The organism is Tannerella forsythia 92A2 (genome assembly GCF_000238215.1).
In the GTDB taxonomy this organism is placed as follows: Bacteria; Bacteroidota; Bacteroidia; order Bacteroidales; family Tannerellaceae; genus Tannerella; species Tannerella forsythia.
In genome coordinates, this window is the sequence record NC_016610.1 from 2,651,863 (window position 1) to 2,709,533 (window position 57,671).

Consider the following 57,671-nt stretch of genomic DNA (forward strand, 5'->3'; position numbering starts at 1 on the left):
ATTAAGGTGATGACTGACTTGGTGGCTGAATACGGTTATTATAGCAGTGGTGAGTCGTTCTCAATTGCCGACAAAAACGAGGTTTGGATCATGGAGATGGTCGGAAAAGGAGTCGGAAACAAGGGAGCTTTGTGGGTCGCTATCCGTATTCCGGACGATTGCATCGCTGCGCATGCCAACCAATCGCGTATCCATCAAATTCCGTTCGATGACAAGGAGAATTGTATGTATGCACCCGATGTCGTTTCGTATGCGCGTGAAAAAGGGTATTTCAAAGGTAAAGACAAAGACTTTAGTTTTGCTAATGCGTACTGTCCCTATGATTTCAGCGGACTGCGTGCTTGCGAAGCGCGTGTATGGTCGTTTTTCCGTCTGTATGACAAAGGGATGAGCAAGTACGAGGCTTTTGTCAGAGGCGATGCGACGAAAGAGCCGATGCCGCTTTATATCAAACCTGACCGCAAACTATCGGTGCAGGATGTACAACAGGCTATGCGTAACCACTACGAGGGGACGAGCATGGATATGACGAAAGATATCGGTGCCGGAGCGTATAAGGTGCCTTACCGCTGGCGTCCGATGCACTTCACCGTAGACGGGCAGAAATACCTGCACGAACGCGCCATCGCTACACAGCAAACGGGTTTTGTCATCGTGCCGCAGATGCGTAGCTGGCTGCCTGATGCCATTGGCGGTATCTTATGGTTTGGGGTCGACGATGCCAACACGACTGTCTTTAATCCTGTTTATGCCTCTTCACTGGCAGTACCCGAATGCTACCGGGTGGGCAATGGGGATATGTTGACGTTTTCATGGAGTTCGGCTTTCTGGATTCATAACTGGGTGGCGAATATGGCATACCATAAATACAGTTTCATGATCGAAGATATTCGTAAGGTACAAACCGAGTTGGAGAACGGATATCGTGAGGTTCTCCCGGCTATCGACAAAGCTGCGTTGGCATTGTATGAAAAAAGTCCTGAAGAGGCACGCCGTTTCCTGACATGGTACAGCACGACGACAGCCGATCAGGCTACCGCACGTTGGAAGAAACTGGGTGAATATCTGATGGTCAAATATATTGACGGAAACGTGAAGAAAGAGCAGGATGGCCGGTTCAAGCGTAACCCGTACGGACTTCCTGCTGCGCCCGATTTTCCGGGATACGACGAAGAATATTATAAGGAAATTGTTCGTAGAGGTGGTGAACAATTGAAGGTACAATGATGTTCTATCATTGAACGATAAAAAAAGACATGAAGAAATTAATAGTAACCGTTGCTCTGGCATTCCTTTCGGCTGCCGGATATGCACAGCAGGGACATGCGTCGGCAGGCGTCAATACGGGATATGCATTGGACCGTGAATCTGTCACGTTCGGCCTTGATTTTCGTTATAATGTGTGGCGCAATGTACGTATTGCTCCCTCTGTTACGCATATGTTTCGTAACAATGGCGCCAGCGCATGGTACATTGATTTCGATGCCCACTATGTGGTATCTGTGACGCGCTATTTTGCGTTCTATCCGATCGGAGGCATGGGAATGTCTGTATGGGACTTCAAAGGGTCTGACGGAAATCGTACCCGTTTGGGATTGAATGTCGGGATAGGCGCCGAACTTTACGCTACGGACGAAATATCGGTGGGTACGGACATGAAATACAATCTGACGAAAAATTATGATCAGGCTTTGGTAGCCGTCAGGGTCGCTTATCATTTCTGAACGGACTGATTGACCCTCTCTTGAAGGACAGGCTTAGAGCGCTTTCCGAAACAAAAGTGATTTATTTACCGAACCGTTGTAAAGTTTTCCTTACAACGGTTCGGTTTTTTATGGCTTATCAGAGATATCCCGTCTCCAACCCCAAACGACTAATTTATGAAAAAGTTACAGGCTGATTTTTACGCCGGCAAAGAAGCTGCGCGGCATGCCTGGTCCGTAGATGTAAGCCGAGTCGCGTGCCGGTCCTTTGTCGAAATCGTCTTGAAAAGCGTTGAACATATTTTGTATACCTGCATAGATTTGCATCGTATAGACGTTATAGATCGGAAAATTATAGGCCAGGCGGCATCCCATCTCGAAGAAGGAGGGTGTTTGAAACGTACGCGGACCGTAGGTCGTTGCTGTCTGCCCTTTGCCGTGTTGCATACGGTCCGGATGGATCGTTGCTGAGGGTTTACCGTTGAACAGGGTTAAGCTGCCATCATCTTCGGTCGGGATTTCGTGCCCGGTCAGCATATTTCCTGTGTAGTTTCCGGAAATCGACAAGGTGAAATCACGTGTAAAGTTAACCGTGCTTACGAAGTAGGCATACAGATTCGGTGTGCGATACATACGGCGCGTTTTGTACGTATCGTCTTCGTGCCACTGCTGTTCCTTATTCCAAAGACTCTTTTGCGCCGTAAGTCCGGCTTGCAGTTGCCATGTATTCAGATAGGCAATCTTACCTTCAAAATTCAGTCCGTACACTTTGGCTCCTTCTGAATTTTTACGTATTTTGAGGATTTGTTTCATGCCTTTCACCACAGTATCTTTTTGGTTGAAACTGAAAGCATCGACAAGACTTGTATAAAATCCTTCGGCCAGAAGGTTCAACTGCCATGCCCCCATACGGTGATACCAATCGATCGACCCGCTGAAACTGTGAGAGGTCTCTTCTTTCAGACCGGGTGCATTTTGCGAAAGAATAAGGTCGCCGCCGGCATTGTCGACGTGCAGGTCTTCATCGAAAATCTGAGGAGCCCGGAATCCTTTGCTGTAACTTAACCGGAAGCTGAAGGCCTGAGACGGGTTGTAACGCAGGTTGACACGAGGACTGAAAATCATGTCTTTCACCAGCGAATGTTTGTCAAGGCGCGCACCGAGAAGGATGCTCCAATGATTGTTTTTCCACTCGTTCTGCAGGAAAGCGCTCCGGGTGTTGACTTTCTGCATGAGCGGAGCTTCCCGATAACCACTTACGTCATCAAGCTTATCGTGTGTGTATTCCAATCCGGCCGTAAGAGTTGCCGGCATAAACAACAGTTGGGGCATCTCATAAGCATATTGCGCACCGAACATATGCGTTAATCCTCCCGTTCGTCCGTACGAAGCCATACGCTTGTTCAGTTCGAGCATGTCTTCATTGCTTAATCCGTTATTGATTTTCGGAAAGAAGTTGGCGGCCAGTTCTTCTTCAATCTTTTCATCGGATATACCGGGGGTGGCTTTTTTCAGATTTTCGATAAACTGATCTTTGGCTTTTTCGATGTTCTTTTTACCTTCGGCCATGATTTCGTTGGCCGTCTTGTCTCCACCTCCGTAGTAGCTCTTACGGTCGACTTTCATGAATGAAGCATATGCATTGAAACGATGTCTGCCGTTCGGGCTGAATAAGCTGTAATTCAAACTTCCAGTGTTGTTCGTGTGTTCCAGTTGTTCGGCTACGTGAGCATTATGAGGTTCTTCTTTAAGCAAATCACCGCCACGGCGAAACTCGTGGGTGTTATGATATTCGGCAGTTAGTTTCGAGTAGTTGCTCGGCTTTACATATGCCCGGAAACCCAGGGTACGACCATCGAGTACAGGCGTTTCGGTATAACCGTCTCCATCGTGGTCGTAGCCCGAGCGATGGCGGGTCTGTCCGAACATCGTAATCCCTAATTTATGGTTATCCGAAACGATAGCTCCATTAAAGTTCGTTGTATTCTCGAAGGTGTTCAATCCGCCTAAAGCACGTGTCTGATGTGAGATACTGGCTGAATTATTCAGCGGTTCGCGGGTGATGATATTGATGGTACCCGCAATGGCTGACGAACCGAACAAAGCGGATCCTCCGCCCCGTACCACCTCTACACGTTCGATCATGTTGGCGGGAATTTGCTCCAGACCGTACACACCGGCAAGTGCGCTGAATACCGGACGCGAATCGATCAAAATCTGTGAGTAAGGACCGTCCATTCCGTTGATACGTACTTGACTGAACCCGCAGTTTTGGCAATTCGTTTCCACGCGTACACCCGGTTGAAACTTCAATCCCTGTGAGATGTCAGTCGACTGCGTACGTTCAAACAGTTTCATGTCAAGTACATTGACTAATGCAGGGGCCTCGCGACGCATCGTCTCGCTCCGGGTAGCGGAAACCACGACCTCGTCGATAGCCAATGCCTCCTCTTCAAGTAAAAAGTTCACTTCAAGCAAAGTGTTGGCTTTCGTAGTCACCTTTTTCGTGACTTTCTTGTATCCGATAAAGGAAACTTCGAGCGTAAGGTCTCCTACAGGCAGGTCTTTCAGCATGTAGTGTCCTGTCGCATCGGTTGTTACGCCGATAGTGGTGCCTTTTACCTGGATGTTGATATAAGGCAAATGCTCTTTTGTAGTGGCATCTTGTACATGACCGGTAATGTTGGCATCCGTTCCACGTTTAATCTGTTCCGGACTGTCGTTTGTTCCGTCGGCAAGCATCATCGACGGGAGCAAAAATAAAGCAAAAAGTATACGATAAAATGATTTCATAATTTGTTTTTGTTGGGATGAAGCACATCCTTTCATACCTTGCCCAGCATTGATTGACTGTGTACTGTAAGATGTAAATAGTCGATAACGCTAACGCATGGCACAAGACAAGAATGGTCTCCATCTTAATGAATAAAGATATAATAAAATAGAATATTCCTGTTCTGATAATTTATATATCAGGATATACGACGTATTTCCATACCGGATGACGGTATGATTCCTGTTGTCCGGCACTCATGAGGTCGGACAGGTGAAAAATAAGTTTTAACAGTGAGGGGGCCCCCGCAGCGATAAGGAAGTTGTTTCCCGAGTAATGCCTTTATGAATCGTCGGGCTGACGATGATGCCGGAGAGTCGTGTAAAAGGTTTACAGAAAGCACCCGGTAGAAATGCCAAGATTAACCATGCGTTCAAAGAGGTGATGGTTACAAAACCTGCCGATGTATGAGTATGATTTCCCGTGTCGGGCGCATCGGAATAGGGATGCGAATGGGTAATCCATCGGCCGTTGATGCGATGCGTATGGTAAAAGAGCGTCGTACTGCCCGCATATCCTATAAACAGGATAAGCAACCAGATGGTCGTTATCTTTTTTACTGTCCGCGTCATGTTCATCGTCTCGCTCTATTGGTATGGGTATCATGGCTTCCGCATAATACGAAAATACCCGTTTCAATTCGGCTGCAAAGTAAAAACATTCATTTGGATTATACAATCCCTACTATTGGCTATATGTCGTTCGTCGATTGCATGCGATGAAACACCGTCACTCTGCAAAATTTCTTTTCTTCTTGCAAAAAAACAGAGAGAAGACGTTGTCTATACCGAATATGTTATTACCTTTGCCCCCCTTGATTTACATATAGAAAAGGACAACGAAAAAAAGATGGAAAATGTCAGCTATGCTTTAGGGTTAAGCATTGGTAATAACTTTCGCGCTTCGGGCATCAAGGAATTGAAAATGGACGACTTTCTCAAGGGATTGAAGGATGTTTTTTCCGAAGCGGAGCCCGCTATCGGTTACGACGAGGCCAAACAAATTCTCCATGATTTTTTTATGAAATTACAGGCTGAAAGGCTTGAAATAAATAAGCAGGCCGGTGCGGAGTTTTTACGTATCAACAAAGAAAAGGCGGGCGTGGTAACGTTACCCAGCGGTTTGCAGTATGAAGTACTGAAAACAGGTGATGGAACGAAGCCGAAAGCTTCTGACAAGGTGAAATGCCATTATCATGGGACACTTATTAACGGCACCGTGTTCGACAGTTCCGTACAGCGCGGTGAACCGGCAACGTTTGGCGTATCGCAGGTGATTCCCGGATGGGTTGAGGCGTTGCAATTGATGAATGTGGGCTCCAAATGGCGTCTGTTCATCCCTTCCGAACTGGCCTACGGGGAACGTGGAGCCGGCGAAACGATTGAACCCAACAGTACGCTCGTGTTCGAGGTTGAACTGCTTGATATTGTATGATAGGAATTGATCAATAGATAATAATAAAGAAAATGAAGAAAGTAAATGTGTTAATGACGGCGGCTGCAGTGGCCGCAGGGATGGTAATCACCTCGTGTAATCAGCAGGGTGGAGTAGCAAATGTGGCGCTAAGCGCTCCGATCGACAGTGCAAGCTATGCGTTGGGTATTAACATCGGAAGTAACCTGAAGGAAAACCTGAAAACGTTCCCCGGTGAAAAACCGGTCAATCACGATGCTTTTATGAGCGGATTGATGGCCGCAATGAAAGACTCGGCAGCCATGAAAATGACTCCTGAAGTGGCTCAAACGTATGTGAATGACTATGTCATGAAGATTCAGCAGGCTGATGCTGAAGCCGAATTGAAAGCCGGTCAGGATTTCCTCGCAGCCAATAAAACAAAGGAAGGCGTTATCACGACCGAAAGTGGTCTGCAATATAAAGTGATCACCGAAGGTACAGGGGCAAAACCGACGGCTGAAGATCAGGTAAAATGCCATTATACGGGCAAACTTCTTAACGGAACCGTATTCGATAGCTCGGTACAGCGTGGTGAACCGACAGTCTTCGGGGTAGGTCAGGTAATCCGCGGTTGGCAGGAAGTGTTGCAATTGATGCCTGTAGGATCGAAGTATCAGGTGTGGATTCCCTCCGAACTGGCATATGGTCCTAACGGCGCAGGTCAGATGATCAAACCGAATGCAACTCTCGAATTTGAAGTAGAGTTGCTCGAAATCGTGAAAAAATGAGAAACATTCGCATCATGATCGCAAGTGTTACAGTTATCGGAATGATGGCTGCAACGTCTTGTAATACGACGAAGACGGTCGTGGCTCCTCCTGTTCCTCAGGAACCGGTAATGGTTTCGGAACTCGATACGGTAAGCTATGCGCTGGGAGTGAACATCGGTACAAGTTTGAAGGAAAATTTAAAAACATTCCCCGACGGCCCGGTTAATATGGAAGTCTTCACTGATGTTTTGGTGAAGGCGCTGAAAGGGGATACTACCCTGATGATGAATCCGGAGGATGCACAGAATCGTATTCAGAAATATGTCATGGCTGTACAGCAGCGTGAAACCGAGGCCTTGAAAGCCGAAGGGGAGAAATTCCTCTCCGAGAACAAAACGAAAGAAGGCGTTGTTACGACTGAAAGCGGTCTGCAATACAAGGTGCTTACCGAGGGTTCGGGAGCGAAACCGACCGAAGCCGATCAGGTGAAAGTACACTACACCGGCAAGCTGCTTGACGGTACCGTGTTCGACAGCTCCGTACAGCGTGGTGAACCGGCAACTTTCGGGGTTACGCAGGTGATTCGCGGATGGCAGGAAGTGTTGCAACTCATGCCCGTGGGAGCCAAATATCAGGTATGGATTCCGTCCGGGCTGGCATATGGAGCCAGCGGAGCAGGTCAGATGATCAAACCTCATGCAACGCTTGAATTTGAAGTAGAGCTATTGGAAATCATCCAACCTGATCACACAGAAGGCACTGAAAAGTAAGCGCACGTACAGGAAAAACGATAGAGAGCTACCTCCACAAAAAGGGTAGCTCTTTTTTTGTGGTTAAGCGGTGCAATGGTTTTTTGGATTTCTATTTATGAATAGAAAGGATTTTCATGTACCTTTCCTTCCGTGAGTTTTTCTAAAAAGAAATCTTTCTTACAACTTTCGAATAACATGATTAAACAACAGATAAAATGAAAAAAAACATTTCTTTCCTTTCTATTACTCTTCTGATGTTACTCTCTTCGTGTTCTTTGCAGAAGAAAAGTACAAAAGAGGAGATTTACGCGCAGATTGAGCTGGGGAATCATACCCTCGCAAGAGAACAGATTGATCGTGTCATGCAAAATGAGCTGCTTACCGAAGAAGAGCGAAAGGCTTACCTGTTTACCCTTGACTCGTTGCACAGAGTGGAGCTGGATTTCCGGAAGACAAGAGCCGAGGTGGTCGATTGGATTAAAAAGAATTGCGGATTCATGCCTTCCGATTCGCTTTTGAATGCATGGGAACAATCGAATGTGTTGGAATTTCGGACGATTGACGGAGAAAAGCGTTATTTCCGTAATGCTGCGCCCAATATTTTCAGAGTAGATTCCGCGGCACGGGCACTCTCGAAAAACGCCGTCCCCCGGTCGGATACGCCTCGCGATTCGCTCCTGATCGATGCTTTTACAAATAAAACGGCAACCGATACGAAAGGGAAATACCTGCTTCCGAAGAGAACCATCCGTCTGCGTTATACTCTCACGGTCGAACCTAATGCGGTGGCCGACGGTGAAACGCTGAAAGTATGGCTTCCCTTTCCCCGAAAAGATATAGAACGGCAGACAGACGTTAAACTGTTGTCGACGACACAGGGAGAGTACACCTTGTCGGACGACCGTACCGTCCATACAAGTCTGTATATGGAACAACAGGCAGAGAAAGATCAACCCGCCGTCTTCGGTTTCGAGGCCGAAGTGACGTCGCGTGGCGAATGGTTCGATCTGTCGGAAATTACGGTGAAGCCCTATAACGAAAGGAATGAATTATTCATGACCTACACGGCCGAACGGGTTCCACATATCCGTTTTTCGGCGGATATTCGCCAATTAACCGACAGCATCACGCGCGATGCCCGTACGCCGGTCGAGACTTTACAGGCCGTCTACGCCTATATCACGGCTCATTATCCGTGGGCGAGCGCGCTGGAATATTCGACGATTGCCGATATACCTGCCTATGTGATCAAGAACCGCAAGGGCGATTGCGGGCAGGTCGCCTTGCTGCTAATTACGATGTTGCGTTATAAGGGAATCCCGGCTCGCTGGCAGAGCGGATGGATGACGCATCCGGGAGAAGTGAATCTGCACGACTGGGCGGAAGTCTATTTCGAAGATACGGGATGGGTACCGGTCGATGTGTCGTTTGGACGTGGCGGACCTGTAGCGATCACTCCCGGACGATTCTTTTTTATGAGCGGTATCGACTCGTATCGGCTGTATATCAATTCGGACTATTCGGGCGCGTTCTATCCCCCGAAAGAGTTTCCGCGAAGCGAAACGGTCGATTTTCAACGAGGCGAAGTGGAATCCCGCCATGGAAATCTTTATTTCGACCGATGGGAGTATGATATGGAAATCACGTATCGGTAAAAAAAAGGTTGGTTAGACATACTGCGACTAAAAAAAGGACGCGAGGAGCGCGGGGAGGCGTTTCAAAAAAACGTATCTTTGCGATGTGGAATTAAAAAACAACAGGAACCATGAATAGAATCAACAGAAGAACAGCCATCAGGACAGTATTGGTCGGCGGTGCGGCCCTCGCAGCCGGCGGTGTGGAAACGATGGCGCAGACAAAGCGGAAAGACCGGACAGCGGCAAAAAAAGAGCCCCTCAAAGGAAATATCCGTCACTCCGTAAGCAAATGGTGCTTCGGCGATTATCCGCTCGATGAGTTTTGCGTGATATGCAAAGACCTTGGCATCGAATCCATCGAACTGTTAGACCCGAAGGACTGGCCGGTCGTTCAACGTCACGGTCTGACGGTCGCCATGGCGCAAGGAGCCGGATTGGGAATAGACCGCGGATTTAACGATCCGTCGCTGCACGACGAACTTGTGGCAAGCTACGAGAAAGTGATTCCAATGGTGGCCGATGCGGGATTAAAAAACCTGATCTGTTTCTCCGGACGGCGCAACGGCGCGACCGATCTGCAAGGATGGGAAAATTGCGCCAAAGGACTCGGGCGCATTATGCCGACAGCCGAGAAGTACGGCGTGACCGTGTCGATGGAGTTGCTTAACAGCGTAGGCCACAAAGATTATCTGTGCGACCATACGGTTTGGGGCGCGGAACTGTGCCGGCGTGTCGGGTCGCCCAATTTCAAGCTGCTTTACGATATTTATCACATGCAGATCATGGAAGGCAATATCATCGACAACATCCGCAAGTATCACGAATATATCTCCCATTTCCATACGGGAGGTAATCCGGGACGTGCCGAAATCGACGAGACGCAGGAACTTTACTATCCGGCCATTATGCGGGTGCTGTTGGAGACCGGGTATAAAGGTTTTGTCGGACAGGAGTTCGTGCCTAAACAACCGGACAAAATCGCTTCGCTCGAAAAATGTATCCGCATTTGCGACGTGTAAGTAACAGAACCGTCGGTATGTGGAGAAGGGTGCATTATATATAAACCGCGAATGAAACAATAAAAAAACGAATGAAACCGATTACATTATTTTATCTGGAGAACTGCCCGTTCTGCAAAAAAGCGGAAGCGGCGATCGGCGAGCTTCAAAAGCAAGACCGATACAAGGACATTGAAATCAACCGGATCGAAGAATCCGTACATCCCGAAATTGCCGACAAGTACGATTATTACTACGTCCCGACATTTTACATCGACGGAAAGAAAGTGCACGAAGGCGGTATTTTTCCCGATGAGGTGAAGGCGCTTTTAGAAAAAGCATTGGAAGCGTAGCAGCCTGTTTCGTCCCGAAACACAGTTCAAATATACCGGTATGAATCTTTCCGGCCATGGCCGGAAGGATTCTTGCATTGAGCTGTGCTTTCCCGTTGCGACGGAAGATAGGAAAACATTACGCTACGATTTTTCAGGAGATCATGACAGGGGTATCTCTTCTTTTTACCGATGGATAAACGTCCGTACAACTCCGTCTCCCGGTTCGACCATAGTTACGGCGAAGCCTTTCTTTTCAAGCAGCTCGATCAGCGGAACGGGTGGAAAAGGGGTGAGCAGTTCCATACATTCTCCGGCTTGTAAGCGGTTGGCTTCTTTCATTACAAGCTCTTTTGGATGTTCACCTTTTTCGAGCACGGGGCGTACATCGAGGGTAAAAGTGATTGCTGTGGGGGCTTTTCCAACCAACGCTACGCGAGCGTTTTCGCTTTCGATAAGCGAGTTTTCGTCCGAAATGGATTGTCCCGCCGCTTGACGCAACGAATTGACCATCTCTACGATATTTGCATTCCCTACTTTGGCTGCCTGCCGGAGCGAAGTGACTTGAGCAACCGTGCGGCGCAGGATGGGATTCTTCAGTGTCGCAAAGGCGGGAGAGAACTGAAGGAGCAACTCCTCCAGTTCGGGGTAATGCGTCAGCAGCTCGCCCACCTTGGTTTCCGGTGTAATCAACGGTTTATTTCTGTGCATAAGACAAGAGCCGTTGATCGCCTTCGAGAAGGCGAAGTTGCGTAATATCTTGCGTTACTTCCACCACACCCAGATAGTCGCCGTTTTTGTTGCGCACGGCAGTATATTCGATGTAGATGAATCGTCCCATGAAATTCGAGAGCCAGAAGACAGCCTTGTTCTCTTTGCCATTCTTGAAATCGGTCAGAATCTGTTCGACGATGTGTACGCTTCCGGGCGGATGACACATGCGCACGTCGCGTCCGATGATGGAACGGTTACGCTCGAACACCCGGTTGGGGCTGTGCGAGAAGAAACCGACTTTATCATCCTTATCGACGAATGTAATGTCGACAGGCAGATGAATGAAGAGTGCTTCCAACTCTTCGATGCTGAATACACCGGACGAGAGGCGGATGGCATCGGCCGTGATGTATTCCTGTTTTTCGATCTGTACGCCGTCGGGTCTCCACTCGTCGGTAGGATCGAACAGACAGTAACCGAATTCGGGTGTTTCCTGATAAATCTTATACCATTCTTCGTCGGTAAACGTATCCATGGTCATGGGCAACAGGATTTCTTCTTCTTTCATGATCATGCCGGAAATCATCTCGATTGCCGGATCAAGTACGAGCTGTACGATCGAATTCAGTTCCTCGGCACTTCGGAAAGGAGTCGCCAGCGCTTCGAAGGAGCCTTTGAGCAGTTCGCGTATCTCGTCGTGCTTACCCCACATCACCTTGGGAGGCCCCGTGATCTGATGCTTTTCCAGATACGGAAAAATAAGATATTCTTTTCGTTTATAATGCTTGTCGATGTCGGCCAGACTGTTGAAGACGGCACGCAGTTTCAAGACTTGGTCGGCCGCCTGCGCGTCAGTCAGCTGCGCGGCTTCGTTCTTCAGCACCTCGTACCGGTCGAGTTGCTCGCGGATAGCGCGGTTCTCACGCTTGAACGTATCGACCGGATGTCCCGCGGGGATCGGCTTGGCGCCGCGTTGGTCGATACTTCCGTCGAGTACGGCCGTATGCAGGTCGCAAAACGCGAGAATCTCATCTTCGCTCAGTGCACCGCTTTCAATCAGCTCCTGTTCTACTTCCACGACTTCGTTGTACGGAATCGAACTCAGTACTTCTACGAGACGATTACGTAAGACATCAGGGTTGTCTCCTTCATGCAACCGAAGGAGCAAATGCCGCAACATCTCTTTGCGTTGCGACGAGTTATTAATGAATTCACTCATGATTTTTTTTAGATATGTAAACGGATTTGTTTGATTTTCTGCGCCGAAGAGCTTATTTATTCCTCGCCGCGGATCATCGTTAATAACATTTTGAAGCGTTCTATGGCCTTCAGCGCATGCGGATGATTAGCCGGCATGATGATGCAGTCGCCTTTTTTTAATACGTGCGGCACACCGTCGATGCGTATCTCTGCTTCACCGTCGAGCACTTGCACAAAAGCGTCGAAGGGCGCCGTGTGTTCACTCAATCCCTGTCCTTTATCGAACGAGAAAATCGTGATGTTTCCCGCCCGGTTTTTTGTCACCTGTTTACTGATCACGCCGCCCTGCGTGTAATCGACCGAGGCCTCGAGAGCTATCACGGTCGCTTTGTCGAAAGTTGTCATCGTATTTATTTTATGATTCGTTTTACAAGCGCAAAGATAGCTCGATCCTTACCCTGAAAATGTAATCTATGTGACAGTTGGGCGGATTTTTAGGAAAAATTCAGGTTAAAAAGAAAAAAACAGATACCTTTCCGGCAAGGTCAGGCATCTGTTTTTGGGGTAAGCATCAGAATCCCGGTGTAGTCTGTTTAAGTAGTTCGTTCGAGGTCAGCTGATTCTTGGGAATCGGAAAGATCGTATTGTCACGTGTATCGACCGGCTTATCCCACCATTCGTTACCATAGCGTTTCCAACGGATCAAGTCGGTACGGCGGTGACGCTCGCCCAGAAATTCGCGTCCCAGTTCGTCGACGAACTCATCCTCCGTCAACTTGGCAGGGTTAGCCTCATAACTGTTAGCAGCCCATTTGTCGGCGGGGAAATTACGCTTCCGCACGGCGTCGAGCATTTTGGCCGCACCTGCCTTGTCGTTCTCGCGGAACATGCACTCGGCTACGATATAATACATTTCAGCCAGCCGAATTTCAGCGACCCAGTTGTTTTGGAACAAGTTTTTGCTTTCGGACAACCACGGAAATTTTATCAGGCGTACCCCGGAATTTTCTTCACCCATATTTACATGTGAACCTTTCGAGGTCCCTTCGGCGCCTTCCGAAAAACGACCTACCTGATCGACATAACTCAAAGGTTTGCCATTGTATTCTTCCGTTCCGTTCACTTTCTCGTCAGTAAAGCCATACCCCTTTTGAGCATCGAAGGCATACTGTTGACCGATCAGGAAGAATCCGTCGTACGTGCCGTCGGCATTCGTGCGGAACGGCTGTTTACGCCGATCGTCATTGCTGAACTTTTCGTAAGGTCTGCCCAATTTATAGGTATATGGTTTCCCCTCTAAATCGCGCGAAGGTGTCAGGTGGATGCCGTTCCAACCTCCCCACGTGTTGCCCAGCGAATAACGCGCCTGATAGTGCATCATGGCATTGTACATCCAACTGAATTCATAAACATTTTTCTTATGTGGGAATACCCACAGATTTTCGGGAGATCGTCTGTCGGTCAATCCATCGGCAAACGGTCCGCGATAATCCTCATCGAGTTTATATGTTCCATACGCCCCGTCGATAATATCCTGTGCTACCTTACGGGCATCGGCATAGCGATTCTGGCCGATCCATGCCTCAGCATTCAGGTATAACCGAGCCAGTAATGCTGCAGCTCCGGCCTGCCCGAATCGTCCTGCCATCGTTTCTTTTGGCAGTGCGGGAATACTCTCCTTTAGCTCTTTTTCAATGTAGGCAAATACTTCTTGTGGCGAGGACTGTCCTACTTTCGTCTTCGTATCCATTGGGATTGGAACGGAACGAAAATAGTCAATCAGAAAGAGATAGTACCAACTCCGCAACGTACGCAACTGAGCAATGTAATTCTGCTTGTCGGCATCAGTCAGACCATATTTGACAAAATCAAGCCCCGTAAAGTCAGCAATATAATTTGTACACTGTCCGATACCTTGATAGGGGCCTACCCATCCGCCGTTGATAATTCCTTCTTCCTCTGTCCATGTATGTCCGTGAGCACGTATCCACTGACCTCCGTCGTATCCGTGCTTGCCTTTCTGCGTCCAGACAAACTGATCGGCAGTCAACTCCTGCAGAATCCAGCGTGAGCCGTCCCAACCGCACCAGTGTCCATGTTCGAAGGGACGGACAAGAGCAGCTTCAATCGAATTTTTATCCTGATAATAGTTTTCGGAAGCAATGTTCGAAAAGATCTCTTCCTCCAGATCCGTACACGCCAATGCAGCCAATCCCACACCTGCGATCATTAATCCTTTACTTATATATTTTTTCAACATGGTAATTCTGTTTTATAAGATTAGTATGAAATTTGAATACCGAACGAAAGATTCGTGGTAGAAGGATAAACATCCAAATTGCCGATCCCCGGCTCCAGCCCGACGATATTTACCCCTGCCGGGTCGATACCGGAATATTTCGTCAAGGTAAATACGTTCCGTGCCGTAGCATAGATACGCAGGTTTGAAATGTATTTGCAATTGACTTTCGGTGTATATCCCAGTGTAATGTTATCGAGTTTAAAGTAGTCGCCGTTTTCAAGGAAATAATCGACGATCTGCTTTTCTCCCTTAATCTCAGCGTTGCGTGTATAGGCATCGCGGATAAGATTCACTTTGGGCTGAGCTGTCAAACCGTAATACATCTGATACAGATTAAGAATCTTATAGTCAAATTTCCCGCGGAAGAAGAGTGACAAGTCGAAGTTCTTATACGTAACGGTATGTCCCCAAGACATTTCCCATCGAGGCATCCCATGTCCGAGCGGTACACGATCTTTATCGTTTTTCTGTGAAGCCAGTTTCTTTTCTCCGCCTACGATACCTTCTTTCCAAATCATAATCTCACCCTTTTCATTTACACCGGCATACCGGCCACCTCTGAACGTACCGATCTCCATTCCCTCACCGAGAATCTGTGCACGTCCGGGATTACCGGGCGAAGGTAGATCATACACGTCGCGGTCTTCCCCTTTAAATTCGTCGTTCGACCATGAGTCGATTTGCGTTTTAGCCCACGACACATTCAAGTTCGTCGTGTAATTGAATGTCTTCGTCTGAATAGCGTTGTAGTTAAGCATTAACTCTACTCCGCGTGTACTCGTAGAAATCACGTTGGTGTACATTTTATCATGCAGATAAGGCGGTACCGATACATCATATTCATAGATCAAGTCGTTGCCTTTGCGAAGGAAAAAATCGAGGCTACCCGACAAACGTTGTCCGAGCAGAGCATAGTCCACACCCAGGTTATACGAGATCTGTTTCTCCCAATGCAAGCTCGCGTTAGAGTTATTACCCGGTCCCCAAACCTGAATCCATTGTCCGTTCCGATCCAAATATTTTCCGAATCCGCTGTAAAGCGATAACGACCGATAGCGTGGGAAACTCGAGCGCCCCGTCTCACCGTATGACAGACGCAGTTTCAAATCATCCACGATCTCCGTTTGCTGAAAAATGGGTAGACTGCTTAAACGCCATGCCGCCGAAAGCGCCGGGAACAATCCCCACTTATGATCTTTTCCGAACTTGCTGCTTCCCTCGTAACGCAACGAAGCCATCAACAAAAGAACGTCTTTGTAATCGTAATTCAAACGTCCCAGAAAAGCTATGTTCTTTTCTTTCTCTTTTTCCGACCACATTCCCAGACGGCCTTCTTTCGTGTTCCACTGGCCGGTTCCGAGGTTGTTATACTTCAACGCATCCGATGGAAAATCCATATTCTCAGCACCGTATTTTTCCCAGTTAAATTCTTGATAAGAATAGCCCCCCATCAGTTTGATATTATGTACATCCTGAATCGTTGTGTAATAGTTGGTGATCCATTCGAGGGTGTAATCCTCCCATCTTTCGGACTCAAGGCGTGCGCGTCCTTTACGACTGTTGGATATCGATTCCTGATGTGTAGACGGATACCATTCGTAACGTTTTAAGAAGCGTCCCTGACGTGCCACCTTCAACTCCGTATTCAAGTTCGAAAGTATATTCAAACGGGCTGTAAAATCGATCGTACTGTAATCGTTTTTTCCGAAGTTGTCGCGGTTTTTGAGCCTGTCGACGGGGTTCCATGTGTCATATCCCTTCAGAAAAGTATATTTGCCCGGATCTTTCGGATCCATCACCGGTATTGTCGGGTTGAGTTTGACAGCTTGAGAAAAAGCATTATAATCCGTATAATCTTCCTTCGTCGTACGATACGACAAGTTACCGATAATATTCAATAATCCTTCCAGCGTAGTATGATTAAAATTCGCACGTACGCCGTATTCGCGTCTGGCAGAAGCAATGTCGATCGCATTCTTGTCTTTGTAATCGGCCGAGATGCGGTAGATTGCATTTTCGCCTCCTCCGCTCAATGAGATGTGATGCGTGTGTCCGAAATTATTTTTGCGGATCAGTTCGTCGTACCAATTGGTGCGAGCGCCACGGTCTTCGTCTCGCTTGTTTTGCAGAAACTCTTCGGCCGACAGGACATCGGGTTTTCGGTATACTCTATCATGTTCGATGTAAGTATCGTACGAAATAGAAGCTTTGCCCGCTTTCCCCTTTTTGGTCGTAATCAGCAAGACACCATTTGCTGCACGTGATCCGTAGATCGCTGCGGCCGAACCGTCTTTCAGCACGGTAATAGATTCGATATCTTGATTTGCGATCTGTCTCAGGTCTGCCCCGGGCATACCGTCTACCACCACCAGCGGAGCACTTCCCCCTTTAAACGACGTAGAGCCGCGCACCTGAAAGTTATCCATCGGATTACGGTTCGGGTCGGAAATAGCATAATTCGAGATTGTCACTCCCGGTATTTTCCCGTCTATCATCTGTAACGGGTTATTGGCTGCGCCTTGTAGGAAGTCTTTACTCGTCACGGTCGTTACGGCCGAAGTCAGGTTGCGGCGCTCCTGCGTACCGTAGCCTACGACGACGACCTCATGCAGCGCCGCAATATCTTCTTTCATAACAACCTCAATCACCGTACGGTTATTTACCGGTATCGTTTCGGATTGCATACCGACATACGAGACATGCAACTTTCCGTCCGATGCCACGTTGTTCAATGTAAAGTTTCCGTCCACATCCGTAATCGTACCCAGTGAGGTACCCGATATCAGAACCGAAACACCGATTAACGGCTCTCCTTTTACATCTTTCACATTACCGCGAACGGTAATCTGTTGTGCAAACACACTTACGGGAAATGTCCATAACCAAATAAACATCGCCCACTTCATCAGCTTTAATGATTCCCGCTTTCTCATTCTTTCATTTTTTAGACTTGTTAAACAACTTATTATTCTCAATATATGTGCTCTTTATTTTTTATTGTTGAATGCTCTTTACTTGCCGATTGTGGAAAATACGGTTCTTTTTTACAAGTGTTAAGATGATCCCCTCCGAATCGATATTTCTCAATATGATCAGAGATTTATGTATATATACTTTATCTTTGGGGTATGATTTAACCATTCGAACAACCATCTTTTTGTATTTATCATGGCCAATACAAGATGTGAGAAAAACTATTCCTGCATTATACCGATGCAAAAATAAAACAAAACAAGGATATTTTGAAGAATTTTCTCATATTATAGAACATAATTTTGACAACGAGCTGTTGGCAAAATTGTTTTGATGACAAGTCGTATAAAAAGCACGCATTATATCTCTTAGGCTTGGAAACTTGTGTTAATCTTTTGCAAATATGGGATTACTTCTTCTTTTTCCGTTTCGGATTGGCAGGGAACCAGCCTTTTTCCACACGTCGGGCTTGTTCGAAAATCTCGATAATAGACCAGAAGCACGAAAAAGCGACAACTCCCGCCAAGGTCGATAAGAAAAGATGGTCGAGCAGAACCGATGCTCCCGTCAGTGCGAGTCCGGCTACTAAAAACGCCCACCAGCACCCCGTACCGAAATAATATTCAGCTTTGATGACAATCGGATGAAAAAGTCCGATGATAAGAAACGTTGAAATACCCGTTGTTAACCCCCAAAGGTTGTATGTAGTAAGAAATTCCATGAAGATTTCCGATTTTAAAACGCGATGTTAAGTTTTATGCCGAACTGCAAAGGTCTGCCCTTTTGCATGAACGACTTGCCGAATGATTTGAAATAGAAAGCCGAATAGTCCGTATCCGTCAGGTTCTTTCCCCATACCTCGAACGAAACGATGCCTTTGCGTATGCCGGCTTGTGCGTGCACGGTAGCATAAAACTTCTGTGAGATATCATTCTGTTCCGTCCAGTAAATATCTCCCGCACCGTTACATTGTGCCGCTGCGAAGCATTGGTCTATCCGGCAATGCTTCAACGATTGAGCGTATTGCAGACCGATGCCGAACGTGTGACGTGGTGTATATGGGATACGACGGCCGGCGAAATCGGTACGTCCGTCGTGATAATCGCGAAACGTAGCATGCGTGTAGCCGTAGTTCAGGTCGGCAGTGAGCGTGTGTGTCAGAACGGCGCGTAATGATCCTTCTGCGCCGTAACTCCGGGCTTTTCCGGCATTCGTCAGGATACGTCCGTTTCCGCTGGCCACGAATTTCGTAACCTGCAGGTCTTCGATATCCATATAGAAAAAGGTGAGCTCGGCATGAAGATGATCGCGTATCAGCTCGCTTTTGACTCCCAGTTCGTAATTCCAGCTCGTCTCAGGACGGTATGTGATCACATCCTTAACGGGCATCAGTTCGGTTTTCGGAATCGACGGCACAAAATTCCGGAACACGTTCATCATATCATACTGCATCCGGGCTTGCATGATGTCGGCCGACATTTGTACATTGTATCCGCCCGTTTTATATCCTTTCGATGCCGAGAGATAGGTCATCGTGCGTGGAGAGCACTCGTATTTTATCGATACCTTCGGCAGTACCTGCCATAAGTCCGACGATATCGATTCGTCGACTACCGAAGCCGGATAAAGGCTGCTGATATCTTTCGGTTCGGGGATTCCGGGTGGCTTTTGCATCGTCAGGTGCATTTTGGATTTGGCGTTGTAATGCAGTTTTTGCTTTTCATAATCGATCCGGATTCCCGCTGTCAACGAAAGTCCTTCGACGAACAAGTTTTTATACGTCGATTGATGATACAATGCCGCGCCGTACGACGGCATGTCGAACGTGCTGGGCATATCGATGGATTTGTCCGTAATAACGAGCGAGGGCATCTCCGGGTTCATCGTTTTCAACCGGTCGAAAACAGATTGCAGATTTCTCTTGATGCCGTCTTCTTTAAATTCGACCGGTGCTTCCGTATGCAGGCCGGTATAAAATCCGTATACTCCGATCGACCACTGATAGTGCTTGCCGCTACGGTTCTTGAGAGAAAATTCCTGACTGACGGCATGCTGCTTCTGTAGCTGATTCAATACAAAAATCGAAGCCGGCGAAAAGTCCTGATCCATCTTCATATCGTCATCGAAGTACTGATAACCGGTCGTCGAAGCGAAGAGGATTTTTTCCGTTTCATGTGTTAGCGAAAGGCTTTGGTTGAGCATTGTCCGGCGATACGATGAAGGGTCATTGATATTTACCGATGCCACGTTTCCTGTCTTTTCGTCGTACAGTCCGTAAGGAAAAGCGCCTTGATCGGCATATTCACCCGAGAGCGAATAAAGGGCTTTCAAACGGGGATTGATCTGCCAGTGCAGTTTCAGATGTCCGCCGGCTGTTTTCTCGTCGTCGGCTTTTTTTCCTGTGTAAACATTTTCAAAAAAGCCATCCCTCCGACTGTAATATGCTCCTATCGATAATCCGAACGAATGTCCCGGCTTCATATAGTGCGATCCTTTAACACGAAACTCTCCGTAATTCCCATACGAAACCGAAAACTTCGTGCCCTGATAGTGGAGGGGCGAAAGCGTATGTATGTTGATAATCCCTCCCATGGCATTGCGGCCGTAGAGGGTGCCTTGCGGACCTCGCAATACCTCGATGCGCTGGATATCCGGCAACTCAAAATCGAATGTGCTCTTATCCGGATAAGGAGCATGATCGACATATAAACCAACTGTTTGCCCGCTACTTCGTGCACCAACCCCTCGAATATAAATGGCCGATGTCAGTTTAGCCCCATAGTCGGGAATATATAGATTCGGAACAAATGTGCGAATATCTTTCAACGATTGCATTTGACGACCTTTAATCTGTTGGGGGGTAAAGATAGAAACGGCACCCGGTAACGTACGCAGATCATTCGTTTCTTTCATCGATGAAGTGATGACTATTTCATCGATATTATACGTTTTCAGCGTATCGGGTTGAACATCCTCCTTCTCTGCCCATACCGACTCCACCGACATTCCCATGCATGCAAGCCATACCAGCCAATAAAATTTCTTCATCCTTAAACTTTTTTTGAGTTGCAAAGGAATATAAAAACGTCTGTTACGACAATCACTACATGTAGTGATTTTTTACTTTTTGTCCGGTCGTATTTTTTTTATACAGTTGTCTGTTTGCATGTTAAGGATTTGATGAGAGAACACGAAAAACCTCATGCTATCCTTACATGCTTCTCTTTATTTTTCAGTCGGGTAATTAATTTGGGTAAGTTGATTTTTTTCAGCCTCAAAAAAACAGTTCATATTTTGTCGCATTCCTCATCTCGATTCTTTCCGACATTCTTTGTCTTATCCTCGGCAACAAAGATGTTTTATCATTTACAGACAACTGGATAGTTTCCTGAACGAGAGAGGACTTTCTGATTGCTTCCGTCCAATGACATCATCACGATGCCGAAGTCCATCATATCAGTTCTTCTCGAAGAAAATAAAACAGACTGTCCGTCCGGTGTTATTTCAGGATTCTCATCTCGATATTCTGCCTTTGTCAACCGAGTTTGTTTGCTGCCATCCACATTCATAATAAATATTTCAGGTTTGGCATTTTCCCATGACACATAGACGATTTTACGCCCGTCCGGTGTCCATTGTGGATTCTGATTTCCATGGGGGGGCCAACCCGGCCACCTTCGTGGCGAGACCGTAAAAGTAAGTTGTTTCTGATTTCGTCCATCACTATCGGCTATAAACAGTTGCGCTTCTCCCTCGCTCCCTTGAGCAGAATATACGATTTTATCTCCTTGTGGAGACCATTTCGGAGAAGAACCATTATGAATAATCAATTGACTGTTGCCCCTGCTGATATCCATTTTATAAATAGAATGGCAGGCTTCCGTCGAAGCGCAATAGGCCATATATTTTCCATCCGGAGAAAAACTCATCGTGCATATATCGCCTTTTGTCTTCAATGATTGTCGCGTATTTTCCGTCATATTGTACAAGATTAAATCGTGCTTTCTAAAGCCTTCACCCGAATACTTTATATACGCGATCTGCCTGTCATCGGGCGACCATGCAAGATGGCCGAATTGTGCCGCTTCGGTTGGTCCGACATGATCGATTAAGGTAAGACCTGTACCGTCCGTATTGACGATATACAATCCGTATTCACTACTCATTCCAACGGAATTGTCCGGATTAGTCCACGTTTTGAAATTGACGGAAGTAAATAGTAACTTTGTCCTGCCGTGAGAACATACGGGCTTTTGACATGCCACTGTTTTATCAACTATTTTTCGCAATCCTCCTCCTGATTTATCCATAGTACAGAGACTCCATACCGAACTACCGTCAGTGATTCGGGCAAGGAATGCTATTTTTGCATAATCCGAGGAGGGAACGATAGGAGTTTCGTCGTTCGGATTTTCAACCATGTCGCATTGGGAAAAGGTAAAAAGGCATCCCATGCTGATTAAAAAAGATGTAATTTTATTCATAACCTTTTGTTGTTTAAGTCTGTATTAATGTTTAATTTGTTTTTACGGATTTCAGTTATCCCTCAAATATACGCGTTTGGTCTGTTTTATACAAATATTTTTTTTGCTTGATATTGTTAAAGTGTTGTATGATTAAGTTTTATATGCGTAAAAACAGAGAGAGAGAAAATGTTGGAACTATTGGAGGAAACGGTCATTATTTTGCAGGTTTTTGGAAAACTTGGTCGAAGGGGGGAAAAAAGTAAAAGCAACTTTTGTAAAAAAGTTGCTTTTACTAAGATTTTAATAGGTATTAGTTTCTAAGGCAAAAAGATTGTTTAGGTTATCACACGCAAAATAACGGCGAATCACACTAATTCACAAATAAATTATTATATTATAAAACATGTTTTGGAACTTGTTTATTTCCCAAACCCTTTTTCACTACTCGTATTTCGGTGGAATCTGACAGCCATTCCCCGTGCTGAATCAATGATTTGTCCGTTGCAGTAAGCCAAAACCCCGTTGACAAAAGTCTTTTGAACGGCATGATGAAATATTTGCCCTTCCATGGGCGACCACCCGCAATGATACAGGCTGTTTTCGGGTAAAACAGTCCACGCCGTGTGCGGATCGACTAATACAAGGTCGGCATAGTATCCGGGACGAATGTATCCGCGGCGGTCGATGCCGAAGAGGCTCGCCGGATGATGGGACATCTTTTCCACTATTTTTTCGGGTGTGAAGACACCTTGATAGGCCAATTCGAGCATGGCTGTCAGTGAGTGTTGTACCATCGGTCCTCCCGATGCCGCCACAAGGCACGAACCCGCTTTTTCAGATAACAGATGTGGAGCGTGATCGGTTGCTACAATATCAATCGTGTCGTCCGCTACAGCCGCACGTAAGGCCGTGCGATCGGCCATGGTTTTGACGGATGGATTCCACTTGATACGGTTACCGTAGGCCGCATAATCTTCGTCGGAGAACCATAAATGATGGATGCAGGCTTCGGCCGTGATCTTTTTTTCTTCCAGTGTTTTGCTGTTATCGAACAGCTTAAGTTCTTTCGCTGTCGACAGATGCAATACATGCAGACGTGTCCCCAATTTATCGGCTAACTCTACAGCCTCTGACGACGAAGCATAGCATGATTCTTCGTCACGTATTTTGGAGTGAAAAGAGGCTTCTAATTCCTCTCCCAATCGGTTGATGTAAAACGATTTGTTGCGCCGGATAATTTCTTCTTTTTCTGCATGGACGGCGATCAGCAGGTCTGTTTCTCCGAAAAAACGTCGTAGCGTCTCCGGATGATCTACTAACATATTACCGGTCGAGGAGCCTAAGAATAACTTCAACCCGGGGAGCCGTGTTTGATCAAGCTTGTGAATTTCTGTAAAATTATCGTTTGTGCCTCCGAAGAAAAACGCATAATTAGCTACTGAAGTCTCAGCCGCACGTTGCATCTTCCATTCCCATTCGGACAAGGTGACTGTCTGAGGCTGCGTATTGGGCATGTCCATGTAGGTCGTTACTCCTCCGGCTACGGCCGCACGGCTTTCGCTGGCAATGCAGCCTTTGTGTGTCAGTCCCGGTTCGCGAAAATGTACCTGATCGTCAATCACGCCGGGCAACAACCATTGCCCCGAAGCATCAATGATCACCGCTCCTTTCATGTCTGCCTCCGAGGGGAGGCTCTCTCCTTTGTAAATTGCTGAAATAAAATTTCCTTCAATCAGCACCGAACCGATGTATGAGCGCCCCTCGTTGATGATCGTGGCATTCCGGATCAAGGTTTTCATGATGCTTCTGTCTTTTTTCCGTGACCGATAGCTGCATGATTCTTCTTCTGCGGATATTTGCGAAAGAAACCTCGCCACTTCAGTTTCAATACTCCGAATAAGGCTTCTCCGAAGATGGATGTGTTCATTTTCGAGGTGCCTAACACGCGATTTACAAAGATAATCGGCACTTCTATAATTTTGAAGCCGCACCGGTAGGCCGTATACTTCATTTCGATCTGGAAAGCATAGCCTTTAAAACGTATCTTGTCCAATTCGATGGTTTCGAGCACTTCCCGACGATAGCATTTAAAGCCGGCTGTTGTGTCACGCACTTTCATACCGGTCACGATACGCACATAAGTAGAAGCATAATATGACATGAGCACCCGTCCGAGCGGCCAGTTCACGACATTGACCCCGTTGCAATAGCGCGAACCGACTGCTACATCGGCTCCCTGTTCCGTACAAGCTGCATACAACCTCGGCAGATCATTCGGATTGTGGCTGAAATCGGCATCCATCTCGAAAATGAAATCGTAACGATGTTCTATCGACCATTTGAAGCCGCATATATATGCTGTTCCCAAACCTTGTTTGCCGGGTCGCTCAACGAGATGCAATTGCTCCGGAAACTCGTTCTGAAGTCGTTTAATAATCGCGGCCGTGCCATCCGGCGAGCCGTCGTCGATAATCAGGATATGAAATGCTTTCTCGAGGCCGAAAACGGCCCGGATGATGTTCTCGATATTTTCTTTCTCGTTGTACGTCGGAATAATGACAATGCTATCCGTTTTCATACATTATATTTATATATGCTGCGAAATCTGATGCCTGAACTTTTTCAGAGGAGGCGTGTTGTTTTTATTTGCTTCACAAAGGTAGAAAATAATTTTTGAAGGCCTACGGATTGGAAGATATTTGTTAAAATTTTATTTTCTTACTCGGCTTACTTTCGTTATGAAACCGGTCGAGGGCTGTCACAACGTACGTATACCTGCCCGTAGGGTCTGATATGATGCGGTAGGATGGCTCGCTCGTCACGGCAAGAATGGCAGAGGCTCGCCCGGTGTCGCACTTTTCATTTTGAGCAAAACGGTAAACGACGTAACGGAAGACTTGTTCCGGATGACCGGAATGTTGGGGAGCATCCCATCGCAGTATGATCCCGTCGGTAGCACGTTCGATCCGTACATTACGCACGGCATTGGGGGCTTGGGCGTGCATGTGTGTATAAGGAGGGATCAACGCCGGATAGCGGTGCCAGATACGTTTCAGGCTGTCTACCACTCCACCGTTGTTCCACAGCAGTTCATTGGCAGGCCAGAGCACATGCCCCTGTACGTGTTTCGACTCGCGTTCTTCGAGCATTTTGGGGGTAAGCTGTCGGGCTTCCATTGTGCGCTTCACGCTTTGTCCGATATAAAGCGGGACATGGGTTTTCCGATTATCCCACCAGCGAATCAAGGTTGTATAATCGGCCGATTTATGTCCGATCTCCCAATAGAGTTGCGGTGCACAATAATCGACCCAGCCTTTTTTCATCCAGAGCAGGACATCGGCATACAGATCGTCATAATTTTGCAGTCCGCGCGTGTTGCTTCCGTGTTTGTCGGAGCTTTTGTTGCGATAAATTCCGAAAGGACTGACTCCGAACCGTACCCATGGTTTTGTTGCAGTGATGGTCTGCTTCAGCTCTTGAATGAGACGGTTCACATTGTCGCGCCGCCAGTCGTTCCGGTTACTGAGGGTATAACCTGCCGGTTTGCCGTAGCGTTCGAAGCTCTCGGCATCGGGAAATTCTTCGCCTGCCACCGGATACGGATAGAAATAATCGTCGATATGAATTGCGTCTACGTCATAGCGATATACGATATCTCTTACCACTTGTCGGATAAATCTTCGGCAATCTGGAATTCCGGGATCGAAGAGTGTCAATCGGTTGTATTTTACAAACCACTCAGGGTAGGTGTTGCAGATGTGCGTATCGGCAAAATCCGTAAAGTCGGTGGTTCCGGCACGATACGGGTTCAGCCACGCGTGAAACTCCATTCCACGGCGATGACAGGCGTCAATGAGGAACGCCATCGGGTCAAAATCCGGCTCGTCCGGGGCAACCCCTTGCGTACCGGTCAGAAAACGGCTCCATGGTTCGTATTCGGAAATATAAAACGCATCGGCTTCAGGACGTACTTGAAAAAGGATCGCATTGATGCCGTAATCTTTCAATCGGTCAAGCCGTTCATTCATCAGTTCGCGGAAGGCTTGGGCCGAGAGGGTGCGGTAGTCGTTCTGATGGACTGTTTGAATCCACGCTCCGCGAAATTCCCGTTTGGGATACAGCAGCTTCTCCTGCTTTATCATCCGTGAAGTACCGCATGATGAACAGAGGACAAGCAAGCCGAACAGAAGAGGGGAGAGAGAAAGTTTGATATTCGATAGACGACAGTTATTTTTCATTGTTTGCATGTTTTTGTATTCGATGATCCGAGGGTGATTTTTTAACGATAAATCATGTTTTTTGTTTTGTTTCCGATGGATTCCGATTCGATCGTTTCGATGGGGTGAAATCCGCTTGAATCACTTCTTCCAGTCCCTTACGCAAGTCGTATGACGGTTCAAAACCGAGCGCTTCGTGTAACGGTTGCACGTCACAAATCCAATTACGCTGTTTTAGAATATTATACTTGTCGGTATTGAGGGTCGACGGACGGTTTCGCAAACGGCTGATTCTTTCGGAGCAGAAACATACGAGATACGCGAGTCTTAATGGAATACGCGCATGAAAGACATGTTTCTTCCGAAGCAGTTCCTGTATCAATCCGGCAAATTGCGTATCGGTATGGACATCGCCGTCGGCAACAAAGAAGTGCCGGTCTACGATCTCTTTATTTTCCAATGCGAGGAAAACGGCTTTGGCCAAGTCTTTCACATAAATAAATGTGAGCCGCTGAGGGATTTTTCCGACTTTAAAGTCGAATCCCGAGCGGATACTTGCGATGGCCATTCCGTAATCTTTGTCGCCCGGCCCATAGACGCCGGTAGGTCGGAGAATGATATAGGGGAATGCTTTCTGTTTTCTCACATAGCTTTCGGCCAGCAGTTTACTTTTTCCGTAAATGGTATCCGGTCTCTGCGGGTCATCCAGCGAGATGGGGCGGAATGTTTGCTCATCACCTTTGCCATAGACACTGAGACTACTCATCAGCAGGAATTTTTTCGGATGTTCGCTGGTTGCAGCCAAGGCTTCGAGCAGGCGGCGTGTGTTTTCGGCGTTGACCTCGAAAAAATCGGCCGGATGCACGGCTTTGGTCAGCCCCGCGTTATGCACGACAAAATCCCATGCTCCGTACACCGAGATATGCTCCTGCAGTTGTTTGGTCAGCATGTCGACATCGTTGTAGCGGAGATCAATACAATGTATTTGGTTTTTCGGCAAACGGTTCAGCGAGCTGCTTTTACGCACACCGGCCCACACTTCGTAACCTCGTGCAAGGGCTTCCCGAACAAGGAAGCTTCCGATGAATCCGCTTGCTCCTGTAATCAATATTTTCATCGGTACAAAGATAAGCACTTTTAGCCTACGGAAACAAGATAGGGGCTATGAATATTTTGCGGTGGTCTGCCGCTCCGGTACGGGCTGTTGCTTACAAGCACCTCTCTTTCCGTGCAGAAAACGAATGATGCGGCAAGGCGGTATCAACAATTGAGCTTCACCGTCGTAAAAGAAAACAGTGAAGATTACGTCATGGTTTGTAATTTGTGATACCGGCTTATTCGGAAGAATTGCTCTTTGCTAACGCTCGTTCAGCGAATAGGAATCAGGTAAGACAGTTTGGCCGAGAACACCTGAGGGGAGGCTTTGGAAAAAACGTCTTGACGGCGAGTGTTGTAGAAGTCTCCCAACGAATAGTAATAGCGTGCTTCGAGCTGAAAGCAACCGATTCCGGTACGTATTTCAAGTCCCGGCCCGCCGCACAGTCCCCACGCAAATTTTTTTTCGGCCGCCATCGTATGCTGAGCATTTGTTTTATTGGGGGTTGCTCCCCGCAGGTTTTCTTCCGTGCTTTCACCCGTCAGCCATCCAATTTGCGGACCCATATTGAAGAAAAAACGCACCCGTTCACTACCAAAATAAATATGCGTTAAAAACGGCATTTCGATGTAGTTCATTCGGCGGATGTATCGATAATCAAGATACGTTTCGGGATTGGGATAACCTTCGGGCGCTTCGAAACGTTCGTTCCAGCCCTGCTGCTTGAAGTTGACTTCGAGTTGCAAGCCGAGGTTTTTTTCCGTGGTCCATCGCACCGTCAACCCTCCGTTATACCCGAATAGCATTTGTTGCTGTACCTTGGGTGCAAAAAACACTGACGAAGCGTTGATGCCGCCCGAAACCCCGGCTTCCCATTCCTTACGAAACGTTTCCTGCGCCCGGACAGGGCAGAAAAGCACGACAACCAGACCCACAAAAAGTAAAACCCGTCTTTTCGTCCTCATTCGCTTCGTACGATGGATAAGTCTTTGTTGTAATGCACAAAATAGAGATTCATATTCATGAATCCGCCCCAATTGTTGGTACGCGTATCGAAGCGCAGACCGGTCTGCAGGCTCTTGTAAGGCATCTGCCGGAGATAGTCTTCGAAATGAGCACCGAGTTTACAGATGGCGCTCATGAAGTACATGCCCGTGTCGAATCCCAGCATCGCATAACGGGGATACGTCTGGCTCATATTTTTTTTATACCAGTATCTGTATTTGGCGTTGAAGCTTTGTGTCTGCGACGAAAAACTGTTTACATAAAACGGCGTATAGATATATGTACTGAGTGCAAAGAAATCTTCGATACATTCATTGGCATACGTCTGCCATTCCGGATAGCCGAAGAGTGTCAGTTGATAGCCCTGACTCTTGTCGGCCAGCATCCGTAACGGCCCTTTGATTTTTACAAGCGCCTCAAGCGAACCTGATAAAGGCATGACAAGATTCGGTTTCGTGGGACTCAGCACGCCGACAAGGTCGTTACGGAAAGTCCGTTCGTTGTAGTTAATCTCACAAAATGAAATGTTTCTCTGGGTCATATCAGCCTTGAATGTGCGGATGAACTCCATTTTCGGTTCTTTATCACCCGTATTGACCAATATCACATTGTAATTCGCAAACAATGTGCAAGCACGCATGGTCGCATAGGAATAGAGGTACGACTGAGGGGTATTCACCTGAAAGACGTAAGCATTACCCGAAGTAACCCTGTCGCTCTTCGATGATAACGGGATAACATATCTGATCTCATGTTTTCTGGCGTAATCGGCAATCATTTCAATTTGTTCGTTGGTAACGCCTCCGATCATCAGATGTACATCCGTCAGACGTTCGTTCTTGAGCACTTCCCGGGTTTTCTGTATGCCGTCACCAATATCAAACACCGACAGGTCAATCGAGCAGCCCATCTTCTTCAAACTGTCTACCGCCAGCAGAAATCCTTCATAATACTCAACGATACGCGCCGAATTTTTTGTGTCACCCGTTTGAAACGGTAATAGTAAAGCGATCCTCGCAACATCGACCCGCTGCATCTCTTTCCGATACTTAATCAGAGCATTGATATCGAATTCATTCGCTTCATGCGCTTGTGTCGTGACCGTTTCTTCCGTTTCCATCGGCACCTTGATGACCATGCCTGCTTGCAGCCCGCTTTTCAACTCCGGGTTAAGTTTGATCAGCTCACTGCTGGTCGTGTTGAATTTCTTGCAAAGGCGATACATCGTTTCTTTCTTCTTGACTTTATATTCAATTTCTTTCGTGACCTTTTGGATCGCTCTCATCGGCAACGATTCGATCCGGGTGGCCGGAATACGGATGGTCTTTCCAGCAGAGAAAGTCAAAGATGTCAATCCGGGATTATCCCTTGTAATATCTTCAGCATTAACATTATATTGTTTTGATATACCATACAGCGTTTCACCTGCACGGATCGTATGATACGTGTGCAAGTCTTCTGTTCCCGTAGCGGGATGATCAGATACATGTTTCTGAGGGATTTTCAATATCTCACCCACTTTGATATAGTCTCGGCTTGTCGGATTGAGGCGATAGATATCCTCTATATCAACATTATACATTGCAGAGATGGCATATACAGTCTGTCCGCGTTCAACCGTATGGTGAAATATATTTTCGTCTTGTCCGTTATTCGTAAGAAGTTGGGACCGATTTTCCTGTGCGAACACAAACGTTATCGACAAGCTGACTAAAAAAGTGAGCAGGTGAATGATAAATCTGTTCATTGTTCTTCTATTATTTTTTAGGCAAAGATAGCATATATTTTTTCATCCGGACAACCGATAAAAGAAAAAAGCGCGTGAGGGAAAGTGGGTGAAGCCTTCTTGTCGTTGTAGGATAAAGTTGTATTTTTGTAAGCTGATTCGGAATACGTATGCAAAAAAGAATGTTTAGGATAATCACAGGCAGTATGCTCCTACTGATACTTTCAGGAGCTAAACTGTGGGCACAGTATCAGGTCGAGGGTAGCACCAAAAAGCCGTTGAAAGTGGTGGAAAATACGGCATATAAATTGCAGGTCTATTTAGTCTATGGCATGGAAGGGGTGACGATCAGATATACTTCCGCCTCTGCTTCGCATCAATGGTTTCGTTATAAAACGAAGGCAACCGTTGAAGATGAATGGGAAGCTGTCCCTGCAACACAGAACGGAACAACTTCGACGGTGATCAATCCGGCGGAAGGATACGGCTATTTTGTTAATGACGGGGGGGATGAAACATTATGTTTGGCTAATCGATTACAGCAAATATCCGTTTAACATCAACCATCTGAAGGTTGACGAATCATCCGATCCCTGCTCGGGCTTACGTCTTGCCGGCACGGTGGACATGCCGTCGTTAACATACTTTCTGCCGGACGGAAAAGAAGCCGAGGTCAAGCGCGAGTTTGAAGTAAGTTATCTGACGCAAAAATGGAGTGAATCCGGAAAACAATTTATTGAAGAGTTGGCGATGGATACGCTCAGAGGAAATCCGTTCGGTACGCAAATCCGTCCACCTCTACGCGATACGAAAATTGAATTGACGGGAGATTTGTTTGCACGTCACTTCGGAGTAGAACGATCCGCTGCGACCGATTTATTTAAAACGGCAGCCATCGAGGTACATGCCGACACGCTTGTTTCGTCGGAAAGCAAAACGAATCTATCACGAAAGGACGGAGAGTTGCTCGCTCCGGCCGATGTTCATTTTAAAGCGTATGCCAATACTCCCGTCGCTTCGCTGTTCGTTTGGCAGATTGTGAAGAAAGAACCGGCAGGCGACAGACCGCTTGTCCGTTTTACGGAGCCGGAGATGGATTATACGTTCGATACGGCGGGCGAATATAAGGTAACGCTCGAAGTGAGCGATCGCTCGGGAAAATGTACGCACAACGAGACATCATACCATATCCATATTACGGAGACCGTCGTTAAGGTTCCGAATGTATTTACTCCGGGCGATTCGCCGGGAGTGAATGATATTTTCAAGGTGGTTCATAAGTCGGTGGTACGTTTTCAGGCGTGGGTATTCAATCGATGGGGAAATGAATTGTATCACTGGACCGATCCGAATGAAGGATGGGATGGTAAGTATCGCGGAAAGTATGTACCTGCGGGAGCTTATTATTATGTGATCGAATATACGGGAACCGACGGAAAAACGCATACACTGAGCGGAGATATTAATGTCGTAAGATCAAGTAGAAGAAACAGTCAAAAACCCTAATGAAAAAAGACATAAGCACAATTATCATTGCTATTTCGCTGACTGGTGGGATCGGCCTGACGGCATGCCTGTCGGTCGGTTCACAAGACTCGGAGCAGGTGATGCAGGAACGGCCGGCTGTTTCGTCGGTCACCATGACGCCTGCTGTCCCTACGCATGTTACATTTTGCGGAGAGAAAATCGATCTGACCCGATATAATATGTATGAAAGCATGGACAGAGAGTTGAGCAGCTTCACTTACTTTCACTCAACGACCATGCTGATGATCAAACGGGCAAACCGTTATTTTCCCGTGATCGAACCGATCTTGAGAGCCAACGATATCCCGGACGATTTCAAGTATCTGGCCGTTATCGAGAGTCACCTTGATCCGCGAATCGTTTCTCCGGCGCGGGCTGCGGGCATATGGCAGTTTATGGAGGCAACCGCCAAACAGTACCAATTGATTGTTACCCCGACAGTAGATGAACGGTACCATGTGGAACGTGCTACGGAAGCTGCCTGCCGTTATCTCAGGGAGGCTTATGTCAAGTATGGCGACTGGGTTTCGGTGGCCGCATCGTACAATGCCGGAATGGGGCGCATCTCGACCGAATATGCTCGTCAGAACGAAGCGTCGGCACTGAATTTGTGGTTAGTCGAAGAGACATCGCGCTATGTATATCGGATTTTCGCCATCAAACAGATTTTTGAGAATCCGTATAAATATGGCTTTGTGCTACATACGAAAGATTTATACCGTCCGATTTCATGCGAAAAGGTGATCGTTTCAAACGATATTCCCGATCTGGTAGCATTTGCCAAATCGCATAACATCACGTATGCCGACCTGAAACGTTTTAATTCATGGTTGAGAGATACGAAACTCGTCGTCAATGGGAAAAGCTTTGCAATCTTGATTCCGAACAAAAAAGACATGTATTATAACGAACCGAACCAAACGGTGCACGATAAACGTTGGGTGGTACGGTAAATACCGGCTACGGAATGTTTCAGTAAATAATTATGGCGAAAAAAAAAGAAAATAGTCAAAGCGAGCAGATCGAAAGGGGAAGTATCGGCGTCTGGGGAGCACGTGTTCACAACCTGAAAAATATTGATGTCGTACTGCCCCGTAACAGTTTATCCGTGATCACTGGGATGAGTGGAAGCGGTAAATCGTCGTTGGCGTTCGATACGATCTTTGCCGAAGGGCAACGACGTTATATCGATACGTTCTCGGCGTATGCACGAAATTTCTTAGGGGTGATCGAACGTCCCGATGTAGATAAGATCACCGGATTGAGTCCGGTGATCTCGATCGAACAGAAAACGACGAACCGAAACCCGCGTTCAACGGTCGGGACGACCACCGAGGTATACGACTTCTTACGTCTGCTCTATGCACGTGCCGGCGATGCCTATTCGTATCTGAGTGGCGAAAAGATGGTCAAGTATACCGAAGAACAAATCTTGGAACGGATCTTTCAAGAATACAAAGGCAAGAAAACCTATATACTGGCTCCGTTAGTGCGCAACCGAAAGGGACACTACAAGGAACTGTTCGAACAGATACGCAAGAAAGGTTATCTGCATGTTCGTGTCGATGGCGAGTTGCAGGAGATACGTCACGGCATGAAGTTGGATCGTTATAAGATGCACAGCATCGAGGTAGTGGTCGACAAGATGATTGTTTCCGCAACCGACGGGCAACGCCTGAAAGAAAGTCTCCGTACGGCAATGAAGCAAGGCGATGGATTGATCCTCCTGCTGGATGCCGACCGTGACGAGACGCGGTATTACAGCCGGCGACTGATGTGCCCTGTGACAGGACTATCCTACAGTGAACCGGCACCGCATAACTTCTCGTTCAATTCCCCGCATGGAGCATGCCCACGCTGCAAAGGACTCGGAGAAGTGAATATTCTGGACATGAAAAAAATTGTCCCGGACCCTTCCATGAGCATTTATAACGGAGGTATCGTGGCATTAGGGAAATATAAAAAGTCACTCATTTTCTGGCAGATCGAAGCACTTTGCGAAAAACATGGTGTCACGATCAAAACACCTATTAAAGAGATTCCCGAAGAAGCGATGGATGAGATTATGAACGGTACCGAAGAGAGGATTCATATTCGGAACGAATCGATGGGAAATTCCGGCTATCTTTATGCTTACGAAGGAGTTGTCAAATATATCCTGATGCAGCAGGACGATGATGCTCCGGCTTCGGCGCAGAAATGGGCAGAGCAGTTTATCAGCATGACGGAATGTCCCGAATGTCATGGGCAACGCCTGAATAAAGAAGCCCTTCATTATCGTATCGATGGCAAGAATATTGCCGAGCTGGCTCAGATGGATATAGCCGAGTTAGCCCGATGGGTAAACAGGATAGAGAAGAAAATGTCGCCCGTGCAACAGCAAATTGCGGTGGAGATATTGAAAGAGATTCGTTCCCGGCTTGAATTTATTCTGGAAGTCGGCCTTGATTACTTGTCCTTGAACCGACCTTCGTCCACCCTCTCCGGGGGAGAGAGTCAGCGTATCCGACTGGCTACGCAGATCGGCAGCCGATTAGTCAATGTGCTGTATATCCTCGACGAACCGAGCATCGGACTACATCAGCGAGATAACAAACGGCTCATTGACTCACTCAAGGAATTGCGTGACATGGGTAACTCTGTGATTGTCGTGGAACATGACAAAGACATGATGTTGAATGCCGATTACGTAGTTGATATGGGGCCTAAGGCCGGTCGTCTGGGCGGCGAAGTCGTCTTTGCCGGTACTCCGCAAGAAATGATCGCAACCGACACGCTGACGTCTTCATACTTGAACGGAAAAAGATCGATCGATGTACCGGCCGTTCGCCGTAAAGGGAACGGCCATTGGCTTGTGTTAAAAGGAGCTACAGGGAATAACCTGAAGAAGGTCGATGTCTCGTTCCCGCTAGGTACGCTGATTTGCGTCACCGGCGTTTCGGGAAGTGGAAAATCAACCCTGATCAATGCGACCTTGCAACCGATCCTGAGCAGACATTTCTACCGTTCGCACCGCTCGCCTCTCAGCTATCAGTCAGTCGAAGGATTGGAACATATCGATAAGGTGGTGGATGTGGATCAGTCGCCGATAGGACGATCTCCCCGCAGTAATCCGGCTACGTATACCGGAGTGTTTTCGGATATTCGTAACCTGTTTGTCGAACTGCCAGAGGCGAAGATACGCGGGTATAAACCCGGACGTTTCTCGTTCAACGTGTCGGGAGGTCGATGCGAGACTTGCAAAGGGAACGGATATAAAACGATTGAAATGAACTTCTTGCCCGACGTATTGGCTCCTTGCGAAGATTGCCACGGCAAACGTTATAATCGTGAGACGCTGGAAGTACGCTATCGCGGCAAATCCATCGCAGACGTGCTGGATATGACCATCAACATGGCTGTCGAGTTTTTTGAAAACATACCTTCTATTCTCAATAAAATCAAGGTGCTGCAAGATGTGGGACTGGGATACATCAAGCTGGGACAACCTTCGACAACCTTATCGGGAGGGGAAAGTCAACGGGTGAAACTTGCGGCCGAACTGTCAAAGCGCGATACGGGACGTACACTCTATATTCTGGACGAACCGACTACAGGATTGCATTTTGAAGATATCCGCGTACTTCTGGACGTGCTGAACAAACTTGTCGACAAAGGAAACACGATCATCGTGATCGAGCATAATCTGGACATCATCAAATGTGCCGACTATTTAATCGACATGGGCCCTGACGGCGGAAAACAAGGCGGACAGATACTGTTTACCGGAACACCGGAAGCGTTGGTAAAAGCGCGGACAAAGAGTTTTACAGCACCGTTTTTAAAAGAAGAACTATCTGACAATAATAATATGAAATAAAAAGATGAAGAATCCGATACAGATGATCAAGCAATGCAACGAGAAGGACGAGCCCTACTTTCTGTTGCGCGGTCAGGATATTTGTGCACTTCCTGCCATCGAAACTTATTACGAAAATGTTAAAGACAAGGTGAAAGATTCGCGTTTTATCGAAGAGATCGAAGAAATCATGAAAGACTTCCGCGCCTATTCGGAAGAACAGCAGATGCACATTCCGGACTGACCTGCTGACAAAAAAACAACGAGAAGGATAACCGCAACCGATGTCCGATCTATACAAAACTATTCGTGCCACAAGCGAAGGCTATTATACGGAGAAACGCAGCCGTTTTTTATCGTTCGCCATCCCTGTGCGTACCCCCGAAGAGGCTAAGTTGCAGGTGGAGGCCTGCCGAAAGAAATATTATGATGCGCGTCATGTCTGCTGGGCTTATATGTTGGGTGCCGATCGTACTACCTTTCGATCCAACGACGACGGAGAGCCTTCATCGACAGCCGGCAAACCGATACTCGGACAGATCAATTCGAAAGGACTGACGGATATCCTCGTGATCGTCGTGCGCTATTTTGGGGGCATCAAACTTGGCACAAGCGGCCTGATAGTTGCTTATCGTTCGGCCGCTGCCGAAGCGATTGCTGCCGCCGAAGTAGAAGAGCGTACGGTAGATGCGGAATGTACTGTGGTATTCGAATATCCTTCTTTGAAGGATATCATGCGGGTGGTGAAAGATATGCAACCTGCGATCGTTTCACAAACATTCGAAACAAATTGCGAGATGACACTCCGTATCCGTCAAAGCCGGGAAGAGATATTAAAGAGCCGTTTGTTGATGATCGAAGGTGCTTATCTAAAAGACGACGAACAATTAACAATTGACGATAAAAAAGAGTCTTTATAACTCAAAAAAAAAGCTGTCCCGAAGATTCGTATTTCCGAGACAGCCCTTTTCTTTGTAGTGATGAAATATGTTTACTTAATGATCCTGAATTTACCGACCAACGGAAGCTCTTTCATTTCACCTTTAGCGGCATTGATAATCCCGATAATGGCAAAAATAAGGATTACAAAGTTCAAGAGACCGATAATGCCGAAAAAAGGAGACACGAATGTCAATACCGTGGATAGTAACCAAATCACGAATCCTGCAATAAGAAGAATAAGCCCCTGATTCGTATGGAAACGTGCAAAACGCGATTCCTTAGCGGCAAACAGCGGAACAAAAACGAGAAGTCCAAAATAAGCAAGGATGGCCATTACTTTGTTAGCCTGTACATCTTGCGGATCTGCGGTAAAGTTTTCTTGTGACATACTAAACTATTTTTTAAAAGTTAATACTATAATATATGTATATAATTGTTTCCAATCAGAATTTCCGCAAAGATACAAATCTTTTCAAAACCCTATAAAGAAATCCGATATTTTTTATCTGTTTTGTTCTTGTTTCTTTTCTCATTTGAATGGATGCCACAAAAACACAGCATTCTTCAAACAGCACAAAAAAATTTTTATATCTTTGCGGTCGATGATTTCTAAAACCAGGCAATGATGACAGGAAGCACATTGGTCGACGATCTTTTGATCAGGCGAAAGAAGGTACAGGAAGCGCTCGTTCGGGCAGGAATGGAAGGTCTCTTACTGGCCTCCGAAGTAAATATCTATTACATGACCGGGTACGTCTTCAACGGCTATTTCTATTTATCGGCCGAAGGAGAAACACAGTCTTTCGTAAAGCGTCCGATCGATTTTGCAGGCGAACAGGCAATATTTATCCGCCGACCGGACGATATCACCGCCTGTTTCAAGGCGCAGGGCCGGCCACTCCCTCAAAGACTCATGCTCGAAGCCGACGGACTCTCTTACAACGATTATATGCGTCTGGCTACGCTCTTCTCTCTTGTTGAGACAGGCAATGCCTCCACGCTGATGCGCACTGTAAGAATGGTAAAGACCCCCTGGGAGCTGGAGCAGATGCGTTACTCGGCCGAACGACATGCAACCACCTACGCTGAAATCCCTTCTTGTTTTCGCATGGGAATGACCGATCTGGAGTTGCAGGTGGAGATTGAACACCGAATGCGGCTCAACGGCTCCATCGGACTGTTCCGCACCTACGGCCCCAACATGAGCATTTTTATGGGAAGCGTGCTGGCCGGACGAAATGCCGCCGCCTCTTCACCTTTCGATTTCGCGCTTGGCGGAGCAGGACAGACCGCCCTTTGTCCGATTGGCGCCAACGGTACGCCGCTGACCGACGGCACAGCCATCCTGATTGATATGGCCGGAAACTACACCCCCTACCAGACGGATATGACACGGGCATTTTCCGTCGGTCGACTGTCCGATAAGGCATATCGCGCTCATCAAACGGCGCTCGACATACAGGCGGCCGTAGAGGCGACCGCGCGGGTCGGAACAGCTTGCGCCGAGCTGTATCAGTTAGCCCGCTCGATGGCAGAGAAAGCCGGACTGGCGGACTGCTTCATGGGCATACGCCAGCAGGCCAGGTTTGTCGGTCACGGCATCGGACTCGAAATCAATGAGCTCCCCGTACTCACACCGCGTTCGAAAGAAGTCTTGCAACCCGATATGGTCTTTGCCTTCGAGCCGAAGTTCGTGATCGAAGGCTCGGGAGCCGTAGGCATTGAAAACAGCTTCCGTGTTACGACGGAGGGACTTGAAAAATTGACTCGATTTGAGGAACAAATAATTTCTTTAACATGATGAAAAAAACAGTTTTTTTGGTCTTGCTGGCATGTCTTGCATGGCAAGCCCACGCTATGGAACCGGAACAGGTAAAACCGGTTAAAAACCTGATTGTCTTGATCCCTGACGGGACGTCGCTGGCCACGATCTCTACCGCCCGCTGGTATCAGTGGTACATGAACCCTGACATGCCCAAGCTGGCTATCGACCCTTACATCTGTGGTACGGTACGCACACACTCGTCGAACGCTCCGATCGGCGACTCGGCACCAACCACTTCATGCTATATGACCGGTCACCCCAGTCGTACAGGCTATGTGGCGACCTATCCGCCGCATGATCCCGGAAATGACATTTATCCGATGGACCCGAAACGCGCCTACCAGCCGATGATGACGCTGTTAGAAGCCATGAAACTTGTGCAACACAAGGCTACGGGATTAGTCTTCACCTGTGAATTTACGCACGCAACACCGGCCGACTGCTCGGCGCACAGTTACAGCCGCAAACGTTACGAATGGATCGCTCCGCAGATGGTACATAACGATATTGATGTAGTTATTGGCGGAGGCACTTCGCTGCTCGACGAAGCCGGCGAAGCTTATCTGAAAGCAAACGGATACAATGTATACCGTAACGACATGGCCGGAATGCGCAGCGACAACTCGAATAAAATGTGGGCCCTGTTCGGCGACCGTGATATGGCGTATGACATCGACCGCGACCCGGCACAACAACCGTCCATCGAAGAGATGACGAAAAAAGCATTAGACAAACTCTCGAAGAACGAAAACGGTTTCTTCCTGATGGTAGAAGGAAGTAAAGTAGACTGGGCAGCGCACGGCAACGATCCGGTGGGCATGCTGACCGATTATCTGGCTTTCGACAAGGCGTGCCGCGTAGCGTTCGATTTTGCACGCCGCGACGGCCATACGCTCGTTGTGATGGTATCCGACCATGGAAACAGCGGGTTCAGCCTCGGACGCCGCGACTGCAAAGGATACGACAAACTCACGAAAGATCAGCTGTTCGGAACCGTTACACAAATCAAACTCTCGGCCGACGGATTTGCCAAGAAGCTCAACGAACAACCGTCTTCGGCCGTGCAGGAGATTTTCCGCCAATATGCCGGCTTTGAATTGACCGACGAAGAACTCCAGAGTCTCTATCATTGCAAAGGCTACAAGAACAGTCCGATCCCTGAGAACGAACGCAGTGAGAAAGAAGCACTTGCATCGCTCTACAGCAGCTCGCTGAATGGGTTCATTGCCAAACTGATTACCTCGAAAACATGCTTCGGCTTTACAACAAACGGCCATACGGGCGAAGATGTACTTCTGGCGGCCTATCATCCGGCAGGTACTCTGCCTATGGGAATGCATACGAATATTGAGCTGAACCATTATATGACCGCCGCCGTGGGGCTGACGGGCAAATTGGACGAGCTGACCGACGCCAACTTCGCACCGCATACCGAAGTGCTGAAAGGCTATACGTATTCCATATTGCCTCCGGCTACGGAAAAAGAAAACCCCACACTGGTGGTGAAAAACAAGAAAAAACAGCTCACCATCACGCCTTATACGAACATTGTCAAACTGGGCAAGAAAGGAAAAGAAGAAATGCGGCTGCAGACGGTGATCGTCTATGTCGACAAGAACGAAACCTTTTACCTGCCTCGTACGATTACCGACTATTTGAAATAAAAATTCATTGCCGTCCGATAAAACGGCATAGAGCCAACAAACAGATGCTTGACAATTGATAATCCAAAGTCAAGTATCTGTTTTTGATTTCCAAGCCCCCCAGTCAAAAAACGATAATTGTAGCAGAGGTGATTCCGCTGTTGCTTTAAGCCTCGCTTCCCAATCTTTTTCGGGATGATTGAACCCAAATTACGCGATACACGGTTCGGCGTTTACCATTAATAATGAACGTACGAATGTACGACAAGGGTTACGTCAGGCTTACAGCCCTTCGCCGAGACGCGATGCCTTTTTCCCCAGCGCTTCGCATTGGGCTGAATTAACACGCCCTTTCAGGGCTCTTACAGCAGTCAGCCGTCAGTTCCGCATTCCTCCTTGGAAGGGGGGAAAGGGGGATGTGCATATCGGCGTTATGACGGTTGAACACAGAGGTTTGCCCCTACATGAACTGCCCTTTCCTCTACCCTGTCATTCAGAGCACTTTCCTTGTCATTCAGAGTGTCAGCGATGAATCTTTCCTTCCTCGCGGGATTCCTCACGGCGTTCGGAATGACAGGGGTACATGTCGTAGAGACGCAAATCATTGCGTCTCTACGGTGCGTACTGCGTTCATTTGCGAAATTTGCGTTCGGACACCGTGTACCCTGTACATAACCATTACCCGAAAGGGCTGCAAACCAGATATATTTCAGCCCCATCCCGCAAGGGTGGGGTAATTGATACCCATACCTTATTCAGAGGGCTGAAAGCCTGACATGATCGTTAGCGGTCAGTTTTCAAGCAGTCAGCTATCATCCAACAATCAAACAACTCAACCATTCAACAGCTCAACGCCCGAAGGGCATCACTTTTCATTTTTCGTTTTTCACTTCTTAATCAATTTCTGCGTGTACGTCTGTCCGTTTTTGACCACGCGCACGAAGTACAGTCCTGCCGGCAGTCCGGCCATCGGGATTTGGAACGTCGGCTCATTCGTCCGGAACGAGCGCAGCATCCTCATACCGCTCCAGATTTGGATTTCGTAAGCGCTTCTCTCGGTCGAGAGCACGCTTAATCCGCTGACCTCGTCCGTCTCCGTCAGCTGCAAGGTCACTGCATCCGTTGCCGGGTTGGGGGAGAGGGTGAATATCACATTGCGATTGCCTGTCCGAGAGAAGAAAAGAAGAGTCTTTTCTTGACAGCCCCCCTTCACTTTGAATGTAAAAGGGATTCCTCCAGACCCTAAAGGCAATTGTAATAATAACATCTTTTGACTCTCAACATAGTACCAATATAATGGAGGAATACTTCCCGTGAATTCAATTGTTTTCCTGTACATATTATCCAGATAAATTCTTGTCATACATCCTTGATATAAGAAGTTTGCCCCGTCTATCAATTCTCCGGTTATGGATGGATGGTGCACTCCATAAAACGTACATTCTTCTTGTACATATCGTCCTTTTTGGACAGTTGAATTATCTTTGACAATTATCTTTTTAGAGAGTGTTACCATATGAGATGCTCCTTGGTATATTTTTGCCAATATAAAGATATCAGCAGAACAGTTGTAAACATTATACAAGGTACACTGATTTGTCTGAGGAGAATTGTTGGCTATCAAAGGATACGGGTTCCCTGACATAGAAGTACTCCATTGAACGGTGGTTCCCGTGGGCAAATTTGCAATTTTATAAATCGCATTGTCACAAAATTCCGAAGGGCCTGTAATGGAGAAAGAAAGTGGATTCGTTAATTCATTCGCATAAATCTGCATTTCACGTCTGATACCTGTTTGAGTATCAAATAACGATCTCATACGCTCTACTTGTCCCTTTGTAAACAAATTCATACAGGCATCATACGTGTAATCCATATAATTCATAAACATAACCCCGGGTGATGTGTTTGTACAATGATCTGTTTTAGGGAACGAAGGACATCCTTCATTATACCCTCCCTGATTCGGTGTATCTGCAATATTGTCAGTACCAGAGCAACTGCCCCCATCATCTCCCCAAATATGACGTAGGTCTAACCAATGCCCTACTTCATGCGTCGCTGTCCTGCCTTTATCATAGGGAGATTCAGCACTGCCATCTCTCCCGAAGTGTTTGTAGTGAATCACGACTCCATCTGTATTGGGTTTTGTTTGAAATTCAAATGGAAACTGGGCATAGCCTAAAAGATCATCGCCTAAATTACAGACCCAGATATTCAAATAACGTCTTGTATTCCATGCATTATTTCCACCCAAATTTGAGAATTTAACATTGTCCATTTCCATAGAAAAAGTTTCTGTGGAAGTCGATGTTCGGGTAATTCCATTTGTTGTATTCCCGTTAGGATCTCTTCTGGCCAGTTTAAATTCAATATTAGCATTGCCAGCGAGATTAGCGAAAGCTGAAGGAGTGTTTGCCTGATCGGCATTCATTCGGCGAAAATCCTCATTCAATACCTGTATTTGAGAAATAATCTGAGCATCACTGATGTTTTGCGCTGAATTATTGTATACTACATGTACTACAACCGGGATCAGAATTGTGGAAGAAGGCACACTACGAGAATGTAATTTTATTTGATTTTCCCAATCCGTTATCCGCTGGTATTTTAACGGTTCTGTCCGCCGGATTTGTTCCATATTCAACTCAGAACCACATGTCCGTTGTGAATAGCCATTGATCCATAATGCAGAAGCCAATATGGATAAAATTATTTTTTTCATGATCATTTCTTTTTTATAGTTGATAATTTAATAAAGTAAACAGGATCCCGTTTAATCCACGGCTTGATATATTCGCTACAATCAAAGACTTCTCCACTGATTATAACGGGGAGGCCATCTTCTTTGTATTTTTTAGGAATATCACATCCGCGGGGGATAAGATAAAGTCCACGTACAAGCTCTTTATTCTCTATTTCCAAAGCAAAATCATTTCGCCTTTTTATATATCGAAAATGGGCATTTTCATTCTTAAGGGTTACAATCGGAATCTTCTCTTCCACACATTCGCATGAGCAAGAGGCATGGCTTTCTTTCTCACACCCCGCTCCTGCTGTTAGTAAAAGCAGGGTACTTATCCATAAAATGATTTTCTGTTTCATGTTTTTCTGTTTTTTTAAAGTTTATACTTGTTTTCTGCGTTCCGGATATTTCTTTTACGCTGTGCCTCCGGTGCGGCTTGTGAGGCGCATCGAATTGTCGGGTGGAGTGTCGGTCGTTATTTCCATAGCCATGCGTTTTTGATGATACTACAAAGTTAGAAACATTTTTTGAGAATATGCAAATATTTTGTCTGTTTTTTTGCGTCCTTTGCGTTGTTCTTTGCGAACTTAGCGATAAGATCACCGCAAGGATCGAAAAGGTTACGCAATATGCACGCACGTTTGTTCAAGCAAAACATCTCGACCATTAAATAAATCAATATTTTATATCAGGCTTACAGCCCTCCGCAAGGAGATTGCTTTTTCCCCAGCGCTTCGCATTGGGCTGAATTAACACGCCCTTTCAGGGCTCTTACAGCAGTCAGCCGTCAGTTCCGCATTCCTCCTTGGAAGGGGGGGAAGGGGGATGTTCATATCGGCATTATGACGGGTGAACACAGAGGTTTGCCCCTACATGAACTGCCCTTTCCTCTACCCTGTCATTCAGAGCTCCTCCTTTGTCATTCAGAGCACTTTCCTTGTCATTCAGAGTGTCAGCGATGAATCTTTCCTCTTCCTCGCGGGATTCCTCACGGCGTTCGGAATGACAGGGGTACATGTCGTAGAGACGCAAATCATTGCGTCTCTACGGTGCGTACTGCGTTCATTTGCGAAATTTGCATTCGGACACCGTGTACCCTGTACATAACCATTACCCGAAAGGGCTGCAAACCCGATATATTTCAGCCCCATCCCGTAAGGGTGGGGTCCCGTCCAACCTTGTTCGGAGGGCTGTAAGCCTGATGTAATTTATCGGTCAGTATTCAGCCATCAGCTTCCATCCAACAATCAAACAACTCAACAGTTCAACAATTCAACAATTCAACGCCCGAAGGGCATCACTTTTCACTTTTCGTTTCTCACTTTTCACTTTTCTCATTTTTTGATCAATTTCTGCGTGTACGTCTGTCCGTTTTTGACCACGCGCACGAAGTACAGTCCTGCCGGCAGTCCGGCCATCGAGATTTGGAATGTCGGCTCATTCGTCCGGAACGAGCGCAACATCCTCATACCGCTCCAGAGCTGGATTTCGAAAGCGCTTCTGTCGGTCGAGAGCACGCTTAATCCGCTGACCTCATTCGTCTCCGTCAGCTGCAAAGTCACTTCGTCCGTTGCAGGGTTGGGGGAGAGGGTGAGATAAAGATTATCGTAAACCCCAATTCCCATGGTGTAATAATCTCCTACTCCACATTCATTTGTCGCTCTGCACACAAGTTGATAAGAGCCGGGATTATAAAAAGCAATATCAATCGATTCCGTACCGTTGCCATACAGAGAGTTGCCATTCAGGGGATTTAAGATCCATTGATAGCTTGAAGGAATAGGTGCATTATTGCTTATAACGGCACGATATGAAGCATATTGGCCTGTAGGAACCCTCTGCTCTCCGATGATATTACTGATAGATGGTGCACCAAAATAGGTTTCTTTGGTTAATAATGCAATTCTTATATTGTTAAACAATATTTCTGCATGAATAATTTCCATTCCGTTACGAAATTTAGTAAAAGTAGCAGTATGGGTTCCTTGTCCTGATGTCAATGTAACATTATTATTGCTTACACTCCATTGTACCGTTGCTCCCTGCGGCAGGTTTTCTACCGTATAGGTAGCTTGATCGCAGACGGACGAAGGGCCGGAGAGGCGCGGGGCTACGGCAGCATGAGCATCCACAAGGCCGTAACCATACGTATTGTCAAATCCGGCAGAGCCTAAATCTCTTGCCGTATTTTGGAGTATTGTTCTCACTTGCGCCTCGGTCAAATCGGGTCTTACGGATAACATCAATGCCGCGACACCCGCTACTTGAGGACAGGCAGCGGAAATACCGCCAAAATTTGCCATATAGTTTGTATTATTATACCCGAAATTACCCATTCTATCTGTTGTTCTTATATCTCCGGAAAGATTAACATTCCCACTCGGTGCAACCAAATCCATTGAAACTCCACGCTGGCTGTAATTCCAAATATTACCTCTATTATCAATTGCCCCTACAGTAATAACCCCTTCTACATTAGAGGGAAAAGCGACGTCCGTAACCCCTTGCAGCCCCCAAGCATTACCTGAGGCGAAAATAACAGGACAGCCGCGTCCATCCCTTCCTTGAGTGCGCGCCCTGTTGATTGCGGCAACTATAGCATCCGAAATATTAGCTGTTGCACCATAACCCCAAGAATTACTTAATATATCGGCAGAGTGAGTATCCCAAGCTGCATCAATGGCATTGGCTACATCCTGAAATGTCTCTCTGTATCGAACAAAATCCATCCAGTAATACCCATTAAATATCTGGTCTATAAACCAGTCATTAAAAATATTGATGGGTATTATGCGAACTTGCGGGGCAATACCTCTAATCCCCATACCATTATGATTTGCGGCAATAATTCCTGTGCAAGCCTGTCCATGACCTATAGGGCTGTCATTGTCGTTCGGATAAGGAGTTGAAGGAGGATTAGTGTTATTGGGAGCGCCGTTTCTGTTGGGGTTCTCTGCGGATGACCTCGCCGTAAAGCCGGGCAGCAAACGTCCGGCCATATCTTCGTGCGCCTCTACACCGTCATCTATAACCGCTACTCTTACGGATGTATTCCCCGTGGTTATATTCCATGCTTCAGGAGCATTAATATCGATATTGTTTGTCCCGCCAAACTGTCCGGTATTGTTTAGGTAATACTGCTGAGGATAAAGCGGATCGGTTTGCGTCTGAGTTTTGCGTAACGGAAAAGAGAAGTTCGGATGGCAATACCCCACTTTCATATATCCGGTTTGCATACTCAAACAATTTGCTCCAATCATTTACATCCAATACAAAAGTATTGTACTTGCTTCTATGAGTAACCTTTACATTATTCTTGGTTAATGTAATAATCTGATTAATTTCAATGCCTTTTTTAGGTGCTAACAATATCTCTCCCGTTACGTATAACAGTTCTTTATTAATGGAATAAGCAGGAAGAATATCGACGACACTTGGCAGCTTTCGTATTTCGTGTAAAGAAAGCGCTTCGGAGTTGACAACTTCCGTATAATTTTCCAAACGGTCAGTAGAGTGTATTTTGCTGTTTCTTTGCAAAGCGCTTCTTGTCTGATGCGACGATACGGATGACGATAATTTTACAACAAACTTGTTTTCGACCTCGGTTAAAAACTGTTTTTTTCCTGCCGACCAATAATAGTTCTGCTGTCCGGACAGGTGTGCTCCGGCTGTAAATAGCAGAAGCAAAATGATAATATTCTTTTTCATGATGGATTTATTTTTTATGGTTTGTGTGCAATAATTTTAGTTATCATATAAGTGTTGGCTGGAGGTGGTCCAAAAAGAGCAGGACATATCACCGGTTCATCCGGTTGAAAAAGCTTTCGGTTTTTCTCTTCTTCCGTCAGCTCCCGATATTCGAAGTGCAACCACGTGCCCTCTCCCATAAGCTCAACAGGCAAACCTATCCGATTGAAAAGAGGCACTGAAATTGCATTTCGGTAATTCCACGTTCTGCCGCTCCCTGCAGAGATACTCTTCCCTTCAAGTCCTATACCTTTGGGGTTTTCCACTTCAATATAGAGTGCGTATCCCTGGCAAGGACCTGTAGGCCCCAAAACTTTTCCCTTGGCTTGATTCGGAGTAAGTGTTTCCTTCTCGCAGCCCGCTCCTACCATTAGCAAAAGCAAGGCTCCTATCCATAAAATGATTTTTGTTTTCATGTTTTTCTGTTTTTAAAAATTGATACTTGTTTCCGCATTCCGGATATTTCTTTTACGCTGCGCCTCCGGTACGGCTTGTGAGGCGCAGCGAATTGTCGGGTGGAGTGTCGGTCGTTATTTTCATAGCCTTGCGTTTTTGATGATACTACAAAGTTATAAACGATTTCTGAGAATACGTAAATATTTAAGCTGTTTTTTTGTGTCCTTTGCGTCGTTCTTTGCGAACTTGGCAGTAAGATCACCACAAGGAACGCAAAAGTTACGCAAAGCACGCAAGTTTGTTTAAGTAAAACATCTCGACCATTAAATAAATCAACATTTTATATCAGACTTACAGCCCTCCGCAGGAGTGGGTATTCTTTTCCCCCAACGCTTTGCTTCGCTACACATTGGGCTGAATTAACGCACCCCTTCGGAGCTGTTACAGTGGTCAGCTATCAGTTTTCAAGCAGTCAGCTATCAGCCAACAGTCAAAACAATTCAACAACTCAACAATCAAACAGCTCAACGCCCGAAGGGCATCACTTTTCACTTTTAGTTTTTCACTCTTCTCACTTTTTAATCAACTTCTGCGTATACGTCTGTCCGTCTTTGACGACGCGCACGAAGTACAGTCCCGCCGGCAGCCCGACCGTCGGGATTGAGAAGGTCGGCTGATCCGTTTTGAACGATTTCAGCATCCTCATACCGCTCCAGAGCTGGATTTCGTAGGAGGTTCTGTCGGTCGAAAGCACATTTGATCCACTGGCCTCATCCGTCTCCGTCAGCTGCAAGGTCACTTCGTCCGTGGCCGGGTTGGGGGAGAGGGAGAAGCGGTAATTCTTTCGATCAACTTGAATATAAATATCGGCTCTATGTTGATTTGAGTGGGTAATGGAAATTCCTTCCTCCGTTTATGTAGTATACCATATCCATAAAGTTATTCACATTTGCGTATCCTCTAGCTCTTCTTTTGGCCAATTGTACTTTAGAGTTAAGACTTTCCAATACCCCATTTGTGATAGTTCCCTGCTCAAAGAATGTCTTTATGCCGAACAGATGCCCCTTGAACGTTGCCACCGGTTTTCTGAACGGTTCCAATGCAGAGACTGCTCAGCCATCTCCATCCATTTGAGAAAGTCTTCCCATGCTCCTTGAGATTTGGCAGTGGCGGCATGAAGTATATCAACGAGTCCTTCCTTGAGGCTATAGGCTTTTCCAAGAGATGGGTAGGTGAGCAATATCGTATCAAGCTCTTGCAACCTTCCTTCCGGCAGGTTCTTCCGAAGATGCAGCAGTGTAAACCGATGCCCTTTCAGCAGTTTCTTCTCACCCACTTCTGCCTTGCGCACCTCATCAAGTCTCTTGTTGGTGTCCTGTACTATGTGGAACTTGTCATATACAATATGTGCTTGAGGGAAATACGTCATGCAGCCGGAGGTGAAAGCATTGGACATGTCCATAGCAACCACCTCTATAAGCGACGGATCTCCATCATGCTCTATGAGCCATTGGGAAAACCTCTTGAACGTATCTGAATCCTTGCCCGGACAGACGAATATCGTTTCTCTGGTGTCAAGGTCAACAAACTGAGTGATGTACGAATGTCCTTTCCTGCGAGAGGTTTCATCCACGCCTATACGCCTCACTCCGCACAAGTTGAGATTACGCTTGCCTTTGCTTATCCAATGACGGAATATGGTCCATATACGCTTGGGATATTCCTTTACTGTCTTAGCTACAGAGTTGACAGGAGTCTCTTCTTCTATAAGAGCCATCGCAAACGCCTCGAAAAGCATCGTAAAGCCCGAGTTATGCCGTGCCCAGGGAACCTGTACCATCTCTATTGAGGAAACATCGGTCTTCAATCGAGGAACACGAGCATGCAAATAGCATGGATGTTCAAAGAAATTCAGATGACGCCACTGCTTGTCAACCGTGTCGTGAGGGGAAAGTAAGGTTCCCTTAGAAGAGATGAACCGGGAGCCGTACTCAAAGTCAATCCAAATATGAAGCTCGCGGATATTGCTCTCATCAAGCAAACGAAACTCACTCTTAACCACTTTCCAGGGAAAAGACAAATTCAAACCAATAGAGAATAACATGTTCGTATCCATGAATGCAATTATACAACTTTTTTCCGAATGCTGATCTATGGGTTACCCACACGATTCAACACAGACCCTAAATATCCCTGCAATATGCCAGAGAAATATCATTATGAAATTTTGCATGAGCACATACATGATAAACTCCGCTTTCATTGGCTGTGATGGCGGCTGTGCAGTTTTCTCTTCCAATAAAGGACGCATCATAGGAATAAGGAAACTCTATAATATTCGCATTTGTTTCCCATGTGGCGGATACTTCTGAATTTTCTCCTAATGTCGTGTTGGCAATTAGAACATTATATCCGGAATATTGGAAATATTCAATTGAGGTAATATGGAATCCTACCAAGACATGATAATTGATTTCATTTATAACTACTGTTATGTTATCTATTAATTGACGGGTATAGTCTCTTTAGTTTGATTCTTGCATCTTTGTTTGTGAACTGCCAGTTAATGGTTGAATTTTTGTTGTTCCGATGTTCCTGCCAGAGCGCAACTTCTTTTTTTATTTCTTCCATGGTTGAAATATGCCTGTTCAAGCATTGCCTGTTTAAAACGTGCAACTCTATTTCCGCCATATTGAGCCAACTCCCATGCTTTGGGGTAAATACGAAATCAAACCTGTCCCATATCCTTTTGGCCTCCTCCGGTTCAAATGCTTCATATAGCGCTCCCGGAGTGTGTGTCTTAAAATTATCCATAACCAATGTTATCCTGTCTGCCTGTGGAAACATTTCATCGGATATCTTTCTGATAAAATGAGCCCAATCCACTTTTGTCTTTGTAGTGGTTACTTCCACCATCCTTTTCCCTTTCAGCGGCTCGTTTGCCATGAATATATTGACTACGCCATGCCTGATATATTCGTAATCAATCCGCGCCTCTCGCCCGGGTTTTACAGGGATTGAATCACGCATCTCAATCAACTGCTTGGATGACTCATCCATGAAGAGACACCGGATTGGAAGGGGTATAGGGCCGCTTATATACGTCCAGGACGTTCTCCATATGGGCTACAAATTCCCCGCCGTTGGCTCTTGGAATAACCCACCCCTTTACTTTCCAGGGCTTAAGTTCATTTTTTTTAAAACCTTCCCCACCGTCACATGGGAAATCTTGTCAATATACTCCAATTCAACCATCTTGTCTGCCAGCAAGCGCAAAGACCATCTCGCATACCCTTCAGGGGGAGCGCTGCAACATAAAGCCACCAATTTGGCTTCCACATCGCCATCGACTTTCCTTTCGTATACGCGTTGGGTTGGGCGACGCTCCAACGTGGCTTCAAAGCCCTCTTCCACAAATCGTTTCTTCACTCGGTCGATGGTACGCATGCCTATGCGTAAAACCTCACATATACGCTCGTTTGTCACCTTCCGGGAATAATCGCCTTCATCGGTATTGAGCAGGATATAGGCGGCACGATAGGTTTGGGACTTGTGAGAGCCTTTGTTGACTATCGCTTCCAATTCTTCCACTTCTTGCTTGCTTAATTTAATAGTGTATCGTATCATGACTTTTTGAGACAAAGATACAAATAATATGCGCCATGTCAAAATTTACAGAACACTATATTATTGCGAATTATTTGAGCGGTTATGACTTCTTGATATCCACCGGAAGGTGTGGTCGTTGATACGTTTATGGTTGGAGTACCCTGCCCGGAGATAATTTTTGTTTTGTCATTCCGGCATTTCCATCGAATAGTTGTTTCAGCCGGTAAATTCGTAATAGCGTAACTTGCCTGGCGATAAAATGCTTCAGGACCGGAGATGGAGATATATCTTGAGGTATTCGTTGTCATTACACCACTTCCATAGGGGTCTAACCAATTACTCAATCGCGTACTGTTCGTTCCTCCACCTATCCATGAATGATGAAATTGACCAAAATATTTTGTTATGGGGGCACAACCTGAGAACCCACCATGCAATTGACCTACAACTCGCCTGTTTTGATCAAATAAAGGGGAACCAGACGAACCTCCTTCCATTGTTCCGCTATCCAATCCTACAATCCAATGGGTGTTTACTGGAGAGGATATCCCTCCTTTTCAAGAAATTATTGATGTATTTGAGGAAAGGCTGTTATAATCAAAAGAAATTTTCATGACATCTCCTGACGGATGGTGAATCCCCGTACCCGAAGTCGGCGCATTGCCGCTTCGATCCCATCCCAACCATGAAAAACGGGAGTCGCCGGCGGGAGAGTTTCTCAGTTCCATTAATGCAAAATCGGTATTATTCCACGCTGCCCTGAATGTAGCCCGGTTATAGGTCACTCCGCTTGTTACATGACCTCCGCTGCATGAAGACATTTTGTATTGGAACTTAAACATCCAGTTTTCGGCATTGGATATTTCGGAGGATGATAATGATCCGTTCGGCAAATCCGTATCGATACAATGAAATGCCGAGAGAAAATAGGGTCTGAAACTCAAATTGGCTGTCATCAGCAATGAACCGCTACATAATTCAGCACCGTTGGAAAGAAGAACCAAGGCCACAGCATCCGACTCTTTACTCCAAACAGGAAAACAAGCGATATTATTATTACAGTCAAGAGAACGATCTAAATTACCATACAAATCTAAATATGCATGCACAACTCGTTTTATTGTCAATTGAGATTCGTTTCTTTTGTTCGAAGGTTCGAACAAATAGATGGTTACTTTATCTCCTTTGATCAGGTCGGTCAGGAAATGACCGTTCTCCGTATTTACTTTCGAGGTAACCGGACCATAAAGCATATCTCCTTCTTCGTTGGATATGTATAACTCAGCACCTTCCGGGAGGTGGAAATCGTTGAATACAAAATTAATGGAGTAGGCCCCTTTCGATTCAATCGCCATTGTCCAGAGTCTTCCGCTTTCTCTATCTGTCCATTCTCCGTCGGCTAAGGTGATATGGGCGTCGAATCCTTCTCCGAAACGAAACGGCACATTGTCGTCCTTTTCCTGTTGTCTTGCAGATGCTATTTTTTGTATATCGAGAGGTGGCATTGTTTTTATTTTCGTTCTTCCCCGGTGTTCTTTCAGCAGGCGGTTTTGTTGCAAAGCGTCTCTGTTCGGAAAGAACGTTGTTTCTACCTGTCCGTGTGTTCCTAATATACATACGGACAGAAATATGGCTGTAAACAGTATCTTTTTCATGTTATCGGATTTTAAAATTGATTTTGAAATGGATGTTTTCTGTTTCTATATGTTTATTCCCCGAAACAGGGAATAATTTAAATTTATGAGAGAAACTGGTGTAATAACTTCCGGTTTTAAGAGGCTTCCTCTTTAGACTCTTATAACGAAAGTCTCCACCTTGAACGATTGATTTTTCAGGATGCAGCCACGCTACTTTGAAGGTGTAACTGTCGTTATTGTTAAATGGATAAGCTGCTATACCTATATCTGTTTGGGGCAATGCTTCGTAAGATTTTCCAACTGTTTTTCCGGAAGAGTCGGAAACAGAAAAGAAACTGTCCGAATAGGCACATGGGTAGGCATTGTAGTACAAATTTTTTCCCGTCTCATTTTTTATTCGGAAAGAAAAGTTGAAGTTTTCTCCTTCTTTAAAAACGGTAGCCGGTTTCCCCTGTTCATTAAGCAGACAAAACTTAAAAACAATACCGTTTCTCTTCTGCTCTATAACGGCTTGCTTCCCATCGGGCGATATCTCCCATATCGGATCGTCATCCTTATTGCACCCTGTCATTCCTGCGGTTATCCATAGTGATAACAAACTTACAAATAATACTTTTTTCTTTGTTTTCATATCTTCTTTTTTTCGTGTTTAAACGTTTATACTTGTTTTCCGCGTTCCGGATAGTTGTTACGCTGCGCCTCCGGTGCGGCCTGTGAGGCGCAGCGAATTGTCGGGTGGAGTGTCGGTCGTTATTTCCATAGCCTTGCGTTTTTTATGATACTACAAAGTTAAAAACATTTTTTGAGAATATGCAAATATTTTGTCTGTTTTTTTGCGTCCTTTGCGAACTTGGCGGTAAGATCACCGCAAGGAACGCAAAAGTTACACAAAGCACGCAAGTTTGTTTAAGTAAAACATCTCGACCATTAAATAAATCAACATTTTATATCAGGCTTTCAGCCCTCCGCAGGAGTGGGTATTCTTTTCCCCCAACGCTTCGCTTCGCTACACATTGGGCTGAATTAACGCACCCCTTCGGAGCTGTTACAGTGGTCACAGCTATCAGTTTTCAAGCAGTCAGCTATCAGCCAACAGTCAAAACAATTCAACAACTCAACAATCAAACAACTCAACGCCCGAAGGGCATCCAATACTCGCAGGGCTGAAAGCCCGTTCTATTTCAGCCCCATCCCGCAAGGGTGGGGTAATTTGATTTCCGCTCTTGTTTTTTGAGGGCTGTAAGCCTGAATTAATTTATTAGCAATCAGTTTTCAGCAGTCAGCCAACAATTCAACAACTCAACGCCCGAAGAGCATCACTTTTCACTTTTCGTTTTTCACTTTTCTCACTTTTTAATCAATTTCTGCGTATACGTCTGTCCGTTTTTGACCACGCGCACGAAGTACAGTCCCGCCGGCAATCCGGCCATCGGGATTGAGAATGTCGGCTCATTCGTCCGGAACGAGCGCAACATCCTCATACCGCTCCAGATTTGGATTTCGTAAGCGCTTCTGTCGGTCGAGAGCACGCTTAATCCGCTGACCTCGTCCGTCTCCGTCAGCTGCAAAGTCACTTCGTCCGTTGCAGGGTTGGGGGAGAGGGTGAGATAAAGATTATCGTAAACCCCAATTCCCATGGTGTAATAATCTCCTACTCCACATTCATTTGTCGCTCTGCACACAAGTTGATAAGAGCCGGGATTATAAAAAGCAATATCAATCGATTCCGTACCGTTGCCATACAGAGAGTTGCCATTCAGGGGATTTAAGATCCATTGATAGCTTGAAGGAATAGGTGCATTATTGCTTATAACGGCACGATATGAAGCATATTGGCCTGTAGGAACCCTCTGCTCTCCGATGATATTACTGATAGATGGTGCACCAAAATAGGTTTCTTTGGTTAATAATGCAATTCTTATATTGTTAAACAAGATATCTGCATGAATAATTTCCATTCCGTTACGAAATTTAGTAAAAGTAGCAATATGGGTTCCTTGTCCTGATGTCAATGTAACATTATTATTGCTTACACTCCATTGTACCGTTGCTCCCTGCGGCAGGTTTTCCACCGTATAGGTTGCTTGATCGCAGACGGACGAAGGGCCGGAGATGGAAAAAGCTTTTAAACTTACTACTTGTCCTAAAATTGCTGGAATAGATAAATATTGAGGTGTTTCATCTTGTATGTCATGATTTTGCGCATACAGAAAAGCTTCTCTCATGGAGACAATACCATCATTATTACTATCTGCATTCACAAATGCTCCTTGGGGCGTTCTGCCAGCAACAGCCGCTGTCCAATGATATACAAATTCGTTGTATATAAGGTTCGACATGGCATATGAAGACTCGTCAAATCTGCAAGCTGTTGCAATTACTCTGTTATTAGCTTGCAAATCATCTATAAATCCTCCGCTATGACATTGCTCCATGCAGATATTTATTTTTCCTGCATTCACTTTATTGATTTCTGACGCAAACTCATCATCACGTATAATCTCATTCCACAAATTCATATATACATCTGTTCCAGATTCTTGTCCTCCGTGATCTGTCGTATAAATAAACAAATTATCGGCGGGGGTCAATCTGTTTCTTAAAGTATTAAATACCTGTGTGATATTTGCACGTGTTGCAGCATATTGAATATCGTTACTCCCATCTCCATCCAAATCTAAAGGTGAAGAATCGTAATGTCCATCATAATGATGTCTGTCATGTTCAGGATTTGTTCCGTCTGATATTAGTACATATATATGATCTTTAGGATAACCATAAACATTTATTAGAGTGGAATAAATTGCAGAGCAGTCATTCCAGTATCTGACCCAATTGCTCCAGGCATTTCCACCTCCACTGATTATTACCGCATAGTTATGGATTACAGAAGCACTTGTTCTGAGTTTTTTTAATGACTTCAATTTATTGAAATCAAAAAGTTCTCCCTGAACATTTATTTTTTTTTCTACCAAAGGCTTCATTTCTTGTATCAAAGGTGGCTGCTGTTTATCAACAATCACATAAGTCCCGTCTTTTATGTTTATATATACATATCGACAAGGATGAGCCCAACTAGCAAAAGGTTTATCATCAATAAAAAAGAACCAAGAATCGAAATCAGGAGATTGTTCATCACGATACATTGTTTTTATTTGACTACCAGAAAAAATAACGGATTGGGAAACAAAAACATTGACGTTTTCCGTGTTATTTTTCAGAACGTCCCTCAGAACAATTTCCCACGCTCGTTCACAAGTTATATTTTGCTGATCAAGAGCATTTATTTTACACAGACCTACCAACAATAAGATGGTTATAAAGAATATCTTTTTCATAAGGCGTTGTTTTTCTTGATAATGAATTGAGATTTTAATGAAGTATTATAAGTAAAGGAGAACTCCGTATATTGAAGTGCATCTTTGTATAAATGAAGCGTATATTTTTGCGCCGATAATGGCCCAATTTTATACGTTAGATCATATTGACACGTGCAATTGCATCGGGGGGTGATTTCTTGCTCATTGATGAACAGTCGATCCCCTGATGTGGACGCTGTGACCTTCAATGTGTCTGGACAGCAGTTGAATGTAGCGTTTATGTGGCGAATATAAAGATAACCGTCTTTATGGCCTTCATATGCGATATATTCTTCCTCTTCCGATGCCGATTTCGTTGAAACCGTGGCGGTATTGGTACTTTTTTTACATCCAAAGTAAGTAAATGCCTCGACGGGTGGAGCATTTTTCAATACTTCACTTGCTTCTTTTTCCAAAACCCAGCTGTCTTTGACATATGTCTCGCATCCCGCTCCTGCTGTTAGCAAAAGCAGGGCACCTATCCATAAAATAATTTTTGCTTTCATGTTCTTTCTATTTTTAAAAATTGATAATTGTTTTCCGCGTTCCGGATAGTTGTCATGCTGCGCCTCCGGTGCGGTTTGCGAGGCGCATCGAATTGTCGGGTGGAGTGTCGGTCGTTATTTTCATAGCCTTGCGTTTTTGATGATACTACAAAGTTATAAACGATTTCTGAGAATACGTAAATATTTAAGCTGTTTTTTTGTGTCCTTTGCGTCGTTCTTTGCGAACTTGGCAGTAAGATCACCACAAGGAACGCAAAAGTTACGCAAAGCACGCAAGTTTGTTTAAGTAAAACATCTCGACCATTAAATAAATCAACATTTTATATCAGGCTTACAGCCCTCCGCAGGAGTGGGTATTCTTTTCCCCCAACGCTTTGCTTCGCTACACATTGGGCTGAATTAACGCATCCCTTCGGAGCTGTTACAGTGGTCAGCCGTCAGTTCCGCATTCCTCCTTGGAAGGGGGGAAAGGGGGATGTTCATATCGGCATTATGACGGGTGAACACAGAGGTTTGCCCCTACATGAACTGCCCTTTCCTCTACCCTGTCATTCAGAGCACTTTCCTTGTCATTCAGAGCGTCAGCGATGAATCTTTCCTCTTCCTCGCGGGATTCCTCACGGTGTTCGGAATGACAGGGGTACATGTTGTAGAGACGCAATGATTTGCGTCTCTACGGTGCGTACTGCGTTCATTTGCGAAATTTGCGTTCGGACACTGTGTACCCTGTACATAACCATTACCCGAAAGGGCTGAAAGCCAGATATATTTCAGCCCCATCCCGTAAGGGTGGGGTCCCGTCCAACCTTGTTCGGAAGGCTGTAAGCCTGATGTAATTTATCGGTCAGTATTCAGCCATCAGCTTCCATCCAACAATCAAACAACTCAACAGTTCAACAATTCAACAACTCAACGCCCGAAGGGCATCACTTTTCACTTTTTAATCAACTTCTGCGTATACGTCTGTCCGTCTTTGACGACGCGCACGAAGTACAGTCCTGCCGGCAGTCCGGCCATCGAGATTTGGAATGTCGGCTCATTCGTCCGGAACGAGCGCAGCATCCTCATACCGCTCCAGATTTGGATTTCGTAAGCGCTTCTGTCGGTCGAGAGCACGCTTAATCCGCTGACTTCGTCCGTCTCCATCAGCTGCAAGGTCACTGCATCCGTGGCCGGGTTCGGGGAGAGGGTGAAGCGGTAGTTAGGGCAGTCTGAAGAAGATCCCAATGTCGCCGAGCATACCGTACCGGATGTACCACAGCAGGTGCGTGCCTTTAATGAAATCCATCCGCCCGCGGCTTGGTTTGTATTAATGGAGATCATGTTTTCTGTTTTATAATGAATTGTCCAATACGGGGAAACCGTCCATTCCGGATCATTTATGGCACAGCCCGAATTATTTACCAGACTGAAGTGGTAAGTCGTATTCGGACAGAGACCACTGGTGCCCGTAGCAGTATTTCCTATATATCCGCCACTCGAATTATTCCAAACATCGAATGAAATATCGCTGTTGTACGACGCATTAGCAGTAATGGTACCGGTCGACAGCGATGTTGAAGTCGGTCCACTGATAGTGGCCGTGATGACAGCCGATGTATTGAATATAGCTTTAAAGGTAGCCGTTGCCGTTCCCTGTCCTGAGATCAACCGTAAACAGTTACTGCTTGATGACCATTGTACGGACGAACCCACAGGTAAGTTCTCTACTGTATAAGTCGCTTCATTATAAATACTTGAAGGGCCAGAGAGAGAGGGTGGTGAAGATGAGAGTTCT

Annotated in this window: 43 protein-coding genes and 6 pseudogenes (2 of these 49 only partly in view); 18 read left to right on the forward strand and 31 right to left on the reverse strand. The window is 46.0% G+C overall.

Going from position 1 to position 57,671, the window contains the following annotated elements; translation table 11 throughout:
- Both BFO_RS10795 and BFO_RS10800 read left to right on the forward strand, forming a co-directional pair.
- Positions 1-1,227: the 3' portion of a dipeptidase gene (locus BFO_RS10795; protein ID WP_014225756.1), read on the forward strand. 414 nt of this gene lie to the left of the window's left edge; 1,227 of the gene's 1,641 nt are visible here — the last part of the coding sequence; the start codon falls outside the window, past its left edge; the stop codon is at positions 1,225-1,227.
- 29 nt (positions 1,228-1,256) lie between these two features.
- Entirely contained in the window at positions 1,257-1,724 is a 468-nt protein-coding gene (locus BFO_RS10800; protein WP_014225757.1) for an outer membrane beta-barrel protein, read from the forward strand.
- Between the two features lie 165 nt (positions 1,725-1,889).
- Here BFO_RS10800 and BFO_RS10805 read toward each other — a convergent pair whose 3' ends face one another.
- Both BFO_RS10805 and BFO_RS10810 read right to left on the reverse strand, forming a co-directional pair.
- Positions 1,890-4,448: a TonB-dependent receptor gene (locus BFO_RS10805; protein ID WP_070098097.1), complete on the reverse strand. Its 2,559-nt coding sequence runs from the start codon at positions 4,446-4,448 to the stop codon at positions 1,890-1,892.
- A gap of 315 nt (positions 4,449-4,763) precedes the next feature.
- Positions 4,764-5,114 (reverse strand): hypothetical protein, encoded by a 351-nt coding sequence (locus BFO_RS10810; protein ID WP_041590881.1) that lies wholly within the window; start codon positions 5,112-5,114, stop codon positions 4,764-4,766.
- Between the two features lie 271 nt (positions 5,115-5,385).
- Between BFO_RS10810 and BFO_RS10815 the strand changes: the two genes are divergently transcribed.
- From BFO_RS10815 to BFO_RS10840, 6 genes are all read left to right on the forward strand, one after another.
- On the forward strand, positions 5,386-5,970 hold the full coding sequence (locus BFO_RS10815; RefSeq protein WP_041591315.1) for an FKBP-type peptidyl-prolyl cis-trans isomerase: 585 nt from the start codon (positions 5,386-5,388) through the stop codon (positions 5,968-5,970).
- A 32-nt stretch (positions 5,971-6,002) separates the two neighbouring features.
- On the forward strand, positions 6,003-6,719 hold the full coding sequence (locus tag BFO_RS10820; RefSeq protein WP_014225762.1) for an FKBP-type peptidyl-prolyl cis-trans isomerase: 717 nt from the start codon (positions 6,003-6,005) through the stop codon (positions 6,717-6,719).
- Positions 6,716-7,471, forward strand: coding sequence for an FKBP-type peptidyl-prolyl cis-trans isomerase (locus BFO_RS10825; RefSeq protein WP_080561815.1), 756 nt, complete (start codon positions 6,716-6,718; stop codon positions 7,469-7,471). The genes BFO_RS10820 and BFO_RS10825 overlap by 4 nt, the downstream gene beginning before the upstream one ends.
- Positions 7,472-7,668: 197 nt before the next feature.
- Entirely contained in the window at positions 7,669-9,108 is a 1,440-nt protein-coding gene (locus BFO_RS10830) for a transglutaminase-like domain-containing protein (protein WP_014225764.1), read from the forward strand.
- Between the two features lie 110 nt (positions 9,109-9,218).
- Positions 9,219-10,109: a hydroxypyruvate isomerase family protein gene (locus tag BFO_RS10835; protein ID WP_014225765.1), complete on the forward strand. Its 891-nt coding sequence runs from the start codon at positions 9,219-9,221 to the stop codon at positions 10,107-10,109.
- A gap of 71 nt (positions 10,110-10,180) precedes the next feature.
- The gene (locus BFO_RS10840) at positions 10,181-10,441 is read left to right on the forward strand and encodes a glutaredoxin family protein (protein WP_014225766.1); all 261 of its coding nucleotides are present in this window, start codon (positions 10,181-10,183) and stop codon (positions 10,439-10,441) included.
- Between the two features lie 165 nt (positions 10,442-10,606).
- Here BFO_RS10840 and BFO_RS10845 read toward each other — a convergent pair whose 3' ends face one another.
- From BFO_RS10845 to BFO_RS10910, 14 genes are all read right to left on the reverse strand, one after another.
- On the reverse strand, positions 10,607-11,131 hold the full coding sequence (locus BFO_RS10845; RefSeq protein ID WP_014225768.1) for a DUF1858 domain-containing protein: 525 nt from the start codon (positions 11,129-11,131) through the stop codon (positions 10,607-10,609).
- A complete protein-coding gene (locus BFO_RS10850; RefSeq protein ID WP_014225769.1) occupies positions 11,118-12,353 on the reverse strand; it encodes a DUF438 domain-containing protein in 1,236 nt (411 codons plus the stop codon). The genes BFO_RS10845 and BFO_RS10850 overlap by 14 nt, the downstream gene beginning before the upstream one ends.
- A 56-nt stretch (positions 12,354-12,409) precedes the next feature.
- A complete protein-coding gene (locus BFO_RS10855) occupies positions 12,410-12,739 on the reverse strand; it encodes a cupin domain-containing protein (RefSeq protein ID WP_014225770.1) in 330 nt (109 codons plus the stop codon).
- A 166-nt stretch (positions 12,740-12,905) separates the two neighbouring features.
- Complete coding sequence (locus BFO_RS10860) at positions 12,906-14,594, reverse strand: RagB/SusD family nutrient uptake outer membrane protein (protein ID WP_014225771.1); 1,689 nt, start codon at positions 14,592-14,594, stop codon at positions 12,906-12,908.
- A 20-nt stretch (positions 14,595-14,614) separates the two neighbouring features.
- A complete protein-coding gene (locus BFO_RS10865) occupies positions 14,615-17,569 on the reverse strand; it encodes a SusC/RagA family TonB-linked outer membrane protein (RefSeq protein ID WP_014225772.1) in 2,955 nt (984 codons plus the stop codon).
- 449 nt (positions 17,570-18,018) lie between these two features.
- Complete coding sequence (locus BFO_RS10870) at positions 18,019-18,330, reverse strand: DUF4491 family protein (RefSeq protein ID WP_014225775.1); 312 nt, start codon at positions 18,328-18,330, stop codon at positions 18,019-18,021.
- Between the two features lie 14 nt (positions 18,331-18,344).
- Complete coding sequence (locus BFO_RS10875; RefSeq protein WP_014225776.1) at positions 18,345-20,657, reverse strand: TonB-dependent receptor; 2,313 nt, start codon at positions 20,655-20,657, stop codon at positions 18,345-18,347.
- Between the two features lie 314 nt (positions 20,658-20,971).
- Entirely contained in the window at positions 20,972-22,093 is a 1,122-nt protein-coding gene (locus tag BFO_RS10880; protein WP_014225777.1) for a TolB family protein, read from the reverse strand.
- Between the two features lie 401 nt (positions 22,094-22,494).
- Positions 22,495-23,874, reverse strand: coding sequence for a dihydroorotase (locus BFO_RS10885; protein ID WP_014225779.1), 1,380 nt, complete (start codon positions 23,872-23,874; stop codon positions 22,495-22,497).
- Positions 23,871-24,653: a polyprenol monophosphomannose synthase gene (locus BFO_RS10890; RefSeq protein WP_014225780.1), complete on the reverse strand. Its 783-nt coding sequence runs from the start codon at positions 24,651-24,653 to the stop codon at positions 23,871-23,873. The genes BFO_RS10885 and BFO_RS10890 overlap by 4 nt, the downstream gene beginning before the upstream one ends.
- Positions 24,654-24,777: 124 nt before the next feature.
- Positions 24,778-26,313 (reverse strand): glycoside hydrolase family 10 protein, encoded by a 1,536-nt coding sequence (locus BFO_RS10895; RefSeq protein ID WP_456243249.1) that lies wholly within the window; start codon positions 26,311-26,313, stop codon positions 24,778-24,780.
- 52 nt (positions 26,314-26,365) lie between these two features.
- Positions 26,366-27,409: an NAD-dependent epimerase/dehydratase family protein gene (locus BFO_RS10900; protein ID WP_014225782.1), complete on the reverse strand. Its 1,044-nt coding sequence runs from the start codon at positions 27,407-27,409 to the stop codon at positions 26,366-26,368.
- A 251-nt stretch (positions 27,410-27,660) separates the two neighbouring features.
- A complete protein-coding gene (locus tag BFO_RS10905; RefSeq protein WP_041590883.1) occupies positions 27,661-28,353 on the reverse strand; it encodes a porin family protein in 693 nt (230 codons plus the stop codon).
- Positions 28,350-30,140: a PBP1 and LysM peptidoglycan-binding domain-containing protein gene (locus BFO_RS10910; RefSeq protein ID WP_014225785.1), complete on the reverse strand. Its 1,791-nt coding sequence runs from the start codon at positions 30,138-30,140 to the stop codon at positions 28,350-28,352. The genes BFO_RS10905 and BFO_RS10910 overlap by 4 nt, the downstream gene beginning before the upstream one ends.
- Before the next feature lie 161 nt (positions 30,141-30,301).
- Between BFO_RS10910 and BFO_RS14545 the strand changes: the two genes are divergently transcribed.
- The 6 genes from BFO_RS14545 to BFO_RS10935 are packed head-to-tail and all read left to right on the forward strand — an operon-like array spanning position 30,302 to position 36,404.
- Positions 30,302-30,676 (forward strand): hypothetical protein, encoded by a 375-nt coding sequence (locus BFO_RS14545; protein ID WP_052299283.1) that lies wholly within the window; start codon positions 30,302-30,304, stop codon positions 30,674-30,676.
- Complete coding sequence (locus BFO_RS14175; RefSeq protein ID WP_052299284.1) at positions 30,630-31,625, forward strand: T9SS type B sorting domain-containing protein; 996 nt, start codon at positions 30,630-30,632, stop codon at positions 31,623-31,625. The genes BFO_RS14545 and BFO_RS14175 overlap by 47 nt, the downstream gene beginning before the upstream one ends.
- Positions 31,625-32,599 (forward strand): lytic transglycosylase domain-containing protein, encoded by a 975-nt coding sequence (locus tag BFO_RS10920; RefSeq protein WP_014225787.1) that lies wholly within the window; start codon positions 31,625-31,627, stop codon positions 32,597-32,599. The genes BFO_RS14175 and BFO_RS10920 overlap by 1 nt, the downstream gene beginning before the upstream one ends.
- A gap of 32 nt (positions 32,600-32,631) precedes the next feature.
- Positions 32,632-35,505, forward strand: a complete 2,874-nt coding sequence (gene uvrA / locus BFO_RS10925; RefSeq protein ID WP_014225788.1) for an excinuclease ABC subunit UvrA — start codon at positions 32,632-32,634, stop codon at positions 35,503-35,505.
- A gap of 4 nt (positions 35,506-35,509) precedes the next feature.
- On the forward strand, positions 35,510-35,728 hold the full coding sequence (locus BFO_RS10930; protein ID WP_014225789.1) for a hypothetical protein: 219 nt from the start codon (positions 35,510-35,512) through the stop codon (positions 35,726-35,728).
- 40 nt (positions 35,729-35,768) lie between these two features.
- A complete protein-coding gene (locus tag BFO_RS10935; protein ID WP_014225790.1) occupies positions 35,769-36,404 on the forward strand; it encodes an IMPACT family protein in 636 nt (211 codons plus the stop codon).
- Between the two features lie 71 nt (positions 36,405-36,475).
- On the opposite strand, the gene BFO_RS10940 is transcribed toward BFO_RS10935, so the two are convergent.
- Positions 36,476-36,814, reverse strand: coding sequence for a hypothetical protein (locus tag BFO_RS10940; RefSeq protein ID WP_041590884.1), 339 nt, complete (start codon positions 36,812-36,814; stop codon positions 36,476-36,478).
- A 237-nt stretch (positions 36,815-37,051) separates the two neighbouring features.
- On the opposite strand from BFO_RS10940, the gene BFO_RS10945 reads away from it, so the two are divergent.
- Together BFO_RS10945 and BFO_RS10950 are read left to right on the forward strand one after the other, a co-directional pair.
- A complete protein-coding gene (locus BFO_RS10945; RefSeq protein ID WP_041591323.1) occupies positions 37,052-38,227 on the forward strand; it encodes a M24 family metallopeptidase in 1,176 nt (391 codons plus the stop codon).
- Entirely contained in the window at positions 38,227-39,915 is a 1,689-nt protein-coding gene (locus BFO_RS10950) for an alkaline phosphatase (RefSeq protein ID WP_041591324.1), read from the forward strand. The genes BFO_RS10945 and BFO_RS10950 overlap by 1 nt, the downstream gene beginning before the upstream one ends.
- Before the next feature lie 865 nt (positions 39,916-40,780).
- Here BFO_RS10950 and BFO_RS15130 read toward each other — a convergent pair.
- Together BFO_RS15130 and BFO_RS10960 are read right to left on the reverse strand one after the other, a co-directional pair.
- On the reverse strand, positions 40,781-42,619 hold the full coding sequence (locus tag BFO_RS15130) for a M43 family KLIKK metalloprotease mirolysin (RefSeq protein ID WP_014225796.1): 1,839 nt from the start codon (positions 42,617-42,619) through the stop codon (positions 40,781-40,783).
- A gap of 2 nt (positions 42,620-42,621) precedes the next feature.
- Positions 42,622-42,999 (reverse strand): hypothetical protein, encoded by a 378-nt coding sequence (locus BFO_RS10960; RefSeq protein ID WP_014225797.1) that lies wholly within the window; start codon positions 42,997-42,999, stop codon positions 42,622-42,624.
- A 514-nt stretch (positions 43,000-43,513) separates the two neighbouring features.
- Here BFO_RS10960 and BFO_RS15135 point away from each other — a divergent pair.
- Positions 43,514-43,747, forward strand: a complete 234-nt coding sequence (locus BFO_RS15135) for a hypothetical protein (protein WP_074453014.1) — start codon at positions 43,514-43,516, stop codon at positions 43,745-43,747.
- 227 nt (positions 43,748-43,974) lie between these two features.
- On the opposite strand, the pseudogene BFO_RS16685 reads toward BFO_RS15135, so the two are convergent.
- From BFO_RS16685 to BFO_RS11015, 11 genes and pseudogenes are all read right to left on the reverse strand, one after another.
- Positions 43,975-44,238, reverse strand: a pseudogene (locus BFO_RS16685) (S8A family KLIKK protease mirolase); the annotation flags it as partial.
- A 423-nt stretch (positions 44,239-44,661) separates the two neighbouring features.
- Positions 44,662-45,900, reverse strand: a pseudogene (locus BFO_RS16690) (S8 family serine peptidase); the annotation flags it as partial.
- Between the two features lie 462 nt (positions 45,901-46,362).
- Positions 46,363-46,803: a hypothetical protein gene (locus tag BFO_RS10970; protein WP_014225801.1), complete on the reverse strand. Its 441-nt coding sequence runs from the start codon at positions 46,801-46,803 to the stop codon at positions 46,363-46,365.
- A 551-nt stretch (positions 46,804-47,354) separates the two neighbouring features.
- Positions 47,355-47,576 (reverse strand): T9SS type A sorting domain-containing protein, encoded by a 222-nt coding sequence (locus BFO_RS10975; protein ID WP_316928433.1) that lies wholly within the window; start codon positions 47,574-47,576, stop codon positions 47,355-47,357.
- Positions 47,577-47,655: 79 nt separating this feature from the next.
- Positions 47,656-48,899 (reverse strand): annotated as a pseudogene (locus BFO_RS14180) (ISL3 family transposase).
- A gap of 380 nt (positions 48,900-49,279) precedes the next feature.
- Positions 49,280-50,410, reverse strand: a pseudogene (locus BFO_RS15680) (IS630 family transposase).
- A gap of 539 nt (positions 50,411-50,949) precedes the next feature.
- Positions 50,950-52,047: a hypothetical protein gene (locus BFO_RS10995; protein ID WP_041590887.1), complete on the reverse strand. Its 1,098-nt coding sequence runs from the start codon at positions 52,045-52,047 to the stop codon at positions 50,950-50,952.
- Between the two features lies 1 nt (position 52,048).
- Complete coding sequence (locus tag BFO_RS11000) at positions 52,049-52,660, reverse strand: hypothetical protein (protein ID WP_014225804.1); 612 nt, start codon at positions 52,658-52,660, stop codon at positions 52,049-52,051.
- Between the two features lie 715 nt (positions 52,661-53,375).
- Positions 53,376-53,639, reverse strand: a pseudogene (locus tag BFO_RS16695) (T9SS type A sorting domain-containing protein); the annotation flags it as partial.
- Between the two features lie 429 nt (positions 53,640-54,068).
- Positions 54,069-55,367: pseudogene (locus tag BFO_RS16485) on the reverse strand (C13 family peptidase); the annotation flags it as partial.
- Entirely contained in the window at positions 55,364-55,894 is a 531-nt protein-coding gene (locus tag BFO_RS11015; protein WP_014225806.1) for a hypothetical protein, read from the reverse strand. The pseudogene BFO_RS16485 and the gene BFO_RS11015, both read right to left, overlap by 4 nt.
- Before the next feature lie 523 nt (positions 55,895-56,417).
- On the opposite strand from BFO_RS11015, the gene BFO_RS15875 reads away from it, so the two are divergent.
- The gene (locus BFO_RS15875; RefSeq protein WP_014225807.1) at positions 56,418-56,558 is read left to right on the forward strand and encodes a hypothetical protein; all 141 of its coding nucleotides are present in this window, start codon (positions 56,418-56,420) and stop codon (positions 56,556-56,558) included.
- 269 nt (positions 56,559-56,827) lie between these two features.
- Here the strand turns inward: BFO_RS15875 and BFO_RS15140 are convergent, their stop codons facing one another.
- A protein-coding gene (locus BFO_RS15140) for a S1D family KLIKK protease miropsin-2 (protein ID WP_014225808.1) crosses the window boundary here: on the reverse strand, positions 56,828-57,671 show its 3' portion. It continues 1,415 nt past the right edge of the window; only the last 844 of its 2,259 coding nucleotides appear in the window; its start codon lies off the right edge, out of view; the stop codon is at positions 56,828-56,830.

Bases quoted from the DNA above. Each gene is read 5' to 3' on its own strand.
- BFO_RS10920 (WP_014225787.1), top strand. From the start codon at position 31,625: ATGAAAAAAGACATAAGCACAATTATCATTGCTATTTCGCTGACTGGT.
- BFO_RS10910 (WP_014225785.1), bottom strand. From the start codon at position 30,140: ATGAACAGATTTATCATTCACCTGCTCACTTTTTTAGTCAGCTTGTCG.
- BFO_RS11000 (WP_014225804.1), bottom strand. From the start codon at position 52,660: ATGAAAACAAAGAAAAAAGTATTATTTGTAAGTTTGTTATCACTATGG.
- BFO_RS10830 (WP_014225764.1), top strand. From the start codon at position 7,669: ATGAAAAAAAACATTTCTTTCCTTTCTATTACTCTTCTGATGTTACTC.
- BFO_RS10865 (WP_014225772.1), bottom strand. From the start codon at position 17,569: ATGAGAAAGCGGGAATCATTAAAGCTGATGAAGTGGGCGATGTTTATT.
- BFO_RS10870 (WP_014225775.1), bottom strand. From the start codon at position 18,330: ATGGAATTTCTTACTACATACAACCTTTGGGGGTTAACAACGGGTATT.
- BFO_RS10800 (WP_014225757.1), top strand. From the start codon at position 1,257: ATGAAGAAATTAATAGTAACCGTTGCTCTGGCATTCCTTTCGGCTGCC.
- BFO_RS15135 (WP_074453014.1), top strand. From the start codon at position 43,514: ATGAACTGCCCTTTCCTCTACCCTGTCATTCAGAGCTCCTCCTTTGTC.
- BFO_RS15130 (WP_014225796.1), bottom strand. From the start codon at position 42,619: ATGAAAAAAATAATTTTATCCATATTGGCTTCTGCATTATGGATCAAT.
- BFO_RS10850 (WP_014225769.1), bottom strand. From the start codon at position 12,353: ATGAGTGAATTCATTAATAACTCGTCGCAACGCAAAGAGATGTTGCGG.
- BFO_RS10835 (WP_014225765.1), top strand. From the start codon at position 9,219: ATGAATAGAATCAACAGAAGAACAGCCATCAGGACAGTATTGGTCGGC.
- BFO_RS10860 (WP_014225771.1), bottom strand. From the start codon at position 14,594: ATGTTGAAAAAATATATAAGTAAAGGATTAATGATCGCAGGTGTGGGA.
- BFO_RS10820 (WP_014225762.1), top strand. From the start codon at position 6,003: ATGAAGAAAGTAAATGTGTTAATGACGGCGGCTGCAGTGGCCGCAGGG.
- BFO_RS10890 (WP_014225780.1), bottom strand. From the start codon at position 24,653: ATGAAAACGGATAGCATTGTCATTATTCCGACGTACAACGAGAAAGAA.
- BFO_RS14545 (WP_052299283.1), top strand. From the start codon at position 30,302: ATGTTTAGGATAATCACAGGCAGTATGCTCCTACTGATACTTTCAGGA.
- BFO_RS10960 (WP_014225797.1), bottom strand. From the start codon at position 42,999: ATGAAACAGAAAATCATTTTATGGATAAGTACCCTGCTTTTACTAACA.
- BFO_RS10900 (WP_014225782.1), bottom strand. From the start codon at position 27,409: ATGAAAATATTGATTACAGGAGCAAGCGGATTCATCGGAAGCTTCCTT.
- BFO_RS10950 (WP_041591324.1), top strand. From the start codon at position 38,227: ATGAAAAAAACAGTTTTTTTGGTCTTGCTGGCATGTCTTGCATGGCAA.
- BFO_RS10805 (WP_070098097.1), bottom strand. From the start codon at position 4,448: ATGATGCTTGCCGACGGAACAAACGACAGTCCGGAACAGATTAAACGT.
- BFO_RS10885 (WP_014225779.1), bottom strand. From the start codon at position 23,874: ATGAAAACCTTGATCCGGAATGCCACGATCATCAACGAGGGGCGCTCA.
- BFO_RS10945 (WP_041591323.1), top strand. From the start codon at position 37,052: ATGACAGGAAGCACATTGGTCGACGATCTTTTGATCAGGCGAAAGAAG.
- BFO_RS14175 (WP_052299284.1), top strand. From the start codon at position 30,630: ATGAAACATTATGTTTGGCTAATCGATTACAGCAAATATCCGTTTAAC.
- BFO_RS15875 (WP_014225807.1), top strand. From the start codon at position 56,418: ATGAACTGCCCTTTCCTCTACCCTGTCATTCAGAGCACTTTCCTTGTC.
- BFO_RS10970 (WP_014225801.1), bottom strand. From the start codon at position 46,803: ATGAAAACAAAAATCATTTTATGGATAGGAGCCTTGCTTTTGCTAATG.
- BFO_RS10940 (WP_041590884.1), bottom strand. From the start codon at position 36,814: ATGTCACAAGAAAACTTTACCGCAGATCCGCAAGATGTACAGGCTAAC.
- BFO_RS10875 (WP_014225776.1), bottom strand. From the start codon at position 20,657: ATGAAGAAATTTTATTGGCTGGTATGGCTTGCATGCATGGGAATGTCG.
- BFO_RS10815 (WP_041591315.1), top strand. From the start codon at position 5,386: ATGGAAAATGTCAGCTATGCTTTAGGGTTAAGCATTGGTAATAACTTT.
- BFO_RS10935 (WP_014225790.1), top strand. From the start codon at position 35,769: ATGTCCGATCTATACAAAACTATTCGTGCCACAAGCGAAGGCTATTAT.
- BFO_RS10905 (WP_041590883.1), bottom strand. From the start codon at position 28,353: ATGAGGACGAAAAGACGGGTTTTACTTTTTGTGGGTCTGGTTGTCGTG.
- BFO_RS10880 (WP_014225777.1), bottom strand. From the start codon at position 22,093: ATGAATAAAATTACATCTTTTTTAATCAGCATGGGATGCCTTTTTACC.
- BFO_RS10995 (WP_041590887.1), bottom strand. From the start codon at position 52,047: ATGAAAAAGATACTGTTTACAGCCATATTTCTGTCCGTATGTATATTA.
- BFO_RS11015 (WP_014225806.1), bottom strand. From the start codon at position 55,894: ATGAAAGCAAAAATTATTTTATGGATAGGTGCCCTGCTTTTGCTAACA.
- BFO_RS10810 (WP_041590881.1), bottom strand. From the start codon at position 5,114: ATGAACATGACGCGGACAGTAAAAAAGATAACGACCATCTGGTTGCTT.
- BFO_RS10895 (WP_456243249.1), bottom strand. From the start codon at position 26,313: ATGAAAAATAACTGTCGTCTATCGAATATCAAACTTTCTCTCTCCCCT.
- BFO_RS10845 (WP_014225768.1), bottom strand. From the start codon at position 11,131: ATGCACAGAAATAAACCGTTGATTACACCGGAAACCAAGGTGGGCGAG.
- BFO_RS10930 (WP_014225789.1), top strand. From the start codon at position 35,510: ATGAAGAATCCGATACAGATGATCAAGCAATGCAACGAGAAGGACGAG.
- BFO_RS10825 (WP_080561815.1), top strand. From the start codon at position 6,716: ATGAGAAACATTCGCATCATGATCGCAAGTGTTACAGTTATCGGAATG.
- uvrA (WP_014225788.1), top strand. From the start codon at position 32,632: ATGGCGAAAAAAAAAGAAAATAGTCAAAGCGAGCAGATCGAAAGGGGA.
- BFO_RS10840 (WP_014225766.1), top strand. From the start codon at position 10,181: ATGAAACCGATTACATTATTTTATCTGGAGAACTGCCCGTTCTGCAAA.
- BFO_RS10855 (WP_014225770.1), bottom strand. From the start codon at position 12,739: ATGACAACTTTCGACAAAGCGACCGTGATAGCTCTCGAGGCCTCGGTC.